Consider the following 56082-nt stretch of genomic DNA (forward strand, 5'->3'; position numbering starts at 1 on the left):
CGGACCGGACAGCAAGTCCATGCTCGTTGCTGGAACCTCCGGAGGAGCAGTAGTCCGTCGCTCCGTACTTCCGGGAGGGGTGCGTGTGCTCACGGAGGCCATGCCGGGCCAGCGATCGGCAAGCATCGGTTTTTGGGTGGGAGTCGGATCCCGGGATGAGGCGGACGGCGAGCACGGGTCCACACACTTCCTTGAGCACCTGCTCTTCAAGGGTACGAAGCGGCGGACCGCGCTGGACATCGCGGCGGCCTTCGATGAAGTGGGCGGAGAATCCAACGCAGCGACTGCGAAGGAGAACACCTGCTACTACGCCAGGGTCCTCGACACCGACCTGCCCATGGCTATCGACGTCATCGCCGACATGGTGACCTCGGCTGTCATCGACCCTGAGGAACTCGAGCAGGAACGGCACGTCATTCTGGAAGAAATCGCCATGGACAGCGATGATCCATCCGACGTTGCGCACGAGAAGTTCGTGGAAGCGGTACTGGGCTCCCATCCGCTCGGTCGCCCCATCGGCGGCACCCCTGAGGCCATCAAGGAGGTCGCGCGGGAATCGGTGCTGCAGCACTATCACCGCTATTACCGCCCGGAGGAGCTTGTGGTCACGGCTGCCGGCGGGCTCGACCATGAGGTTGTCTGCGCGCTCGTCGTTCAAGCCCTGCAACGGGCCGGGTGGGAACTTGCGGACGATGCGGCGCCGGTGCCGAGGCGCGTGCCGGTTCCGGCCGTCCTCGAAGAATCCGGGGGAGTGCAGGTTATCCGCCGCGCCGTCGAGCAGGCCAACGTCCTGGTCGGGTGCCCGGCACTGATTGCCACTGATGACCGGCGGTTCGTGATGAGCGTGCTCAACGCGGTGCTCGGTGGAGGAATGTCCTCCCGGCTCTTCCAGGAGATCCGCGAGAAGCGCGGACTTGCGTACTCGACCTACTCCTTCTCAGCGTCGTATGCCGACGCCGGTTACTTCGCGATGTACGCGGGTTGCAGCCCGGCCAAGACCGGCCAGGTCATCAGCCTGCTCAGCGCAGAGCTGGAGCGTCTGGCGTCGGAGCCGGTCAGTGATGAGGAGTTGCGGCGCGCCGTGGGGCAGTTGTCCGGGGGAATGGTCCTGTCCCTCGAGGACAGCGGTTCCCGGATGTCCAGGCTCGGCCGCGCGGAATTGGTCAGCGGCGAGTTCCTCGGGCTGGATCTGACTCTTGAGCGTGTGAGGGCCGTTACTGCCGCGCAGGTGCAGGACCTTGCCCGGCAACTGGCGGACGCTCCGCGCACCATCACGGTTGTCGGTCCGTTCGACAGCGAAGCCGAGCTGGGACTGTAACCTGCTCAGTATCCTGCCGCCCTAACCTCCGGCGAACGGCGGCAGGATGTCGAGCACATCGCTGCGCCGGATGGGCGCGTTGCGGTCGCGTAGCGCCACTTCGTTGAGCAGGAAGCTGCTTCGATCGAGTACGCGGGCCATGGATGGTTCGCCAGCGGGATGCAGCGAACGTATTTCTCCGAGCGCCTCCTCCAGGGAAGCGCCGTCCAGTTCAAGGCGCTCTTCAGGGACGCCGGCGGCAGCCTGTGCCGCGCCGAAGTATCTCACCAGCATCTCAGCCGCCGATCGCGCTCATGGAACGGTCCGGCTGCACGAAGTCCGCAGCCCCGAGTCCCGTATGGTCCATGCCGTGCGCCTTGGGCTTGGCCCACATAGCCTCCTGCCAGCGCAGGGCAATGGCGGCGTCGTCGGCGTCTGACCGGAGCAGGTCCCTCAGGTCAGTCTCCTCGTGGGAGAAAAGGCAGCTCATGATCTTGCCCTCGGCAGTGACGCGGGTACGCCGGCAATCCGCGCAGAACGGCTCCGTGACGGAGGCGATGACGCCTACGGTACCAACGACGATGCTGGGCTCCTCCGCCCGGCGGACCTCCCACCGTTCAGCGGGGGCGCCGTCACGGTTTCGTGGGTCGGGAGTGAGGACGAACCGTTCGCTGAGCCGCTCACGGACTTCTGCTGCAGTGATCATTCCCTCGCGGGTCCACCCGTGATCGGCATCGAGGGGCATTTGCTCGATGAACCGCAGCTCGAAGCCGCGGGACACTGCCCACTCCAGCAGATCCGGCGCCTCATGGTCATTGATGCCGCGCATCAGCACTGCGTTGATCTTCACGAGGCCAAGCCCAACCGCCGCAGCCGCTTCGATGCCCCGGAGTACCCGGTCCAGGAAGGGTCGACGCGTCAACTGCGCGAAGGTGTCGGGGTGGAGCGAGTCCATTGAAACGTTGATGCGGGTCAGGCCTGCATCCTTGAGCCGCTGCGCCTTTTTGTCCAGGCCCAGTGCGTTGGTGGTGAGCGATATGGGCAGGTCCGGGTGGCTTGCCCGGATTTCCGCGATGATGTCGAGCAGGTCAGCCCTTACCAGCGGCTCGCCTCCCGTCAGACGCAACTCGCGTATTCCCAGGCGATTGACGCCGATTCCTACAAGGCGCACAATCTCTTCGCGGGAGAGCACCTGGTCTTTTTGCAGCCATTGCAGCCCTTCAGCGGGCATGCAGTAGGTACAGCGAAGGTTGCACTTGTCCGTCAGTGAGAGCCGCATGTCCGTGGCCCGGCGGCCGTAGGAGTCGAGCAGCCCGTCAGCAGGTGCCGGAGCGCCGATGCGCGGTGTGCCGAGTGGGATTCCCATAGTCCGAGGTTACGCCCTTCGCCTTGGTGCCTCCATCAGCGGTCCACATTCCGGGCGCATCCTGCACTCCCGCGCGGCTAGGCTGTTAGCTGCGGCAGTGATGCCGCAGCACAAATGTCAGGGCGGGTTGATACAACGGGGCGTAATGACACGATCAGTAGAGGAACACCAGCAGGCCGTGCTCGGGCTGCTGCGCTACAGCAGCGCCTTCGCCGACGCGGCGCCCGAAATACTGCCGCTCGCAACGGCCCGTGGCCGGGTGCTCGCCGAGGACCTCCTCTCCCCGGTGAACCTGCCTCCGTTCGACAACTCCCAGATGGACGGTTACGCGGTTCACGGCGATGATCTGGACGGGAGCGCGCCCCTCTACCTTGCGGTCGCGCCGCCGGTGCCGGCTGGTGCGGAACCTGTTGCACTTGAGCCGGGTCACGCTGCTCCGATCATGACGGGAGCCATGATTCCGGAAGGTGCAGCCGCCGTCGTGCCTATCGAGAACGCAGTGCCCTCGCAGTTTCCCACCACGGGGCAGTACTGCGGGGAGGAGGGCCTCACCGTCGAGTTGCCCGTGGCCCAGGCGGGCTCGTTCATCCGGCGTGCCGGCAGCGATCTCGAAGCGGGGAGCGTTGCGCTTGTTGCCGGAACCCTGTTGGGACCCTCCCAGCTGGGACTCCTCGCGGCCTGCGGGCTGGCGACGGTGCCGGTGCGCCCGCGGTTCCGCGTCCTGCTGCTTAGCACCGGAGACGAGGTTCAGGAACCCGGAACCGAACTGGCGCCCGGCCGGATCTTCGATGCCAACACCACACTGCTGACGACTGCGCTGGAGGAAGCGGGCGCGCACGTGCAGCGGCACAGTGTGGTGGCTGACAATCCGGAGGAGCTGCGGGGCGCCCTCCAGAACATCGGCGGGCAGGTCAACCTCATCCTCAGTACCGGAGGAATCAGCCAGGGTGCCTACGAGGTTGTGAAGCAGGCCCTGGCGGACAGCAGCGTGGAGTTCCTTTCAGTGGCGATGCAGCCGGGCGGGCCGCAGGCCATCGGCACCATCAACGGCGTGCCGTTCCTTGGATTCCCGGGCAACCCGGTAAGCGCACTGGTCTCCTTTGAAATGTTCCTGCGCCCGGCACTTGGTACGGTGACGGGGCTCCCGGGGAACCGCGTCTGCCTGCCGGCGCGGCTCACCGAGGACGTTCAGTCACCCGAAGGTAAGCACCAGGTCCGTCGCGGCCTGTATACGGACCGGTCGGGTCAGGGGGAGGGGATCGGAGACGTCACCTTGCTTGGCGGGCCGGGCTCCCACCTGCTGCACGCTCTCGCTGCATCCAACGCCCTCGTACACCTGCCGGCTGGCACGGGGACGGTGGAGGCGGGGACGCCGGTCGCCGTGTGGCTGCTGGGCGAACTGCGCCAGGGCGCGCAACCCCTCCATCCCGGCAATCCCACTAGAGAGGCGCTGACATGACCACACCTGATTCCGGATTGACACACGTCCGTGAGGACGGCTCGGCACACATGGTCGATGTATCGGAGAAGGCGGTCACCGCCCGCCAGGCCACCGCGCAGAGCATCCTGCGGACAACGCCGCAGGTTCTTGCGCTGATTGCCGATGGGGATCTTCCGAAGGGCGACGCACTGGCTGTGGCCCGGGTAGCGGGGATCATGGCGGCGAAGCAGACATCGGCGCTCATACCGCTGTGCCATCCGCTGCCGTTGAGCAAGGTGACGGTCGACTTCGCACCGGAAGGTGCCGCCGTCGTTATTCAGGCAACGGTGAAAACCACTTCAGTGACCGGCGTGGAGATGGAGGCGCTGACAGCAGCGACAGTTGCTGCCCTCACGCTGTACGACATGATCAAGGCCGTAGATAAGCACGCAGTCATCACGGACATCCAGGTGTTGGCGAAATCAGGCGGCAAGAGCGGAGACTGGGTCGCATGAGCAAGCAACGGACCGCGGCGCTGATCATTGCGTCGACCCGCGCGGCGGCGGGCGTCTACCAGGACGAGTGCGGGCCCATGATTCAGCGATGGCTGGTCGGGAAAGGGTATGCCGTGCAGCTGGCCGAAGTGGTTCCGGACGGTGATGCCGTACGGGAAGCGCTGGCCGCCTGCCTCGCAGGAACACCTTCGGTGCTCATCACCAGCGGAGGTACCGGACTCAGCGCCGATGACGTGACCCCCGAGCTCACCGAGCCCTTCCTTACCCGATCCCTACCGGGGATCATGGAAGCAGTGCGCCGGGCCGGCGCTGCGAAGACACCCATGGCGGCGTTGAGCCGCGGTCACGCGGGCGTCTCGGAGGGCACCTTCGTCATCAATCTTCCGGGTTCACCGAAAGCAGTCCAGGACGGCCTGGACGTGCTGGAACCCATCCTCGATCACATCTGCGCACAACTGGAGGGAAGCCATGAGCACTAGCACCGTTCTCCACGCAGGAGTTTCCGAGCAGCCGCTCGACCTCAACCATGCCCTGGCCGTCGTCGGTTCCGCTGACTGCGGTGCCGTCGTCGGCTTCGGCGGCGTGGTACGCAACCACGACGGCGGGAGGCAGGTTGACCGCCTGGGCTACAGTGCCCATCCGTCCGCCGGCGGTGTGATTGCCGACATCGCTGCGGAGATCGCCGAGAAGTACGACGGCGTACGCATCTGGGTGGCGCACCGCATCGGTCCGCTGGAGGTTGGGGATCCGGCCCTCGTCGCTGCCGTTGCCTCCGGCCACCGTGGAGAAGCCTTCGCCGCCTGCAGCGAGCTGGTTGATACCGTCAAGGCGCGAGCGCCGATCTGGAAGGAGCAGTTCTTCGCAGACGGTGACGTGGAATGGGTCGGAGTGGATGGCTGACACTACTCTTGAATCCATGACACAACCTCTTGCCGTTGCCGTACTCGGCGCGTCCGGGCGCATGGGGTCAGAGGCTGTACGGGCCATCGAGGCCGCCGCTGATCTGCATCTTGTGGCGGCGCTTGGCAGGAAAGACCCACTTGAGGAACTGGTGGCGGCCGGCGCCGCGGTAGTTGTTGACCTCACCGTTCCGGACAGCACCGAACAGAACGTTGCCTTCGCCGTCGAACATGGAATGCACGCGGTCGTCGGCACTACCGGCTGGGACTCTGAACGGCTCGGCCGGCTGCAGGATCTGCTCGCGCTCAATCCGGAGGTGGGCGTGTTGATCGCGCCCAATTTTGCCCTCGGATCCGTGCTGGCCACAGCCTTTGCTGCACGGGCAGCCAAGTATTTCGAGTCGGTCGAAGTAATCGAACTCCATCACCCGGACAAGGTGGACGCCCCGTCCGGCACAGCCGAGCGAACAGCGGTGCTCATCGCTGAAGCCCGTGCCGAAGCCGGTCTTGCCGCCAGCCCTGACGCCACCCGCACCTCCAGGGACGGCGCGCGTGGTTGCGACGTCGATGGCGTCCGGGTTCACTCCGTACGGCTCCGTGGGCTGGTGGCGCACCAGGAGGTCCTGTTCGGTGGGGTCGGTGAGCAGCTGACTATCCGTCACGACTCCTTCCACCGTGAGTCCTTCATGCCCGGTGTTCTGCTCGGCGTCAGGGAAGTGGGTTCCCATCCCGGACTGACCGTCGGTCTGGACGGCTACCTGGACCTGCAGGCGTGATGGGTGCACTGGACTTCCTGAAGCAACATCGCGTCAAAATAGGCGTGGTCTTCGTCACTGTCCTGCTGGCGTTCTGGCTGGTTGTGGCGCTCCAGCGGAGCGTCCTTTTGTTGACGGACCCCGAACCGGTGGCCAAAGCCTTGGGAGTTGCGTACCTCCTGCTTCCGCTGATCGGGGCGTGGGCGTTGATTCGTGAATTGTCCTTCGGCGCCCAGACCGAGCGGATGGCGTCTGCGCTGCATACGGAGGGAGGGCTGCCCGTTGATGACCTCCCCCGGACACCGGCCGGCCGGATCGTACGTGAGGCAGCGGACGCTCAGTTCCCCGCCTACCAGGCGGACGCGGAGGCCAACCCGGATGACTGGCGTTCCTGGTTCCGGCTTTCATGCGCGTACGACGCCGCAGGGGACCGCACCCGTGCACGCCGCAGCATGCGGCATGCTGCGAAACTGTTCCGCGGCAGGGCGGCGTGACTAACGCCTCGAAACAGCCCCTGCTGACCGAGCAACGTCGCTTGCGCCGGCCGCCACATACTCCAGCGGACCGCGGGCACCCAGCTTCCGCAGCAGCAGCCCGATCGCAATGAAGACAGCGGCCTGGGCCCAGTAGACCGGCGCCGGATCCAGCGGGATCTCCTGCTGGTCGACGATGCTCATGATCCAGATATGCAGTGAGTACAGGGACAGCGTTATGGCGCCGGGAGCCGAGAGCGGCAGAAGCAGCCACTGCAGCCGCCTGGTCGCCATAAGGCAGAGCCCGACGACGGCGGCGGCCGTTCCTGCGGTATGCATCAGATCGAGCGGCGTCCCGGAGTGCGGTGCGCTGACCGCCAGCCACCACCACGTTCCGGTCTGGTCAATGCCGGTAAGGCTCACCGGGAGCATGGCCTCAATGTCGTAACGCCGGCCCTGCGGAGTTTCGAGTAGGACGGCCAGCCCACCCAGCGGTCCCAGCAGGAAGGCGCTGACGAACTTGGACAATCCGGCGAGCCCGACGCCCGCAACAAGCAGTCCGGCCTGCACCCCGAACGACCTCAGGTTCAGCCTGCCGATGAGGATGCCCAGGAGCAGGTAGCTCAGCCACTGGAGCGCCGGGTAGTAGCCGGTCACGAGGATGTCCGCGAGCAGGGTCGCGGGCTGGGCGAAATGCTCAAGCGCAGGGTTGCCATCGAGGTCGGAGGGATTGATATTGGTTCCAACCCAGGGGCGCAGGAGGAAAGCCGCCACCGGAGAGATCAGGGTCCACCCGGCCGCCCACCAGCAGAGCCTGCGCAACGGCATCCCGATGAACGGCAGTGCCATCAGGAACAGGATGCCGTAATGGAAGAGGATCACTGCGATGTTGGTTTCCAGTCCGCCCAGCATCAGCCCGACCATCGCGATCACGACGGCCCGAGCCGCGATTCCGCGCCGGTCGCGGGAGATTCCGGTGCGGTCGTGCATCCTGCTACCGCCGCTGAGCAACGCCAACCCTATTCCTGCGACGAGCGCGAACAGGGCCGAGGATCGTCCGGAGAAGGTGGCGCCTATCCAGGACGCGTCCGAGGTCCCCTCCACATAGAGCGGAAATACGTGGGTGCACATCATGCCGAAGAGGGCGATGCCCCTGGCCGCGTCTATGCCGCTGAGCCGGCCCGGGGTTTGTGTGATGGCCATGATGGAATGTTCTCACGCCTGCCGCAGCGGGTAAGTTTGACCCATGGCTGCCTCCGACATTCGCCCGCTCCCATTCGGTTCCCTCGTCACGGCAATGGTGACACCGTTCACCGCTGACGGCGCTGTGGACTTCGATGCCACGGCTGCCCTGGCTGTCCGGCTTGTCGAGGATGGCTGCGACGGCCTCGTCGTATCGGGTACTACCGGTGAGACATCCACCCTGGAGGACCAGGAAAAGGAAGACCTTTTCCGCGTGGTCGCAGAAGCCGTCGGCGGCCGTGCAAAGGTGATCGCCGGCACCGGCACCAACCACACCTCGCACTCCGTCGAAATGGCGCAACGCGCGCAGCGCGCCGGCGCGGATGCGCAGCTTGTCGTAACCCCCTACTACAACAAGCCAACCCAGGCCGGCGTCCTCGCGCACTTCGACGCCGTTGCCGCTGCGTCGGACCTGCCCATCATGATCTATGACATTCCGGGCCGGGCCGGGATCCCGATCAGCACGGAAACAATGATTCGACTGGCGGACAACCCGAAGATTCTCGCACTGAAAGATGCGAAAGCAGACTACGCAGCGGTGACGCGTGTGCTTGCCAACACTGCCCTGGATGTCTACGCCGGCGACGACGGGCTGACTCTGCCGTGGATGGCAGCGGGGGCCGTCGGCGTCGTCAGCGTCAGCGCCCACGTCGCCACGGTTCAGTTCCGGTCCCTCGTGGACGCACTGGCCGCCGGTGACCTCGCCATGGCGCGCAAGATCCACTTCGAGCTTGACCCCGTTGTACGTGCCGTCATGACGCACATCCCCGGCGCAATTTCAGCCAAGCACATCCTTCGGATGCAAGGTGTGCTGGCAAACTCCGTGGTGAGGCTGCCGCTGGTCGAGCCCACCGCCGTCGAAATGGAGCCGGTACTCACCGACCTCGCGGAAGCGGGTTGGGACTTCTCTGCGGGCACTACCCGATAGCATCTGAAAGGCCAATCCATGACAGAACCCGCAGGAAGCGCACTCGTGTCGCCTCCACCGCTCGCCGAGGGAACGCTTCGGATTGTTCCGCTTGGCGGCCTCGGTGAGATCGGCCGGAATATGGCGGTCTTCGAGATCGGCGGGAAGCTGCTGATCGTTGACTGCGGAGTCTTGTTCCCGGAGGAGACCCAGCCCGGTGTGGACCTGATCCTGCCTGATTTCTCCTACATCGAGGATCGTCTGGATGACATCGTGGGCCTGGTGCTTACTCACGGACACGAGGATCACATCGGTGCAGTGCCGTACCTCCTGCGTCTCAAGAACGACATCCCGCTGATTGGATCCCAGCTGACGCTCGCATTGATCGAGGCGAAGCTCCAGGAACACCGGATCAAGCCGTTCACGCTCACCGTCGCCGAGGGCCAGATTGAGCAGTTCGGGCCCTTCGAATGCGAGTTCATTGCAGTTAACCACTCCATCCCTGACGCGCTTGCCGTCTTTATCCGCACTGCGGCCGGCACTGTCCTGCACACGGGCGATTTCAAGATGGATCAGTTGCCGCTCGACGGTCGTATCACCGACCTTCGTGCATTCTCGCGGCTGGGAGAAGAGGGCGTCGACCTGTTCATGGTTGACTCCACCAACGCCGATGTTCCAGGCTTCACCACCGCCGAGCGTGAGATTGGTCCGGAATTGGACCGGCTCTTCGGCCAGGTGAGCAAGCGCGTCATCGTCGCGTCCTTCTCCTCGCATATCCACCGGGTTCAGCAGGTGCTCGACGCGGCGGCGGCCCACGGCCGGTTCGTCTGCTTTGCCGGGCGCTCCATGGTGCGCAACATGACAATTGCCGCCAAGCTGGGATACCTGCGCGTACCCGATGGAATCCTCGTCGACGTCAAGAACGTGGATAGCCTTCCCGATGACCGGGTGGTGCTGATGTCCACGGGCTCGCAGGGTGAGCCGATGGCAGCGCTTTCACGCATGGCCAACGGGGACCATCAGATCACCGTCGGAAAGGGAGATACGGTGATCCTTGCCTCCTCGCTCATCCCCGGAAATGAGAACGCCGTCTTCCGCGTCATCAACGGACTTCTCAAACTGGGCGCCGACGTCATCCACAAGGGCAATGCCCGGGTACACGTATCCGGTCACGCCGCTGCCGGTGAATTGCTCTACTGCTACAACATCCTCAAGCCGAAGAACGTCATGCCTGTCCACGGCGAAACCCGCCACCTTATAGCCAACGGAAAACTCGCAATCCAGACGGGCGTCCCGGCGGAAAACGTGCTCCAGACCGACGACGGCTCAGTGGTGGATTTGTCGGACGGCGTCGCCCGGATCGTTGGTGCAGTCGAGTGCGGCTACGTTTATGTGGACGGCTCCAGCATCGGCGAGATCACCGATGCCGATCTGAAGGACCGGCGCATCCTCGGTGAGGAAGGCTTCATCTCGATCATCACGGTAGTCAACCGCAGCACCGGGACAATCGTTTCCGGTCCGGACATCCACGCGCGCGGATTCGCCGAGGATGACTCCGTCTTCGATGACATCAAACCCAGGATCAGCACCGCACTGGCAGAAGCTGTCATGAGCAACAAGGACCACACAGCGCATCAGCTACAGCAGGTCGTTCGCCGCGTCGTAGGGACCTGGGTAAACCGCCGCTACCGGCGTCGCCCGATGATCATTCCGGTTGTGCTTGAAGCCTGACGGGCGCGCTAATCCCGGGAACGGCGGGCGCCGTCCGGTAGCGTAGCGGGTATGGCGACTCGTACTTCCCCCACAGCGCCGCGAGGTTCACAGCCGCGAGCTCCGAAGCCGCGAGGATCCCAGCAGTCGCGCACCGGCAGCACCTCCGCGGCCGGCCGCGGCTCAACCGCGCGAGGCACAAGCAAGACCCAACCGTTGCCGGCAGCCGAGGAAAAGCTGCCGCTGCCGCTGCGCGCCGTCCGTGGCTTCTGGATGGGCCTGGCCCACCTGGTGGCCGGCGCTATCCGCAAATTCGGCCACGATGTGCAGCCGCAAAAGGACCTCCGCAGGGACGGCACGGGTTTCTTCCTTTTCCTGTGCGCGGCAGCCGTCGCCACGGTTGAGTGGTGGGCACTGCCCGGGCCGGTTGCAGGCGTCGTGCATGCTGTGGCCGGAGGTTCTGTGGGCTGGATGGCGCTGCTGCTGCCCTTCGTCCTACTGATTGGCGCGGTCCGGTTGTTCCGGTATCCGGAAAATCCTCGTGCCAACAACCGTATCGGCATCGGGCTCACCGTCCTGACCTTCGCGGGCGCGGGCATTGCCCATCTGGTGGGCGGCCGGCCCGAGCTCGCCGCCGGACTTGATGCGCTGTGGCGGGCAGGCGGTGTCATCGGTTACCTCGTTGCCGGACCCGTCGCTGCAATTCTCTCGGTGTGGCCGGTTGCCGCTGTACTCGCCTTCCTCGTCTTCGTGAGCATCCTGATCATCACGGCTACTCCGTTCCGCCATATTCCGTCTCGGCTACGCCAGCTCTATGAGCACCTCATGGGACAGGACCTGCACGAGGGCAGCGCGGACGGCGACGCTCACGATCAGAGCTACCTGTCCGACCGCGAGCGCGCGGCGGCCAAGCCCAGGAAGAAGTCCGGCCTGTTCGGTAGAAAGAAGAAGAACACCGATCAGGATGATGACCTGGACGGCTATGTCGGCGATGAAGCCTTCGAACGCGCAGTGCTCGACGACGACGAGGGGAACGACGACGGCGGCACAACGTCCCCGTCGCCGGCCGTCCGACCGGGCGTGCGCCGTCCCACACAGCAGGAGCTTGCCGCCGAAAAGATCAAGCGCAACCAGGGGCTCGGGGAGACAGAACCTGCAACCGAAGCCATGGCGGTGCTTCCGCCTGCAAGCGCACCGGCCGCCCAACCCGTTCCGGTCCCGTCCAATCCGGTTCAGCCCCAGGCGCCCGTTACGCCGATCCCGCAGCGCACTGAGCAACTGTCCCTCGCCGGAGACGTGACCTACACGCTGCCGCCCTCGGACTACCTGCCGCCGGGGACTCCGCCCAAGGAACGGTCGGAGGCCAACGACGCGGTCGTCGCCGCCCTCACCCACACCCTGGAGCAGTTCAACGTCGACGCAAAGGTCACCGGCTTCTCACGCGGACCGACGGTGACGCGCTACGAGATCGAACTGGCGTCGGGAACCAAGGTGGAGCGTGTAACCGCGCTGTCCAAGAACATCTCCTACGCGGTCGCCAGCTCGGACGTGCGCATCCTTTCGCCGATTCCGGGCAAGTCCGCGATCGGCATCGAGATTCCGAACACAGACCGCGAGACTGTGTCGCTGGGCGACGTCCTTCGATCCGGCAATGCCCGCAAGACGGATCACCCGATGGTCATGGGCGTAGGCAAGGACGTCGAGGGCGGGTTCGTGGTCGCGAATCTCGCCAAGATGCCGCACCTGCTCGTCGCGGGTGCCACCGGTGCTGGTAAGTCCTCCTTTGTGAACTCGATGATCACGTCCATCCTCATGCGGGCCACCCCGGATGAGGTCCGCATGATCATGATCGACCCCAAGCGGGTGGAACTTACTGCGTACGAGGGCGTACCGCACTTGATCACACCGATCATCACCAACGCCAAGAAGGCAGCGGAAGCGCTCCAATGGGTGGTCCGTGAGATGGACACCCGCTACGATGACCTCGCCAATTACGGTTACAAGCACATCGATGATTTCAACAAGGCGGTCCGCAACGGCAAGGTGGTTCCGCCACCGGACTCCAAGCGCGTGGTGCGGCCGTACCCGTACTTGCTGGTGATGGTCGACGAGCTGGCGGATCTGATGATGGTCGCGCCGCGGGACGTCGAGGACTCAATCGTCCGCATCACCCAGCTGGCCCGGGCAGCGGGTATTCACCTGGTGCTCGCTACCCAGCGGCCGTCTGTGGACGTTGTGACAGGTCTGATCAAGGCCAATGTGCCCTCCCGCATGGCATTCGCCACTTCGTCGGTGACCGACTCCCGGGTGGTCCTTGACCAGCCGGGCGCTGAGAAACTGATTGGCCAGGGCGACGCGCTCTTCCTGCCCATGGGTGCGTCGAAGCCCATGCGCGTCCAGGGTGCCTGGGTGACCGAGTCTGAGATCCACCGAGTGGTGGAACACGTCAAGGAACAGTTGAAAGCCGTCTATCGCGATGATGTGGCGGTGGAAGCACCCAAAAAGCAGATCGACGACGACATCGGGGACGATCTCGAGGTCCTGCTGCAGGCGACCGAGCTTGTTGTCACGACGCAGTTCGGTTCCACCTCCATGCTTCAGCGCAAACTGCGCGTGGGATTTGCGAAGGCGGGCCGCCTGATGGATTTGCTGGAGTCCAGGGGAGTGGTTGGGCCGTCGGAGGGATCGAAGGCGCGTGACGTCCTGGTGAAGCCTGATGACCTCGGTCCTGTTCTCGCTGCTATGCGTGGCGATGACCCGCCGGCGCCGGCCGCATCGCCGGAGGTTGATCAGTCGCGCTACCAGCCGGGCGCCGCGGACCTGGTGGCGGAGGACCTGGACTCGCGTCCGCAGGCCGTGGACTACAACGATGATGATGACGACGGCGGTGAAGACGCCTGGGAGCTGACAGGCAGGTAGCCTTGAGCAGTGAGTAATTCTGACGCTGGAGCGGTGCCAGTCCTGAACGTCGCGAATGTGCTGACGGTCGTGAGAATCCTGCTGGTACCGTTTTTCGTCTGGTTCCTGCTGGCCGACTCCGGCGAGGGCGGGCTTTTCCGCTGGCTCGCGGTAGCCACCTTCGCAGTGGCAATCTATACCGACAAGCTCGATGGTGACCTGGCGCGCAGCCGTGGTCTCATCACAAATTTCGGGAAGATTGCAGACCCGATCGCGGACAAGCTGCTCATCGGTTCCGCTTTGATACTTCTGTCCGTACTGGGCGAGCTCTGGTGGTGGGTGACCATCGTCATCCTTGCCCGCGAGCTCGGCATCACCCTGCTCAGGTTCGCGGTCATCCGTTATGGAGTCATGCCTGCCTCCCGCGGTGGGAAGTTGAAGACCGTCGTTCAGACGCTGGCTATTTTCCTCTACCTGCTGGTGCCGGCTCTCGGCGACTGGGCGTGGTGGCCCGCCGTCGTCGTCATGATGGCTGCCTTGGCAATTACCGTGGTGACCGGCGCAGATTATGTCCTGCAGGCGCTCCGACTGCGGCGCTCAGCACGTAACACCGCACTGTGACAGCTGCCGCTGGGGTGTCAGGCGGGTTGGGCAGGGCCGCCCTTGAACGGGTTGTACTCCTCGCGCAGGAGCGCGGGCTCACCATTGCTACCGGAGAATCGCTGACCGCCGGGATGGTTGCGGCCGCGCTTGCTTCGGTTCCTGGGGCTTCGACTGTGCTTCGGGGCGGCGTCGTGTCCTATCACCGGGACGTGAAGGCGGCCTTGCTCGGTGTTGAACCAGAACTTCTGGAACGTGCGGGCGCTGTTGACGCGGAGGTAGCACGGCAGATGGCTCTTGGTGCCAGAGACAGCTGTGGCGCCGACATCGGCGTGTCCACCACAGGAGTAGCAGGCCCCGAACCGCACGATGGAAAAGCGGTGGGTACTGTGTTCATCAGCGTGGTGGCGGTATCTGTCAACCTGGTTCGAGAATATCGCTTCCGGGGAAGCAGGAGCCAGATTCGGGAAGCATCCTGTTCGGCTGCGGTGATCCTGCTCACGGAGGCGCTTGAGCTTGAGTCCGCGGGAACAAACGGAGTTCCGCAATAGTTATCAATAGTGTCCAGCACGGAGAAGCAAGACGGGCTAGGCTTAAATCAGACGGCAGCGAAAGCGGCCAGCACAAGGGAGTTAGGCGATACACATGGTAAAGCAACCCGTATCCGTGAACGGTGTCATCCGTTGGCGGGATGTGGGGTTGGCAGAAGATCCGCAACGTAAGCCGAAGGAGCGCAAAATGGTCGTTTTACGCCACGAGATCGGGGACGTCCTGCGTGACGTCCGCCAGCGCCAGGGCCGCACACTCAGGGAAGTGTCGCATAGCGCCCGGGTCTCCCTCGGTTACCTCAGTGAGGTGGAGCGGGGCCAAAAGGAAGCGTCCTCGGAACTGCTGTCCTCTATCTGCTCTGCACTCGATGTACCGCTGTCGATGATGCTTCGGGAGGTCAGCGACCGGCTGGCCGAAGCCGAAGGTGTTGCTGTCCCTGACACAGTCCCGCAGGAGTTTGCCCAGCAGTTCGGCGGGGACATGCCGGAGGATTTCACCGGTGGTTTCAGCAGGGGACTGGCAGTCACCAAGAACTGATACCGGCACAACCCACGTTCCACAGGGAGGTCCGCCGAATGCGGCGGGCCTCTTTTTGGTCTGCGGCTACCAGTTGTCTCTCGTATAGGTCTGGTTCAGCTGGGAAATGAGCTCCCCGAGTGTCGTGAGATCCGAAAGGCTCCAGTCCTCCATCAGCTGATGGAACGCCTCCTTGCGCGCTTCCTGTGCTGTGGACAGCTGCGTCAGTCCAGCCGCCGTGAGGCTGATCGACTGGGCGCGGCCATCCAGCGGATCTGCGGTTTTCTGAACCAGGCCCAGGTGTTCGAGCATGGCGATCTGGCGGCTGACGGAGGGCTTGCCGACGCCAATGCTGGCGGCCAGATCGGTCAGGCGCATGGAGCCCTCCCGCTGTAGGATGACCAGCAGCCCGTAGGCAGCAGGTTCCATATCCGGATGGACCCGCCGCGCAACCTTGTAGGAGTTCGACCGCGCACGCCGCCACAGCATACTGAGTTGTTGTTCCAACGCCTGCACGGCAGCATCGACGGAAGCATCGGGTTCCTGGCGGTCAACAGTCATGCGTTTCATTCTAGGGTTTATCTGGAGAAGGAGGATGCAGCATGCGCACGAGCGACTTCTGGCGGCTCATGGACGACGAATTCGGGCCGGCCTATTCAAGGACGCTGGCCCAAACACTGCATCTGTCCGGGCTCGGCGACCGCACGCCGGCTGGAGCCCTGCAGGCGGGAGCTGACCCGAAGGCCGTCTGGCTGGCGGTCTGCGAGATGCAGGACGTGCCCGAGTACAGACGGCTCGGACGCGATGTGAAACCGCGCTAGCCGGTTCAAACACGCCGGGCGAATCAATCGAATATGTGTTCGGATCCGGACTATGCTGGAATCAGAAGATTCCCATGCCACTCGTCCTCCACAATCCCGCCGCTTCAAGTGGGATGTCCACATCGGATGCCCCGCGGGGCAAACTGTCGGAGGGGGACGCTACGGTCAAGGGGAAGAGAAAAACAGGCCCTGGCGGCCATGAGTATACCGAGGTGAATGATGGCCGTACCAGCCGATCGTGAAAAGGCTCTCGAAGCCGCACTGGCACAGATTGATAAGCAATACGGCAAGGGCTCAGTCATGCGCCTTGGAGACGAGGTCCGCGCTCCTATCGAGACCATTTCCACCAGTTCGATCGCACTCGATGCAGCGCTTGGCATCGGTGGTCTGCCGCGGGGCCGGGTGGTGGAAATCTATGGTCCGGAATCGTCGGGTAAAACCACCGTTGCCTTGCACGCTGTGGCCAACGCCCAACGCAACGGCGGCATTGCCGCCTTCATTGACGCGGAGCACGCGCTGGATCCCGAGTACGCCAAGAAGCTTGGGGTGGACACCGACGCTCTTCTCGTCTCCCAGCCGGACACCGGTGAGCAGGCCCTGGAGATCATGGACATGCTCGTGGGCTCTGGTTCCATTGACATCGTCGTGATCGACTCCGTTGCCGCCCTCGTTCCGCGCGCTGAGATCGAGGGAGAGATGGGTGACAGCCATGTGGGTTTGCAGGCCCGGTTGATGAGCCAGGCGCTGCGTAAGATCACCGGCCGTCTGAGCCAGACCAAGACAACTGCCATTTTTATCAACCAGCTCCGCGAGAAGATCGGTGTGTTCTTCGGCAGCCCTGAAACCACCACAGGCGGCAAGGCGCTGAAGTTCTACGCATCAGTGCGGATCGACGTGCGGCGCATTGAAACGCTCAAGGAAGGTACCAATCCGGTTGGTAACCGGACCCGGGCGAAGATCGTCAAGAACAAGATGGCTCCGCCGTTCAAACAGGCGGAGTTCGACATCCTCTACGGCTTCGGAATCTCTCGCGAGGGTGGGTTGATCGATGTTGGCGTGGAGAACGGTCTCGTGAAGAAGTCCGGAGCCTGGTTCACCTATGACGGAGACCAGCTGGGCCAGGGCAAGGAGAACGCCCGCAAGTTCCTGCTCGACAACCCGGACCTGGCGGATGAGCTCGAACAGAAGATCCGGCAGAAGCTCGGCGTCGGAGGTGCGGTGGAGGAGACACCGGAACAGGATGGTCCCAAGCTGAAGGCAGTCGGCGGCGAGGGCCGCTAGCGGTCCATGAACGGATTCTCCGGAACTCCGGGTGCAGCAACGCAGCGCAGTGCCCGGCGTTCAGCACGGAAGAGCGGCCCGCGGGCTCCTACGCCGGGCTCGCCTGCTGATCTCACGCCCGAGGCCGATCCCCATGAGGTGGCACGCGCTATCGTCCTGCGCCAGCTCTCCATGGCCCCGCGCAGCCGCCACCAGCTTCACACTAAACTTCGTGAGCGGGGTGTCTCAGAAGAGGTGGCGGCGGGCATCCTGGATCGCTACGAGGAAGTTCAACTGATTGATGATGCCGAGTTTGCCCGCATGTATGTACGAAGCCGGGCACAGACCAGGTCGCTTGCGCGGTCCGCCATCAAGCGCGAGCTCGCTGAGAAGGGCATCACTGGAGAGCTGGCCGAGGACGCACTGCTCCAGCGGACAGACGAAGACGAGCGGTCAGCGGCCGAGGACCTTGTGCGGAGAAAGGCGAGGCCCCTTGCGGATCCTGGTGACCGTGCATCCCGTGACAAGCAGGTGCGCCGGCTTGTGGCAATGCTCGGACGCAAGGGCTATGCGCCGTCGTTCGCGTTCTCCATCGTCAAGGATGTCCTTGACCAGCAGGAGTAATCTCAACCGCCCGTCTTCCCCGGCGGTAGTTGGCCGGGTTGGGGCTGCTCTCGGTGGGCCGTACCCTTAACAGGTGAGTTCCACAGTTGCCTACCCCTCCCCGTCAGCACAGCCGGCCGAGCCGCTCTCTGCCACGCAGCGCACCTATGAGGTGCGCACCTTCGGTTGCCAGATGAACGTCCATGATTCCGAACGGATCTCCGGGCTGCTTGAGTCCGCCGGGTATGTGAGCGCCGGCGGCGACGAGGCCGACGTCGTCGTCTTCAATACCTGTGCTGTTCGCGAGAACGCGGACAATAAGCTGTACGGAAACCTCGGCCAGCTCGCGCCGGTCAAGCAGTCACGGCCTGGAATGCAGATCGCGGTCGGTGGATGCCTAGCCCAAAAGGATCGCGAAACGATCCTCCGCAAGGCGCCGTGGGTGGACGCCGTTTTCGGCACACACAACATCGGAGCCTTGCCCGCGCTCCTTGAGCGGGCACGCCACAACGAGGAAGCGCAGCTTGAAATCCTCGAATCCCTGGACGTTTTCCCCTCCACCCTGCCGACCAAACGTGATGCCGTGTACTCCGGCTGGGTGTCGATCTCCGTTGGCTGCAACAACACCTGCACCTTCTGCATCGTGCCCTCGCTGCGCGGCAAGGAAAAGGACAGGCGCCCCGGGGATATCCTCGCCGAGATCGAGGCCCTTGTGGCGGACGGCGCTATCGAAGTGACTCTGCTCGGCCAGAACGTCAACTCCTACGGTGTCGAGTTCGGGGACCGCGGTGCGTTCGCGAAACTCCTGCGCTCCTGCGGAAGCATCGACGGTTTGGAAAGGGTCCGGTTTACGAGCCCCCATCCGGCCGCCTTCACCGATGACGTCATTGATGCAATGGCAGAGACCCCGAATGTTGCTCCGCAGCTGCATATGCCGTTGCAGTCTGGGTCGGACCGGATCCTGAAGGCAATGCGGCGGTCCTACCGTTCTGAAAAGTTCCTCGGCATCCTTGACCGGGTCCGATCGCGGATGCCGCATGCGTCGATTTCCACCGACATCATCGTCGGATTCCCCGGAGAAACCGAAGAGGACTTCCAGGAGACGCTTTGGGTCGTGGAGCAGTCGCGTTTCGCGACGGCGTTTACCTTCCAATACTCCAAGCGCCCAGGCACGCCTGCCGCGGACCTGCCGGATCAGCTCCCGAAGGCCGTGGTGCAGGAGCGGTATGAGCGGCTCACCGAGCTGCAGGACCGCATCTGCCGCGAAGAGAACGCGGCGCAGGTTGGACGGCAGGTGGAGGTGCTCGTTACTGCTCATCAGGGCCGCAAGGACCATGAGACCCACCGACTGAGTGGGCGGGCGCGCGACCAGCGGCTCGTTCACTTCTCCGTGCCCGAAGGAGCAGACGCTCCGCGGCCTGGCGATCTCGTGACGGTGACTGTCACCGGAGCTGCCGCGTTCCACCTCGTCGCCGATCCGTCGGCGTCGGACTATCAGCTCCGCCGCTCACGCGCAGGCGACGCTTGGGACCGATCTCAGGCAGAATCGTGCGGGGCGCCGGCCCCCGGCGTCGGCGCTGCGGCAGGCAGGTCAGTAGTGCTCGGCATGCCCTCGCTTCCTCTCCGCAGCAACTGAGGTGAGCCGCGCTGTTGCTGCGCCCGCGACGCCGGTGATCGCCGTCGTCGGGCCCACCGGATCCGGAAAGTCCGAGTTGGGCATCGCGCTGGCCGAGGCGCTCGGCGGTGAGATCATCAACGCCGATGCCATGCAGTTTTACCGCGGCATGGACATCGGCACCGCCAAGCTGTCAGTCGGTGAACGCAGAGCTGTTCCCCATCACCTGTTGGACATCCTCGATGTGCGTGAGGAAGCAAGTGTCGCCCGTTATCAGGAGCACAGCCGCGAGGTAATTGCGCAGGTGCGTGCGCGGGGAAACGTGCCCATTCTCGTCGGCGGATCAGGCCTGTACGTCCGTGCGGTGCTCGACGAGCTTGAATTTCCACCGACCGACGCCGTCGTTCGAGCCGGTCTCGAGGCTGAAAGAGACAAGGTGGGCCTTCCTGCACTGCGGGAGCGCCTTGCCGCAGTCGACGCGGTATCGGCGGAACGGCTGGGGGACGAGCGGCGGGTGATCCGCGCCCTTGAGGTGCACGAGCTCACGGGCCGGCCCTTCAGTTCGTACATGCCGCGCCGCGTCTATCACCAGTCTGCCGTCCAGATCGGATTGCAGGCCGATCGGGACGTCCTCAAGGAGAGACTCGCTGAGCGGGTGTACTCGATGGTGGAGCGGGGGTTGCTGGAGGAGGTCCGCAGGCTGGACGACCTCGGGCTGCGAAGCGGCCGCACGGCTTCCCGCGCGCTGGGATACAGCCAGTTTCTGCGGGTACTCGACGGAGGCTGGTCAGCAGCAGAGGCAGCCGAAGACACCGTTGCGGCTACCCGCAGGTTCGCCCGCCGGCAGCTGACGTGGTTCCGGGCCGACGAGCGGATTCAGTGGTTCAACTGGCGTGATCCGGAGCTCCTCACGAAGGCGCTGGGCGCCGTCGCCGCGCACGCCCCCTATCCTAGGTAACGTGACTTCACACACTGAACCAGCATTGTCCGCAAGGCCGGGACTGACGGGACTCTCCTTCTCCAAGGGGCACGGTACCGGTAATGACTTCATTCTGGTGGCAGACCCGAACGGCTCGGTCGATATGACCGCAGCCGATGTGGCTGCCGCCTGTGACCGCCACCGGGGTATCGGCGCGGACGGATTGATCCGTGCCGTGCCGTCGTCGTTCCTTCCCGAGGGACGGGCCCTGCTTGAGGACACTCCTGAAGCGCAATGGTTCATGGACTACCGCAATAGCGACGGCTCGGTATCAGAGATGTGCGGCAATGGTGTCCGCGTCTTCGTCCATTTCCTCCTCGAATCCGGTCTGGTTGAGTTGGCGGATGGCGCCTCGATGGCCATCGGCACCCGCGGCGGCGTCAAAGTGGTGAAGCGGTCAGTCGATGGGTACTCCGTGGACATGGGGCCGTGGGAGTTCATCTACCCGGAAGCCGCGGCCGCGCGTGCAACCGACTCGCTGGTCGAAGCAGACGGGCTGCAGGTCGCCCGGCCTGGACTGTCAATCAGCATGGGTAATCCACACACGGTCGTCGCCCTTGCCGAAATCGCGGAGCTTCGCGCCACGCGGCTGTTCGACGCGCCTTCGGTGGACCCGGCACCGCCGCACGGAACCAACGTGGAATTCGTCGTCCCGCATGATCCACTCATGCACGACGGCGTTGGACAGCTGAGCATGCGCGTGCACGAACGGGGGGTTGGAGAAACCCTCTCCTGCGGAACCGGAGCCTGCGCCGCTGCAATTGCCACCCGCTACTGGGCGGGAGCGGACGCGCCCGACGTCTGGAGCGTGACAGTGCCCGGCGGAATCGTCGGCGTCCGCTTCACAGTCAGCGCACAGGGGGGAGAGCATGTGCATCTCAGCGGTCCCGCGGTGCTCGTGGCGCGAGGTACGTTCAGCTAGGCCTTCCGGGCGTTTTCCGGTGCGGTCCGCTCAACCCGCAGAATGCGGAAAGACTTCGACGTGGTAGGGCGGTCGACTTCATAGTCGGGCGGCAGCTGCGCTGCAAGCCAACGCTGCAGCGAATCCGCACCGAGGTTCTTCTGGACTACCAACCATGCGCTCCCGCCGGGAGCAAGGCGCGGGAGCCAGCGCAAGAGGAGTTCGTGAAGCGCCTCTTTGCCGATCCGAATCGGTGGATTGGACCAGATCGTGTCGAAGGCAATGTCAGGGTTGACGTCGTCGGGCAGCATGGCCGCCACATTGCCCAGCTCCAGCCTCCGGGCGTTCTCCCTCGTCAACTCCAACGAGCGTTCGTTCACATCGATTGCGATGACCCGGGCGTGCGGTGCCTGAACGGCCATGGTCAGGGCAAGCGGGCCCCAGCCGGAACCAATATCAAGCAGAGTGGAACCGGTGACGGGAGGCACCTCCGACAACAGGATCGCTGTGCCTTTGTCGATGCCGTCGGGACTGAAGATGCCACCCGAGGTGACGAGGTCACGTTCCTGACCCGCAATGGGTACCCGGAGCGGCCGGCGCTTGTCGGGTCCGGAGGGGGCGGCGCTGAAGTAGTGCTGCGAATCCATAATGCTCCAGCCTAGTGCTCCGGGCCGTACCGGTGCGGCCGGGGACCGCTGGCTGTGCAGGAGTTGTCCCTCCGCGCTGAGAGAATTTTTGCCCATGCCGCGGGGGCAACGGACTACCATGGAAAGACGATCACCAAGGGAGAGTATGACCACACATAACGGAGCGTCCGCAACGCCCGAGCCGGAAATGGGCCCGGATGAAATCCAGGCCGTCATTGATCGGATACTTGCCAAGGACCCCGCCTCGTCTTCGAGCGGTTCCCAACGGCGTTTCGGTAGCGGGCCCGGTGGCCGCGCGCAGGCGCTGTCTGATCTCGACGAAGAGCACACGGGTTACGACGGTGAACAGCAGGATCGTGAGGAGCGGCGCGCACTGAGGCGTGTGGCCGGGCTCTCCACCGAACTCGAAGACGTCACCGAAGTCGAGTATCGCCAACTTCGCCTTGAGCGGGTGGTGCTGGCCGGCATCTGGGGCGAAGGGACGGTTGATGACGCTGAAAATTCACTGCGTGAACTCGCTGCCCTGGCTGAGACGGCGGGATCGGAAGTGCTTGACGGCATCATCCAGCGGCGCCTGAAGCCGGATCCCGGAACGTTCCTCGGGGCCGGCAAAGCGGAAGAGCTCAAGAACATTGTGATGGCCACTGGTGCGGACACCGTTGTCGTTGACAGCGAACTGGCCCCCTCCCAGCGCCGGGGGCTTGAGGACATCGTCAAGGTGAAGGTCATCGACCGCACGGCGCTCATCCTGGACATCTTTGCCCAGCATGCAAAGTCCCGTGAAGGCAAAGCGCAGGTCGAGCTTGCGCAGCTTGAGTACCTCCTTCCGCGGCTGCGCGGCTGGGGCGATTCGATGTCCCGTCAGGCTGGCGGCCAGGTTGGCGGCGCCGGTGCCGGTATGGGTTCACGCGGGCCGGGTGAAACCAAGATCGAACTCGACAGGCGGAAGATCCGCACGCGGATGGCCAAGCTGCGGCGCGAAATCGCGGGCATGAAGCCCGCACGCGAGACCAAGCGCGCCAACCGTCGTCGTCATGAGGTTCCATCAGTGGCAATTGCCGGGTACACGAACGCCGGAAAGTCGTCTCTCCTCAATCGGTTGACCGATGCGGGCGTGCTGGTGGAGAACGCGCTGTTCGCGACCCTGGACCCCACCATCCGCCGGGCACAGACGCCTGACGGACTCGAGTTCACTCTTGCTGACACCGTCGGTTTTGTCCGGTCGCTCCCCACCCAGCTCGTCGAGGCGTTCCGTTCGACGCTCGAGGAAGTTGCTGATGCGGACCTGATCCTCCACGTTGTGGACGCATCCCATCCGGATCCGGAGGGGCAGATCACAGCGGTCCGCGACGTCCTGACGGAAGTCGACGCACGCAAAGTGCCTGAGATCGTCGTCCTGAACAAGGCCGACGCGGCAGATCCGTTTGTGCTTGAACGCCTCAGGCAGCGCGAACCCCGCCATGCAATTGTTTCCGCCCGCACAGGTCAGGGGATCGAGGAGCTGCTGGAACTGATCAGCCAGTCCATCCCGCGTCCAAGCGTGAAACTGACTCTGCTCGTGCCCTACCAGCGCGGAGACATCGTGAGCCGACTGCATCAGCCGGACGCAGAGATCCTCGGCCTGGAGCATGTGGAGGACGGCACTCGGGTAGATGTGATGGTCAGGGAAGGTCTGGCGGCAGAACTGGAGCCGTTCGTCACGCATGGCTGAGGGAAGCATCAGTCCCCTTCGACTGCTTGATGACGTCGTAGCGGCGATGGGCGGGCAGCAGCGTAGCGGGCAGCATGAAATGGTACGCCAGGTCGAGGAAGCAATCGGCAACGGCACACACCTGTTGGTGCAGGCCGGAACCGGAACAGGGAAGTCACTGGCCTATCTGCTTCCGCTCATCGCGCATGCCGTGAAGGGTGACACAACCTCGATCGTCTCGACGGCCACCCTTGCCCTTCAGTCCCAGATCGTCAACCGCGATCTGCCGAGACTTCTCGAGACCCTGCGTGGTTCGCTTCCTCGGCCGGTCGACGTAGCGCTTCTGAAAGGCCGGGGGAACTATGTCTGCCGGCATAAGACGGCAGGAGGTTTCCCCGACGAGGATGATTCGGGAGCCCTCTTCTCACTCGACGGTGACACCGCGGCGCCGCATCCTGCGGCAGGACCTTCCACCCCGCTCGGACGCGAAATCGTGCGGTTGCGGGAATGGGCGGAAGAAACGGAGACCGGGGACCGGGACGAACTCCTTCCCGGTGTCAGCGACCGGGCCTGGCGCCAGGTATCGGTGTCCAGCATGGAGTGCCTTGGTGCGCAGAAGTGTCCCGTTGCTGAGGAATGCTTCAGCGAGCGCGCACGGGAGAGGGCAGGAAAAGCGGACATTGTCATCACCAACCATGCGCTGCTGGCGATCAACGCTTTCGAGGGGCTGGCGGTCCTTCCGGAGCACGACGTAGTGGTCATTGACGAGGCGCACGAGCTACACGACCGCGTCACGTCTGCGGTGTCTGGGCAACTGTCAGGAGCACTGATCGGCGCTGCGGCCTCAGCGGCGAGGCGCCATCTCGGTTCCAACACGGACACATTGGCGGCCGCACAGGATGCCTTCGAGAACGCGTTCGACGCTCAGCCCACGGGTCTGATGGCTGGGGGACTCGACGAGTTGCAGGAACTCGCGCTCGTGCAATTGCGGGAGTCATGCCGACTCGCGCTGTCCGAATCGAGTTCCGACGGGTCCTCCCAGTCGGCAGACGGTGGCCGCCAGATGGCACGCTCACGGCTGTTGGTATTGCTCGAATTGTCCGAACGGATGGTCGCCGCAGGTGGCGCGGGCGAAGTGCTCTGGTCGAGTCGGCCAAGTACCTTTACACCGGGCTCCGGTTACTCCGCAGCTGATGACTCCTCGCCTGCCACGATCAGCATTGCGCCGCTGTCGGTTGCCGGGCGTCTGAGGCGGGGATTGTTCGAGGACCACACGGTTGTGCTCACGTCAGCTACGCTCGCAATCGGCTCGGAGTTCGGACCGGTTGCCGGGTCCCTCGGTTTGACGGGCGAGGGAGCGCCGTCATGGACCGGCGTGGACGTTGGCAGCCCATTCGACTACCCCCGACAGGGTGTCCTGTACGTTGCCAAGGACCTGCCCAAACCGGGCCGCGGGACTTCCGGGGAACAACTGGATGAGCTGGAGGCGCTCATCAAAGCCTCCCGCGGAGGAGCGCTGGGACTGTTCTCTTCGCGGCGTGCGGCGGAGGACGCTGCTGACGCGTTGAGGGACCGGCTCGACGTTGAGATTCTCTGTCAGGGTGAATCTTCCATGTCCGCGCTGGTGAAGCAGTTTTCAGAGGAGCCCGACACCTGCCTGTTCGGCACTATGTCGCTGTGGCAGGGCGTCGATGTGCCTGGAACTGCCTGCCGGCTTGTCACCATCGACCGCATACCGTTTCCCCGACCTGATGATCCGCTCATGACTGCGCGGACCCGAGCTGTCGCAAAGGCCGGAGGCAACGGATTCATGAATGTTTCCGCTACCCATGCCGCCGTTCGTCTTGCGCAGGGAGCCGGCCGTCTCATCCGCTCCCACGATGATCGAGGCATGGTGGCAGTACTGGACTCCCGGCTGGCAACCGCGGGCTACGGCGGCTTCCTCAGGGCTGCGCTACCGCCGTTTTGGTCGACGACGGACCGCGCAACGGCGCTCGGGGTCCTCTCCCGGCTCGCTGAGACGCAGCGCGCCTAGCACCATGCCGCGCGCCTCGGTCAGAGCGCACGCATCACCGAGACAACTTTGCCCATGATGGTGGCGTGGTCACCGAGTATCGGCTCGTAATTGGTGTTCTGCGGCAGAAGCCAGGTGTGACCGTCACGCTGCCGGAAGGTCTTCACTGTGGCCTCATCATCGAGGAGTGCTGCCACCACATCGCCGTTCTCGGCTGTGCTCTGCTGGCGGACCACTACCCAGTCTCCGTCGCAGATCGCTGCATCAATCATGGAGTCACCTGAAACACGCAGCATGAACAGATCGCCGTGCCCGACGAGCTGCCGGGGCAGTGGCATGACATCCTCAACAACCTGATCCGCCAGAATAGGACCTCCGGCTGCAATCCGTCCGACCAGCGGGACCATTGCCGCGTCGACGGCCGACGATGCCCGCGCAGGTTCCTCTCTTTCGGCGGAGGAGGGCAGCGCACGCGGTGTGCTGTCACCGAGCGTGAGAGGAAGCAGGATTTCCATCGCTCGCGGGCGCTTGGGATCGCGGCGGATGTAACCCATGCGTTCCAGCTGTGAAAGCTGGTGCGTGACGCTGGACAGACTCGCAAGACCTACGGTGTCACCGATCTCGCGCATTGAGGGCGGGTAGCCGTGCGCAGCTACGCTGCGCTGAATTGTCTCAAGAATTTTTGTCTGACGTGCTGTCATTCCCTTTGGCATGGCCCTGCCGCGCGGCCTTCCGCGTCCGCGCTTCGCATCGGGCGAAGGCACCTCTGCCATGTCCTTTGCCGCACTGAGATCTGCCACGAGATGCATCCCTTCCTCCGGCCGGGCCCGGACTGCCGGCTCGCCAACCATTTTTGTCAGTGGCGGGTGATGAGCTGGTTTGTGAAGCAGCCGGACCGTCACCCTTACCAGGAACGCTAGGGGAAGCGGGACGCGTTTTCAAACATTTGTTCGAGTGAGTCTCGACAATATTAGTTTACAAGTGCTAATAATAAGTGCAGAGGAATAGAACACAGCTTCGAACAAAGCTGTGGGAGATCCACACAACGAGAAAGGTGGACGCCATGTCTACGCTCCATATCGCAGGATCAGCTTCCGTACTTCACCCAGAGGACCGTGAGAATAACGGGCCGGCTGCGGCGCCGCGCCTTCATCTCACCCGTCGCGGCTGGGTGGTTCTGGTGGCAATTCCGGTCGCATTGCTTGTTGCCGTACTGCTGGTGGTTGCTTCGTTCTTCACCTCCCAGGCGCAGGCAGCGACAGCCGGCGGTGACCTCACGGACACTGTCCGGGTCAGTGTTGCATCGGGGGAGACACTCTGGGCTCTTGCTGCCGAGTACGCGCCGGAACGTGATCCGCGAGCCGTCGTTGAGGAAATCGTCGAACTGAATGTTCTAGGCTCGTCGACCGTGCAGGCCGGGCAGTCGCTTCATATTCCGGTTGGAAATCCATAAGGAGCGGATCTGCTTCCGCACAGCGGTAGGCGCGCTGATTCTTCACAGGTTGGCTCGTAACAGTTCGCCCGGCTTCAGCGGAATTCTTCGTGGCGGATGGGGCGGCCTTAAACTCTCATGGTGACCGATCCGCTAGAACGCCTTAACAGACTGCCGATCCGCGAGAATCTGCGCGGCCTTCGACCATACGGTGCGCCCCAGATCGATGTGCCCATTCTGCTGAACGTCAATGAGAACACCCATGGCGTTCCGGAGGATGTTCGCAGTGCAATTGTTGAAGCAGTCGAGGGCGCCGTGGCGGGGCTGAATCGCTACCCTGACCGGGAGTTCACCGTGCTTCGCGAACATCTCGCCACGTACCTAGGGCACGGACTCACCGCGGACAACATCTGGGCGGCGAATGGATCCAATGAGGTTTTGCAGCACGTCCTCCTCGCGTTCGGCGGACCGGGCCGGACTGCGTTGGGATTTCCTCCCACCTACTCGATGTATCCGCTGCTCGCAGGCTCCACCGGTACTGGATACCTGACAGGTTCGAGGGATGAATCCTTCGACCTGGACGCTCGTACCACCGCCAGCGAGGTAGCCGCCACGGGCGCAAACATTGTCTTCCTGTGCAGCCCGAACAACCCGACCGGCACAGCGCTTCCCCTGGAGGTGGTTTCCGAGGTCTACGATGCAGGCGAAGCGGCGCAGGCAATCGTCATTGTGGACGAGGCGTATGCAGAGTTTTCCCACTCCGGCACTCCGAGTGCGCTGGAGCTCCTGCCCGGCAGGGAACGGCTTATCGTCTCGCGCACCATGAGTAAAGCCTTTGCGCTGGCCGGAGCCCGTCTCGGGTACTTGGCCGCAGCGCCGGAAATTGCGGATGCGCTTCGGCTCGTGCGTCTCCCGTACCACCTGTCGGCGATTACGCAGGCCACGGCTGTCGCGGCGCTGACCCATTCGGCGAAGCTGCTCGCCAACGTGGATGAGATCAAGCGGCAAAGAGACCGCATTGTGTCCGGGCTGACGGGGATGGGTCTGCCCGTTGCACCTTCGGACTCCAATTTTGTGCTGTTCGGAGGGCTCGATGATCCGGGCGCCGTCTGGCAGGACCTGCTTGATGCCGGGGTGCTTATCCGGGACGTCGGGATTCCGGGCCACCTTCGGGTGACCGCCGGAACGCAGGAAGAGACCACAACCTTCCTGAAAGCCCTCGAATCTTTGATCCGGCCGCGTGTCTCCTAAACTGGACCGGGACGCACATGCGGGCCCGCCGCCCGTCTCGCTGCCGAAACAACCGTAAGGACCATCCATGACCGCGGAAGCTACTGCCAATCGCGCTGCCCGACGTGAGCGGACCACGAGTGAGTCGTCGGTGTTCGTCGAGGTCGATCTAGACGGCACCGGGCGCTCGGAGATCAGCACGTCCGTGCCGTTCTACGACCACATGCTGACGGCCCTGGCGAAGCACTCATTGATCGATCTCACCGTGAGGGCCACCGGCGACACCCACATCGATGTCCACCACACTGTGGAGGATGTAGCAATCACATTCGGTGAGGTTCTGCGCGAGGCTCTCGGCAACAAGGCAGGTATCCGGAGGTTTGGTGAGGCAACTGTGCCCCTGGACGAAGCTCTCGCCAATGCCGTCGTCGACATTTCCGGGCGCCCCTATCTGGTTCACTCGGGTGAACCCACAGGCCAGGAGTACCACCTCATCGGCGGACATTTCACGGGGTCCCTGACGCGCCATGTCTTCGAGGCGATCACCCTGCACGCCCAGATTTGCCTGCATATGACGGTCCTTGGCGGCCGGGATCCGCACCACATCGTCGAGGCCCAGTTCAAGGCTTTCGCCCGCGCCCTGCGCGCCGCGGTTGAACCGGACCCACGGGTGAGCGGAATCCCTTCCACCAAGGGAGCGCTATGAGTGCGCCGAAAGTGACGGTTCTCGACTATGGTTCCGGGAACATTCGTTCGGCGGTGCGGGCACTGGAACACGTCGGCGCTGAAGTCACGCTGAGTTCAGCGGCTGATGATGTCCTCAACGCCGACGGGCTCGTCGTGCCCGGTGTGGGAGCGTTTGCCGCCGTCATGCAGGGCTTGAAAGAGGTTGACGCGCTGCGCATGATCGGCCGTCGTGTTGCCGGCGGTCGCCCCGTCCTCGGAATCTGCGTCGGGTTGCAGATCCTGTTCGAGGAGGGCGTGGAACACGGCGTACGGACCCAGGGCATGGGGGAGTGGCCAGGTACGGTCGAACGGCTCAAGGCGGAAGTTGTGCCGCACATGGGCTGGAACACCGTCGACGCCCCCGCCGGGTCGGTGCTTTTCGAGGGCATTGCTGAAGAGCGCTTCTACTTCGTTCACTCCTACGGTGTGCAGGAATGGAACTTCGACGTCACCCAGCCGGCTATGCGGCCGCCGCTCGTCACCTGGTCCACGCACGGCAGCCCGTTCATTGCCGCGGTGGAGAATGGTCCACTCTCCGCCACGCAGTTCCACCCCGAAAAATCCGGCGACGCCGGTGCGCAGTTGCTGCGTAACTGGACCGGCAGCCTTCGCTGATCCATGTGGAGCCTGATTCTCATGGGACTGGCGGGGCTGCTGATCGGCGGCGTCGTTTCATTCCATCGCCAGCAGATGCCCCGCGCGCTCACCATCAGCTTCGGCGTTCTCGCCGTCCTGGCGCTGCTCGCCGCGTACCTGCTCACCCTGACCCCTTAGCCGTCCAACTGCGCCGGCGCGAATCTTAAGAACAAAGGAAGCGAATGAGTCCCTTCACCGAATCGCCCATCCTCGAACTGCTCCCTGCGGTTGACGTGGCCGACGGCCAGGCCGTCCGGCTGGTACAGGGAGCGGCCGGCAGCGAAACAAGTTATGGCGATCCACTCGATGCCGCACTGCAATGGCAGAACGACGGCGCCGAATGGGTCCATCTCGTTGACCTGGACGCGGCCTTCGGCCGGGGATCAAATCGCGATTTGCTTGCCCGCGTCGTCAAGGAACTGAGCATCAAAGTGGAGCTCTCCGGCGGGATCCGGGATGACGCGTCCCTGGACCAGGCGCTCGAGCTCGGAGCGGAGCGGGTAAACCTCGGCACCGCGGCCCTGGAAAATCCCGTGTGGACAGCCAGCGCAATTGCCCGCTACGGCGACGCCGTGGCCGTCGGTCTCGACGTTCGTGGCACCACCCTGGCTGCCCGCGGCTGGACGGAGGAAGGCGGTGACCTCTGGGAGGTACTCGCCCGCCTGGATGAGGCCGGCTGTGCTCGCTATGTCGTGACTGACGTGACCAAAGACGGAACGCTTCGGGGTCCCAACCTCAAGCTCCTCCGGGAGGTGCTCGAGAAAACCGAGCGGCCCGTGGTGGCATCCGGCGGCATCTCCAGTTTGGATGACCTTGCCGCGCTCCGGCAGTTGGTCCCCGATGGGCTTGAAGGCGCCATTGTAGGAAAGGCCCTCTATGCGGGCGCCTTCACACTACCGCAGGCGCTCGACGTCGCGGGGCTCCCGGAGCGCTAGCCATGGCAGAGCGAAGGCTTCCTGCCCACATCGAAGCGGCGCTGAGCGGTAACATCGCTGACTCGGCAGGCCGCGCCTGGGAAGGAAGGGATCTTTCCGGCGGCGGGAACCCGCTGCACGCCTTCGACAAGGACGACGGCGCGGTGCCGGCGGTTTACGCCGCTGCCCTGCAGGCTCTGGTGCACGGCGCCGCTGATGAGGCCGCAGTGCTGCGGGCGCTGACGGAAATCCGTGTCTTCGTACCGGTGATCGCGCAGCTTGGCGGCCCGGAAGCTGCTGATGATGTCACTGCAGCTCCCGGGGACCGGCACCATGAAGGTGACAAGGAAGCCGACATGGCGCTGGTAACCATCAAGGCGCCGGACGGGCGGAGCGCCCTGCCGGTCTTCACAGCCACGGCGCACCTCCAGAGCTGGCATCCGGAGGCCAGGCCCGTTGCGGTCTTCGCCTCCCGGGCAGCCCTGGCCGCGGTATCCGAGAAAGCTGAACTCATGGTGGTCGATCCGGGCGCAGAAGTGACATTCGTCGTGCGCCGCCCCGCTCTCTGGGCGCTGGCGCAACAGGGCCAATGGTCGCCGTCGTACTCTGATCCGGACCTGGCCCGCCTCGTGGGGAAGGCGGTCGTTCCGGGCGGGAGCATTCGCAGGGTCGAAATCGCGCCCGGGGGAGGAATTTCAAGCCGCACCGCTGGCGGTAAAGTGGTTGGAGGCGGCGGTGCCGGTCCCGAGTTGCGCCTGACCCTCGTACTTGAGGAAGGTCTCTCACAGGAGGACGTCCGCTCCACAGCGGCGGCGTTCCAGGACCGCCTCCAAAACCTGCAGGAGTTTGTCGAGCGGGTGGACTCGCTCGAAATCCGGCTCACGCGTTGATCTTCCACGCGGTTGGGCCCGCGTGAAAGATGAAGAACGTTGAACTTTGCCGTTTACCGGGAGCTGCTCAGGATTGTCCCGGTCCGCCGACTGCTGATCGTGGGAATGATCGCACGCTTTCCCCACTCTGCCGCAGGGGTGCTGCTTACCCTCCACGTGGTGCAGACCCTCGAACGCGGTTATGCCGAGGCGGGCGCCGTAGCTGCAGTGATGACCATCGGTATCGCCGTCGGTGCGCCCTGGCGCGGCCGGCGTGTCGATACAGCAGGCCTGCGGGCCGCGCTGATTCCGTCGGTGATTGCCGAGGCCGTGATCTGGTCGGTGGCGCCCCACCTGTCATACGAGTGGCTGCTGCTGGCCGCGCTCGTTGGCGGCATCTTTACCCTTCCCGTGTTCTCCGTTGTCCGGCAGTCTTTGGGTGTGCTCGTGAGCGGAAACTCCCGCCGGACGGCTTTCACCCTCGACGCGGTGGCCACCGAGGTGATCTTCATGGGCGGGCCGGCGTTGGGGGCTGTGCTCGCAACGCAGGTGTCCACGGTGCTGGGACTGACTGTTGTGGGCTTTTCCACCGCCGTGGCGGGGCTGTTCCTCATGTGGTTCAACCCGCCGACACGCAGTACCCAGCCGGGAGCCGTCGGTGCCACGCTGTCCGGAGGGCAGGATGATGCAGCGGCCGTGGAAGTGTTGGTGGCATCAGCTCCAGCCCACGTCAGTGAAGCGTCAGCAGAACTCGTTCCCGGAGCGCGGCCGGCCCGTGCTGGACGGGCGCGGGCGCGGATGGCGCACAGTTTCGCATGGCTCACGCTGCCGGTGGCCGTGGTCATGATCGTGGCCGCCGGTGCCGGCCTTGTCCTTGCCGGCACGGATGTCGGCATCATCGCGGTACTGGAAGCCGATCAGCGGGCCTTCGAGCTGGGCTGGGTCTTCCTCGCCTGGTGCTCGGCGTCCGTTGTGGGCGGCCTCGTCTACGGTGCCATGCACCGACCGCTCTCGCCGCTGGTGCTCCTGCTGCTGATGGCGGTTCTCACCATCCCGATGGGCTTTGCGGAAAGCACGGTGGTTCTTGCGTTGCTCTCAATTGCGCCAGGGCTGCTGTGTGCTCCGGTTCTCTCCGCGGCCTCGGAGCGGATTGCTCATCTGGTCACCGAGGAACGCAGGGGGGAAGCCATGGGCTGGTATGGCTCAGCCCTCACCTCCGGAGTGGCACTGGGCGCGCCGCTGGCAGGCGTGATGATCGACTCGGTGGGCCCGTGGGGCGGGTTCGTCGCAGTGGGCGCAGCGGCCGCCGCCCTGAGCCTGGCGTGTCTGGGAGCACAACAGGTACTACGACGGCGGCGCTTCGCCTGATCTCTCAGATCCCGTTTCGCGAAGGACAGTCAGTTGACCGGACCGGTGAACTTCTCGCCCGGTCCCTGGCCTGGAGCGTCAGGGATGAGTGATGCTTCCCTGAACGCAAGCTGCAGGGACCTCAGGCCATCGCGCAACGGGCCGGCATGCTGGCTGCCGATCTCCGGAGCTGCGGCGGTGATGAAGCCGGCGAGTGCAGTAATCAGCTTGCGGGCCTCGTCGAGGTCCTTGTGCGTTTCGGCGTCAGTGCCCTCAGCCAGTCCGCACTTGACGGCAGCTGCGCTCATCAGGTGCACTGCCGACGTCGTAATCACCTCGACGGCGGCGACTTCCGCAATGTCCCGAACGGGATTGTTCGCATTGCCGGACGCGGCGCGCGTTTCCTCCGGCGTCTGGAAGGTGTGGCGTGCGGCGTCGGGATTATTGTCTGCTGTGCTCATGCTGGTAAGCTTGTCACAGACCAACTGGGGGTCGTTATTTTTTGTGGCCGGGAACGGCATGAAAAAGATCACCAGTATGCAAGCGGAGTCCTCTCCCACCCGCGATTGCCGCCGTTGCCCCAGAGGCAGCCACAGGCAGCCGGGTTCAGGTCGGTGCGCTGGCTCTCCCTTTGGTAGGGAGCGCCGTTGATGCACTGATGCCGAGGCCTTCGATTGCGCATGCAGTTGGAGGCCTTCTCCTTTTGCAGGCGGTTCAGTTATTCAACGGATATCAGGAGCAGCACATTAGCGAGCCAAGAATCAATGATCGTATCCGCGTCCCAGAGGTGCGGTTGGTAGGCCCTGCCGGCGAACAGGTTGGAATCGTCCGCATCGAAGACGCCCTCCGCCTCGCCGCTGAGTCCGACCTTGATCTTGTTGAGGTGGCACCTCAGGCAAAGCCTCCCGTTGCCAAGCTCATGGACTTCGGTAAGTACAAGTACGAAGCCGCGGTGAAGGCGCGTGAAGCGCGCAAGAACCAGACGAACACCGTGCTGAAGGAAATCCGGTTCCGCCTGAAGATCGATACCCACGATTACGAGACCAAGCGGGGCCACGCTATCCGCTTCCTCGGTGCCGGAGACAAGGTCAAGGCCATGATCCAGTTCCGCGGTCGCGAGCAGCAGCGTCCCGAGATGGGCATCCGCCTCCTGCAGAAGTTTGCTGAGGATGTGTCCGAGGTCGGCGTGGTTGAGTCCACCCCCCGCATTGACGGTCGCAACATGGTGATGGTTATCGGTCCGGTGAAGAACAAAGCCGAAGCCAAGGCTGAAGCACGCCGTGCTGCCCAGCGCGCCGAGTCAAAGGCTGCCAATGATTCGTCGAGGGACAAGGTTGACACCTCTGGCTCCGCACCGATGACGCAGAGCATCGGAGACTTGCTGCCCGAGGAACTGCGTACGGCAGGATCAGCTTCGGCTTCTGAGACTCCTGTAGCTGATGCTCCTGTAGCTGAGAGTTCAGCACCTGTGACGGCAGTACCTGAGACCGCAGCGTCTGCTGTGGATGCGCCCGCTACTGATGCGCCGAAGGCTGCTGAGGCCACGCAGGTAGAGGAAGCGCCGAAGAAAGCTGCGCCGAAGCAGGCTGCACCGAAGGAAGCTGCACCGAAGGAAGCTGCGCCCAAGCAGGCCGCGCCGAAGGAAGCCGCACCGAAGCAGGTTGCCGCTCCGGCTGCAGCGCCGAAGCCTGCCGCTGCTGCCGCAGCGCCGAAGCCCGCTGCCGCGCCCAAACCTGCAGCAACGCCGAAGCCCAGGCCTGCGTCGGCTGCACCAAAACCAACCGGCAAGGCTGCCCCGGCCAAGGGAACGCCAAGCCGATCGAAGCCGTCCGGCTCCAACTAGGAGTCGGCTGCCCACCAGGCAGCAAGGCAATACGTAAGCACCGCAGTCCGCTGCGGAGATCGCAAGAGCCGCCGGCAAAGTGCCGGCGGAGACCAAAGGAGATCGGTTTCCATGCCGAAGATGAAGACCCACAGTGGCGCCAAAAAGCGCTTCAAGCTGACCGGCAGCGGAAAGCTCAAGCGCCAGCAGGCCAACCGTCGTCACTACCTGGAGCACAAGCCCTCCACGTTGACGCGCCGTCTGGCCAGCGACCAGATCGTGTCCAAGGCTGACACCAAGGTCATCAAGAAGATGCTCGGCGTCTAACACACCCCCTATCACTTCCGGACACCTTCGCAGGCGGCTGTACTGCCGCCCACGGAACCTCTGTTCGGACGATCTATCTAAGGAGTACGCACGTGGCACGTGTGAAGCGGGCAGTCAATGCCCACAAGAAGCGTCGGGTTATTCTTGAGCGCGCCAAAGGCTACCGGGGGCAGCGTTCGCGCCTGTACCGCAAGGCAAAGGAGCAGCTGCTCCACTCGTTCGTCTACAGCTACGGCGATCGCCGCAAGCGCAAGGGCGACTTCCGTCGGCTCTGGATCCAGCGCATCAACGCTGCGTCCCGTGCCAATGGCCTCACGTACAACCGCCTCATCCAGGGCTTGAAGGCTGCCGGCATTGAGGTTGACCGCCGGATGCTCGCAGACCTCGCCGTAACTGACGCCAACGCGTTCGCGGCACTTGTGCAGATCGCCAAGGACGCACTGCCGTCCGACACCTCTGCGCCGGTCCACGCCTAGGCAGCGCACCCAGCCGGTTCCGTGAGCCGGTTGAAATAATCCATGAATACATCCGAACGCCCCCAGGCACAGCTACTGACCAATCCCCGATCAGATCGGGTCCGGGAGGTAGCGAAGCTTGCGGGGCGTTCGGCGCGTCAGCGGCAGGAATCCTTCCTCGCCGAAGGTCCGCAGGCTGTACGCGAAGCGTTGCGCCTCCACGAGGCCCGCCGTTTGGCCGGGGGAGCCGGCGTCGTGGAGGACGTGTATCTGACGGCTGAGACCCTGGCGCGCTACCCGGAGTTCGGTGCTGTGGTTCCGCCGCGGATGGTGACGGCCGAGGTGCTTGCAGCTATGAGCTCAACCGTCACGCCGCAGGGTGCCCTCGCAGTCTGCCGTTTCATCGACTCGTCGCTGGCGTCGGTGCTTGAGCGCAGTCCGCGGCTGATTGCCGTCCTGGTGGAGGTTCGTGATCCCGGAAATGCCGGGACTATCCTCCGTGCCGCCGACTCCGCCGGCGCTGACGCTGTGGTGTTGACCAGCGGAAGCGTGGACGTCTACAACCCGAAGACCGTCCGGTCGACTGTGGGTTCCCTTTTCCATCTGCCCGTGGTGGTCGGCGTCGATACCCGGGACCTGCTGACAGCGCTTGCCGGTCATTCCGTCACGGTGCTGGCGGCCGACGGCTACGGCGACTGGAACCTGGACGAGCTTCAGGACGCGAGTGCGGCCAGGCGGCTGGCGCCGTCGTCCCTTAGTGTAAATGAGCAGGACGCACGGAAGCCGTTCCTGGAGGCCTCCACAGCCTGGTTTTTCGGCAACGAGGCGCAGGGATTGGCGCCGGAAGTATTGGAGGCAGCCGGCCACCGGGTGTCAGTACCCATTTACGGCAGCGCTGAGAGCCTGAATGTCGGTACCGCAGCAACTGTGTGCCTCTACGCGTCCGCCCGGGCTCAGCGCGGTTAGACGGCTTTCTTCCGTCGGGTCCGCGGGAGGCGGCCAAAAGCTCAGCGGGAGGCGGCGAGAACCGGCTTCTCCGGAGCCGTGGCGGCGCGGTCCATCCGACCGCTGATCAACGCCACTCCCAGACCGAAGGCCGCAAGCACAGCACCCACCAGGGCCGGTGCCGTGTAGCCCCAGCCGAGCGCGATCACCGCGCCGCCGAGAAACGCGCCCAACGCATTCGCCGTATTGAGCGCCGCGTGGTTCATGGAAGACGCCAGCGACGGAGCGTCGGGGGAGACATCCATCAGGCGCACCTGCAGCGAGGGGATCAGAGCCGATCCGATCGCCCCGACGAGGAAGACGAACAGCAGGGCCGTCGGTGCCCACTGCACCGCCACGGCGAAAAGCAGAAGGCACACCGAGATGCTTCCCATCACCCAGTAGATGGTCCCCAATACGGAGATATCGGCGAGTCGCCCGCCTACGACGTTGCCTGCGACCATGCCAAGACCATAGAGCGCGACGACGATCGGCAGCACAGCTTCGGAGACACCGGCCACTTCCGTCATGGTCGGTGCAATGTAGGTGTACACAGCGAAGAATCCGCCGAAACCGACCGTGCCGATCAGCAGGGTCATCCATACCTGTCCCCGTTTCAGTGCCCCCAGCTCCCGGGTGATGCTCGCGCCGTCGCGTACGTCCTGATGGGGTACAAAGCGGGCGATCAGGAGCAGCGCGAGGATGCCGATGAACCCTACGAGGATGAACATGGTCCGCCACCCGAACTGCTGCCCGAGCCAGGTCGCAAAAGGCACTCCCACAACGTTGGCAATGCTCAGTCCCATCATGACCATCGCAACAGCGTGGGCACGCCGCGTCGGCGAGGACAGTGATGCGGCGATGACCGCGGCTACTCCGAAGAAGGCCCCGTGGGGCAAGCCGGAGATGAATCGGGAGACCAGGAGCCACCCGTAGTCGTGGGCAATGTAGGAGGAGAGGTTCCCTACGGTGAAGAGCGCCATCAGTGCCAGCGCTACCCGCTTGTGCGGGAGCCGGGCACCGAGCGTTGAGAGCAGGGGAGCACCAACGACGACTCCCAGCGCGTACGCCGAGATGACGTGCCCGCCCGCGGGGATATCCACGCCGAGGTCATCCACCATGCTGGGCAGCAGCCCCATGATGGCGAACTCGGTAGTGCCGATCCCGAAGCCACCCACCGCCAGGGCGAGAATCGCCAGGACAAGGGTGTGCGTTGGTCGTTCGGCGGGCATTGCAGGCACGGGACTCATTTCGACGACGGGAAGCGCCTAAGCGGCGCCGGTTATGTGGCCGCGCATCGTTGAGCAGGGACTTCTTGCACCTTTCACTTTACGGGTCCGAGATTGGATCGATGCCAAAAAGATCCCGAACCGGGCGGTGCAAAGTACGGCAGTCGGCTCTAAAATTGGACCGGCACGAGGAGCGCGGAGCCATGGATGGATCATCCCCTGAACCAGCAATTTCCCCCGGAACGTCTCAGTATTCGTTCCGGAGATCATCTGACTACGGGTCGCCCGCGCCGCCTTCGGCTGTCCACCGGCTGTTGACCACCTGCCTTCTGACGTTCAGCCTCATTGTGGGCATGCTGGGAGCTACCGTTCCCGCGGCTCACGCGGCGCCCCTTTTCGGTCATGACGTTTCCTGGCCACAGTGTTCGACGGCGCAGGGCGGCTTCGGGCTGCCTCTTCCGCCGCCGGCATCCCAGTTTGTCATCATCGGCCTGACCCGCGGGCTTGCCTTCACCGAAAACCCGTGCCTTGCAGACCAGGTAACCTGGGCGCGCACCAACGCCAAGCCGGCCCACGGCTACGCCATGGCCACCTACCCGACTGCGGCCCAGCTCACCACCTACGGCGGGCAGGGGCCGTGGTCGTCCACAACGCACGCCGGGCGGCTTTCCAACGTTGGCTATTCGGAGGCCCGCTTCGCCGTTCAGAGCCTCACTCGGATCGGATTCCGCCCGCCGGTGGTGTGGATCGATCTTGAACCGCGCCCTGCCCAACCATGGCCGGCTGCAACCGCCGCCCAACGATTGGACAACAGATACGTCGTCGAAGGGCTCATGCGCGGATTGCGTGACGCTGGATTCGCCTACGGTTTCTACTCCTACGCCGCCGGTTGGCAGGAAATCGTTGGCCAATGGCGGTTGACGGGCGTACCTGTCTGGGCCACGGCAGGCAGGCTGGACTACCCGACCGAAGCACTCGACAGGTGCTTTCCACCCAGCTTCTCCGCCGGCCGTGTCTACATTTCCCAGTGGTATGACGATGTCCGTGACTATGACCGCACGTGCGAACCGTATAACTTCACTGCGCTGCCCATCCCGGCCTCTACGCTGACCGGCTCCACCGCCGAGTTCAACGGGGACTGGCGTAACGACATTCTGGCCCGCGTCGGCGCGACCGGCGAGCTGAGACTGTATGCCGGAACCGGTGCCGGGCGTTTGAACTCCGGAATCCAGATCGGCAATGGCTGGGGGATCTTCAACGCGCTGGAGACACTCGGCGACTTCAACGGCGACGGCCCCGCAGATGTGATCGGTCGCGAAGCAGCTACCGGGGTGCTGTGGCTCTACAGGGGGAACGGCACCGGCGGTTGGTTGCCGCGTGTACAGGTGGGCCATGGCTGGAATGGAATGAGCAGCATCACTGCACCTGGGGATTTCGACGGTGATCAGCGGGTGGACCTGCTGGCACGCGAACGGGCCACGGGTGCGTTGTGGCTGTATCGGGGGAATGGTTCCGGTGGTTGGCTGCCGCGCGTCCTCGTGGGAAGTGGATGGAACTCGATAACCGCGATCATCACGCCGGGCGATTTCAGCGGCGACCGGACCAGCGACGTCCTCGCACGCGATGCCGCGGGCATCCTCTGGCTCTACCCGGGTAACGGTGCGGGCGGATGGTTGCCACGGGTCCGCGCCGGGCATGGCTGGAACTCGATGACCGCGATCGTTGGAACGGGTGACCTCAACGGTGACCGAATTGCTGACATCGCCGCACGTGATTCGAGCGGTGCACTCTGGCTGTACCCGGGCAACGGCAGGTCCGGCTTCCTTTCGCGCAGTCCCCTCGGCTCAGGCTGGAACGGAATCAACGCCATCTTCTAAGCCGTCGTTCTGCGCCCCTAGACTGGCTGGATGACCGATACCCAGCGCACACAAGTTGTCGGCGCCGCCATTGTTGATTCGCTCACTGCACCGTCCAAACTGCTCGCAGCGCGCAGAAGCGCTCCGGAGCAGTTCGCCGGGCAGTGGGAGTTCCCCGGCGGCAAGGTTGAGCCGGACGAAGATGACTTGGAGGCGGTCCAGCGTGAAGTGCGCGAAGAGTTGGGCGTGGACGTGCAGGTCGGGGCTGAACTCGTCGGCCCTGATCCCGACGGCTGGCCGCTGAATGCCTCAGCAGGAATGCGGGTGTGGCTGGCGGTCATCACCGCCGGCATACCGGCCGCATTGCAGGACCACGACGAGCTCCGCTGGGTCAGTCTCAGGGATACCGGCGAGCTCCGGGATCTTCCGTGGATCCCTGCGGACCGTCCCATCGTTGATGCTCTGCTCGAGACCGTGGTTCCGGTCGAAGATCTGACTTAGGAGCAGAAGAGGGTAGCCGGGCGCAGACGCGGGAAGTTCGGCTCAGAAGAGCGTGGGCTCGGCTGCTGACACCCCCTGTACGGGCGATGCCGACGACGACGGCGCGTGCCCACCTGCTCCCGCTTCCTCCCGGAAGAAGCGTGCTCCGGCAGACAACCCATGACGACGCCGGTGCACCTGCACGCGTTTCGAGAGCCAGGTGCGGTATTCACCGGAGGCATAAGTGCCTCCGCCATAGAGCCGGCGGTAGCGTCCGACCAGCGAGGGATGTTTTTTGGCCAGCCATTCCATGTACCACTCACGGGCTCCCGGACGCAGGTGCAGTGCTCCGGCGGACACACCCGTGGCGCCCGCCGCAGCGAGGGCTGCGAACAAGGCGTCCAGGGCTTCATCGCTGTCGGTGAGCCACGGCAGGATGGGCATGGCCATGACGCCGCAGGGCAGACCCGCATCCCGCAACCTGGTGATGAGGTCCAGGCGTGCGCGCGGGGTGGGAGTTCCCGGTTCCACCGTGTGGGCAAGCTCGGGATCGAGCACCGCAAGCGAAATTCCCATGCCGAGGCTGACCTGGGTGCCGGCTTCCTTGAGTAGCGGAAGATCCCGGCTGAGCAGCGTCCCCTTGGTGAGAATGGAAAACGGTGTACCGCTGTCTGCGAGCGCACGGATGATGCCCGGCATCAACCGGTACCGTCCTTCGGCCCGCTGGTAGGGATCGGTGTTGGTGCCCATCGCCACGTGTTCGCAGTTCCAGGAGGGTTTGGCTACCTCGCGCCGGAGGACCTCGCCGATGTTGGTCTTGACCACTACTTGCGAGTCGAAGTCGAGACCGGTGTCCAGGTTGAGGTAGCTGTGGGTCTTGCGGGCGAAGCAGTACACGCACGCATGCGAACACCCACGGTAGGGGTTGACGGTCCACGAGAACGGCATTCCCGAACTTTCCGGGACTCGGTTCAGGGCCGATTTGGCCAGCACCTCGTGGAAGGTGATGCCCGCGAACTCCGGGGTTCTAACGGACCGCACAAGCCCGGCGAGCGGCACCAGCGGCTCCGGTTCTCCGGCAGCGGCCACCGTCGTCGTCGTTTTTTGCGCATCCCATCGCATTCTTTTATTAGAACATACGTTCCTATTGAATTGCGGAAAGGCCGGAGGGATAGGCTGGTGAAATGATCCTGCTCACCGGCTTTGAGCCTTTCGGCGGCGAAACCGTCAATCCCTCCTGGGAGGCGGCTCAGCAGGCCGCAGCCATCCTGGCGGATGAGGGCGAGGCGGTGGTAGCGGTTCGGTTGCCCTGCGTCTTCGGCGCAAGCATCGATGTGCTTGCTGATGCCGTTCGTGCTCACCAGCCGCAGCTGGTGCTGTGCGTGGGGCAGGCGGGAGGCCGGTCGGAAGTCTCTCTCGAGCGGATCGCGATCAATGTCGATGATGCCCGGATTCCGGATAATGCGGGCAACCAGCCGGTGGACGATGCCGTGCGCGCCGGCGGGCCAGCGGCTTACTTCAGCACTCTTCCGCTCAAGCGGAGCCTGCAGGCGCTGGTGGAGGCCAGGCTGCCCGCGGCGGTGTCCCAGACGGCCGGCACGTATGTCTGCAACCACGTCTTCTACGGGCTCATGGATCTACTGGCCCACGGTGACGGTGCGCCGCGCGGCGGCTTTATCCATGTGCCGTTCTCGACCGAACAGGCACAGGCTCACGGCGCGTCCGGGATGCCGATCGGGGAGATGGCCCGCGCGCTGGTTGTTATTGCCCGGACGAGTGCCGACTCCGGAGCGGATCTGAGGATCGCAGCCGGCGCGGAGCACTGACACGCCGGGTCAGCGCGGCGCGTAGCGGGCGCTCCACGTAGCCGCCCTCCTGGAGACCGGCCCCGCGTTCGAAGACATTGCGCGACGCCGGATCACCAGTGAGGAGCCAGGACGCCCCCGCGGCAAGAAAGTAGGCCGGCAGGAACGGCAGGCCGAAGCACAACGCATACTGCGTACAGTGGCGTGCTTCATGTTCGACGAGCCGCGGTCTCCGGGCCACCACTTCCGGTCCCGCACGGAACAGCACAACGTTTCCCACGGTGAACGCAGACGCCTTCGGCAGCCGGGGGGAGTAGTGATGCGCGAAGATGAGGCCGCGGGAAGCGGGGCGGAGCTCGCAGCCCACCAGCTTCGCGGCGGCCAGGCCGAGCAGCGTAGATCCGTTCATCCAGTTGAGTGCCGAGCGCAGGCGGTCGCGGCGATGCATAGGCCCAAGTCTAAAGATATGGTGCAGGACATGCCCGGGCGTGGTTGGGGCCATTCGGGGCACCCGCCAACGGTCCTTTAGACTGGCAAGGCCGCCGGAGTACTGGATCATCAGTGCCGCCGGCACCCATCGCGCTCACGACACCAAGGTAAAAGCACACTCATGTCTGAACCCACCACACCCGCGGACGCTCCGGACACCGCCGCCGCCCCGGATCCCCTGGACGCCGACGCCATCGCGGCCGCGGTTGACCGCGCGCTCAGCGAGATCGCCGCCGCAGGGAACCTCGACGAGCTCAAATCGGTACGGCTTGCCCACACGGGCGAGAAGTCGCCGATGAGCCTCGCGAACCGGCAGATCGGCTCGCTCGCGAAAGACCAGAAGGCCGCCGCCGGAAAGAACATCGGCCCCGCCCGCGGACGCATCAACCAGGCACTCGCCGCCCGGGCAACCGAGCTGGAAGCTGAGCGCGACGCGCGCATCCTCGTGGAGGAGGCAGTCGACGTGACCGCTGCTCCGCGCCGTCGTCGTGCTGGGGCCCGGCATCCGCTGTCCATCCTCCAGGAGCGGGTCAGCGACATCTTCGTCGGCATGGGCTGGGAAATCGCCGAAGGGCCCGAGGTTGAATCCGAATGGTTCAACTTCGACGCGTTGAATTTCAAACCCGATCACCCTGCGCGCGAAATGCAGGACACCTTCTTCGTTGAGCCGCCCGAGGCGCACCTGGTGATGCGCACCCACACTTCACCGGTACAGGTGAGAGCGATGCTCGAGCGCGAGGTTCCCATCTATGTCCTGTGCCCCGGCAAGGTGTTCCGCACGGACGAGCTGGACGCCACCCACACTCCCGTGTTCCACCAGTTCGAGGGCCTGGCCATCGACAAGGGCCTGAGCATGGCGGACCTGCGCGGAACGCTCGAACACTTCGCCCGGCTCATGTTCGGCGATGATGCCGGCATCCGCCTGCGCCCCAACTACTTCCCCTTCACCGAGCCCTCCGCCGAGCTGGATATCTGGCACCCGGGTGCCAAGGGCGGCCCCCAGTGGATTGAGTGGGGCGGTTGCGGCATGGTGCACCCGAACGTGCTCCGAGCCGCCGGCATCGATCCTGACGTGTACTCGGGATTCGCGTTCGGCATGGGCATCGAGCGCACCCTCATGTTCCGCAACGAGGTAGGCGACATGCGGGACATGATTGAGGGCGACGTACGTTTCAGCGAGCACTTCGGGATGGAGATCTAACCGTGCGAGTACCACTGTCCTGGCTGCGTGAGTACGCACAGGTTCCTGGCGAGGCATCCGCCGAAGACGTCATGGCCGAACTGGTGAAGGTCGGCCTGGAGGAAGAGGCCGTCCATCGTCCCACCGATACCCTTTCCGGGCCGATCGTGGTGGGACAGGTGCTCTCGGTCGAGAAAGAGCCGCAGACCAACGGTAAGACCATCAACTGGTGCCAGGTCCGTGTGGTGCCCGAGGGCGCTGAGCAGACCCTGACCGCGGACGGCATCGACCCGTCCGGCGTGCAGGGAATCGTGTGCGGCGCACACAACTTCGTCGAAGGTGACAAGGTGGTGGTCACCCTTCCCGGCGCCGTGCTTCCCGGCGATTTCCGCATTGCCGCACGCAAGACCTACGGCCATGTGTCTGCCGGGATGATTGCTTCCGTTCGTGAACTGGGAATCGGTGAGGACCACGACGGCATCCTCGTGTTGTCCACTCTCGGGCTGGACCCGGAGGTCGGATCGGACGCCATGGAGTTATTGGGACTCTATGACCAGGCGGCCGAAATCAATGTGACCCCCGACCGCAGCTACTGCTTCTCAATCCGGGGGATCGCGCGTGAGTACGCCCACGCCACGGGGTCGGCGTTCACCGACCCGGCTGCCGCCGTCGTCGTCGATCCGGCGGACGGCGCAGGGTACCCGGTGCGGCTGGAAGACCAGGCTCCCATTTACGGGAATGCCGGCTGCGACCGTTTCGTGGCCCGCGTGGTGCGCGGCGTGGATGCCACCCGGCCGACGCCGCAGTGGATGGTCTCGAGGCTGCGCCTGGCGGGCATCCGATCCATCTCGCTGCCGGTCGACATTTCGAATTACGTCATGCTCGAGCTCGGCCAGCCGACGCACTGCTACGACGTCGCCAGGCTCACCGGTGAGGTTGTGGTGCGCCGGGCCAACGCCGGCGAGACCATCGTGACCCTCGATGACCGCAAGCGTGAGTTACACCCTGAGGATCTGCTCATTACTGACGGCTCGGGCGCCATCGGCATCGCCGGCGTCATGGGCGGAGCGGCCACGGAGGTCTCGGACTCCACCACGGACGTTCTCGTGGAGTCCGCACACTTCGACGAGGTGTCAATCGCCCGCGCACGCCGCCGCCACAAGCTGCCGTCGGAGGCGTCCAAGCGCTTCGAGCGTGGGGTGGATTGGCACGTTGCCGATGTCGCGGCCCAGCGCGTCGTGGACCTGCTCGTGAGGCTTGCCGGCGGTACCGCCGATGCATCGATCACCGACGTCGGAACCGCGCCCCAACCCATCCTGATCGACCTGCCGGCCGGCTATGCCTCGCAACGGATCGGTATGGATTTCGCGCCGGAACAGGTGGTCGGTGCACTCACCGACCTCGGTGCTGACGTGGCGGAGTACGACGGCGGCTGGCAGGTTACCGCCCCCAGCTGGCGTCAGGACCTGACCATCAAAGACGACCTCGCCGAGGAAATCGCCCGGCTGGTGGGCTACGACCAGATCCCGTCGCGCCTGCCGGTCGCTCCTCCCGGGCGCGGCCTCACGCGCACCCAGCAGCAGCGGCGCCGCGTTCTGGCTGCGCTCGCCGGCGCAGGGCTGACCGAAGTGCTGTCCTATCCCTTTGTTTCAATGGAGGCCAACGACACGTTCGGCGCAGCGGAGGGAACGGGACCCGCCGTCAAGCTGGCCAACCCGTTGAGTGCCGAATTCGGCTACCTGCGGCGCTCCATCCTTCCCGGCCTGATCGAGGTGGCCAAGCGGAACTCCTCGCGCGGCTTCCGCGATCTGGCGCTCTTCGAGGCCGGTTTGGTGTTCCTGCCGCAGGAGACCCTCGGCACCGCAACCATCCCGCCGCTCGGAGCCCTGCCCGACGACGCGACGCTCGAGACGCTGTACAACGGCCTCCCGCTGCAGCCGCTGACTATCGCCGCCGTGTTCTTCGGCAAGGACTCACCGGCTGCAGCCGGCCACTCTCCGCGTGCCTGGGACTGGGCGGACGCCCTCGACACCGTCCGGTTGATGGCTGACGTCGTCGGCGTCGACCTCGTGATCGAACAGGGTGAGCACCGGGCCTTCCATCCCGGACGCACCGCACGCATCAGTCTGCGCAGCGGTGAGGAGCTCGGCTACGCGGGAGAACTGCATCCGAAGCTGGTCGCCGCGCAGGACCTGCCGCCGCGCACGGTTGCATTGGAAATCAACGCAGACCTGCTGTTCGACGCCGCGCCGGACGTCATCGTGGCCCGGCATCTCTCGACCTTCCCCGCGACCACGCAGGACGTAGCCCTTGTGGTGGACGCGGGTCTGCCGGCCGATGAGGTTCTCGCCACGCTGCGCGAAGGCGCCGGTGAACTGCTGGAGGAGGTGCACCTGTTCGACGTGTACTCAGGACAGGGGATTGGCGACGGCAAGAAGTCACTCGCCTTCGGTCTTCGCTTCCGCGCCACCGACCGCACCCTGACCGCAGATGAGGCGAGCGCCGCCCGCGACCAGGCCGTGCACCTCGCAGCCGAGCGCCACGGAGCCGTGCAGCGCCGCTGACCCGTGTTGAATCCGCGCGTTGAATGTGCAGGACACACCCCTATGGACAGCCAAAAGGGGTGTGTCCTGACAAATGAACGCGGGTTGGGGGACTTAGCGCGCGGGATCAGGGGACGAGGAGAAGTTTGCCCGTCGTCCTGCGCGACTGGAGGTCCTCGTGCGCCTGCGCGGCGTCAGCCAACGGGTAACGTGCACCGATCCTCACGGTGAGCGATCCGTCAGCAACCGCGCCGAAGACCTCTCCTGCCCGCCAGCGCCGCTCCTCGGCGGACCGCAGATAGAAGGCGAGGCTCGGCCGCGTCACATAGAGCGAACCGGAGCTGTTCAGCCGCTGCAGATTGAAGTCGGGAACCGGCCCGGATGCAGCGCCGAACAGGACCAGCATCCCGCGCACGCGCAGTGACTCCAGCGACCCGTCGAAGGTCGCCTTGCCCACTCCGTCATAGACCACATCCACACCCGCGCCGTCGGTCAGCTCCCGCACCCGCTCCGAGAAGCCCTCGTAGCGAAGTACGACGTCGGCTCCCGCCTCCCGCGCCAGTGCTTCCTTCTCGTCGGTCGAGACTGTTGTGATGACCCGGGCTCCCTTGGCTTTGAGCATCTGCGTCAACAGGAGCCCCGTTCCGCCGGCCCCCGCGTGGGTCAGCACAGTTTCACCGTGCTGTACCGGGTACGTGGAATTCACCAGGTAGTGCGCCGTCATTCCCTGCAGCGGAAGCGCGGCGGCGGTCTCAAGGTCCACGCCGTCGGGCACCGGCAGTGCCCTGTCCGCATCAACGAGTGTGTAGTCCGCGTAGGACCGGGAACCCTCGGCGAACGCTATCCGGTCGCCAACCGAGAAGCCGTGGGCCTCCGGCCCTATCCCGATGACTTCACCGGCTGCCTCACCGCCCGGAATGAACGGATACTCAACCGCATAGATCCCGGCACGCTGGTACGTCTCAATGAAGTTCACCCCGACCGCGGCGACCCCGACCAACAGTTGCGAACCGGACGGTGCAGGCCGTTCGATGGACACGGGTTTGAGGACCTCGGGTCCTCCGGCGCGCTCAGCGACAATGGCAATGGGCATGTCAGTGCTTCCTCTCATCGGTGTGCTCTTACTGCGTGCAACCGGTCCCGTGGTGAACTCATTCCGACCACCAGTACCTATTGGATAAATATGTGCACCAGTGAATAGGTTTGCTGTACGATGAATCGCATGAATATTTCCGTCGCGGTATCCGGAGCAAGCGGCTATGCCGGAGGCGAGGTCCTGCGCCTGCTTTCGACCCATCCCGAGGTGAGGATAGGCGCGATCACCGCCCACAGCAGTGCCGGCAGCAGGCTGGGCGAGGTGCAGCCGCACCTGCACTCCCTCGCTGGCCGCATTATTGAGGAAACCAATCCCGCCAACCTCGCCGGGCATGATGTCGTCTTTCTCGCCCTGCCCCACGGAGCCAGCGCCGAGGTGGCCGCACAGCTGCCGCCGGAAGTCCTGGTCATCGACGCCGGAGCTGACCACCGGCTCGAAGACGCCGACGCCTGGCACCGCTTCTACGGCTCCGAGCATGCCGGCACCTGGCCCTATGGACTTCCGGAGCTGCCCGGTGCCCGCGACGCGTTGCGGAACGCCCGCCGCATCGCCGTCCCCGGTTGCTACCCGACCAGCGCACTCTTGGCCCTCACCCCGGGATTCGCTGCGGGGCTGCTCCATCCGGAAGACGTCGTCATTGTGTCTGCCTCCGGTGCCTCCGGCGCCGGCAAGGCGCTGAAATCGCATCTGCTCGGCTCAGAGATGATGGGCGGGATGAGCCCATACGGAGTCGGCGGCAGCCACCGGCACACCCCGGAGGTGGAGCAGGGGCTGGGCTGGGCTGCCGGTGCGCCGGTCACGGTCTCCTTCACACCGACCCTCGCTCCGATGTCACGCGGCATCCTGACGACGGCGACTGCGCGGGTCACACCCGGTACCACCGCTGAGCAGCTGCGTGAGGCGTGGGAAACCGCGTACGACGACGAACCCTTCGTCACGCTGTTGCCGCTTGGTCAGTGGCCCGCCACCAAATCCGTCCTCGGGTCCAACTTTGCGCAGCTCCAGTTGGCTTTCGACGAGCATGCCGGCCGGGTCGTCGTCAGCTGTGCCATCGACAACCTCACCAAGGGGACTGCCGGTGGTGCGGTGCAGTCTATGAACATTGCCCTCGGTCTGCCGGAGATCACGGGCCTCACCGGATCAGGAGTTGCACCATGAGCGTTACCGAACCGCAGGGATTCCGCGCAGCAGGCGTGGCGGCAGGACTGAAGTCGACCGGGGCACGGGATGTCGCCGTCGTCATCAATGATGGTCCGCACCACCAGGCAGCGGCGGTTTTCACCTCCAATCGGGTCGCCGCTGCGCCCGTTCACTGGTCGCGTCAGGTGGTCTCGGACGGGCGGGTGGATGCCGTCGTGCTCAATTCCGGTGGTGCAAACGCCTGCACCGGGCCGCAGGGCTTTCAGAACACGCACCGCACCGCGGAGTTCGCGGCGGAGGCGCTTGGCGTCTCAGCCAGCGATGTCTTCGTCTGTTCCACCGGGCTCATCGGAGAACAGCTGCCCATGGACAAGCTGCTGCCGGGCGTCAACGAGGCAGCCGCACACCTGTCCGACGGCGGCGGCCGGGCTGCGGCCGAGGCAATCATGACCACTGACTCGGTGCCCAAGACCGCAACCTACCCCGCCACGCAGGATGAGCCGAGCGAGGGCTACTCCATCGGCGGAATGGCAAAGGGTGCTGGAATGCTTGCGCCGGGCCTCGCCACCATGCTGGTTGTCCTCACCACTGACGCCGTCCTGGACGCTGCAGTCCTCGATACCGCGCTGCGTGCCGCAACCCGAGTCACCTTTGACCGCGCTGACTCGGACGGTTGCATGTCGACCAACGACACGGTGGTGCTGCTTGCCTCGGGCGCGAGCGGAGTCCGTCCGGATCCGGCCCAGTTCACCGAAGCTCTCACCGGCGTCTGCTCTTCACTGGCTCATCAGCTCATTGAGGATGCGGAAGGAGCGAGCCACACCATCGCGATCCGGACCATCAACGCAGCCACCGAGGAAGACGCCGAAACCGCTGGTCGTGCCGTTGCCCGGTCCAACCTCTTCAAGGCTGCCATTTTCGGCAACGACCCGAACTGGGGCAGGGTCCTGGCGGCCGTCGGCACCACCGACGCCGTTTTCGAGCCCGATCGCCTCGATGTAGCGATCAACGCGGTGCAGATCTGCCGCGACGGCGGAATCGGTGAACCACGGGAACTGGTCGACCTGACCGCCCGCCTGGTCACCGTCGAGATCAACCTCAACGCCGGCTCCGAATCGGCCACAATCTGGACCAATGACCTCACGCACGACTACGTGCATGAAAACTCGGCCTACTCGAGCTGAACTTTTCAGGTGAAGATGCTGCCGCTGCAGACGCCGAGTCGAAGGACAAAATGAACACTCTCAACGCCGCCCAGGACAAGGCGGCAACCCTGATCGAGGCGCTTCCCTGGATCCAGCGGTTCGCCGGCACCACCATGGTCATCAAGTACGGCGGCAACGCCATGGTCAACGATGAGCTGCGCCGTGCCTTCGCCGAGGACATCGTGTTCCTCCACCACGCCGGGGTGCGCCCCGTCGTGGTGCATGGCGGCGGCCCGCAGATCAACGGGATGCTGGACCGGCTTGGCATCACCTCGGAATTCAAGGGCGGCCTGCGCGTCACTACCCCGGAAGCCATGGATGTTGTCCGCATGGTGCTGACCGGCCAGGTGAGCCGTGAACTGGTCGGCCTCATCAACTCCCATGGGCCCTATGCCGTTGGTCTCTCCGGTGAGGACGGCGGCCTGCTCCGGGCCGTCCGGACCGGCACCGTAGTGGACGGCGAGGAAGTTGACCTCGGGCTGGTCGGCGAAGTGGTCGGAGTCAACCCGGCCGCAATCCTCGACATCCTCGAAGCAGGACGCATCCCGGTCATCTCCACCGTGGCACCCGAGACTGACTCCACAGGCAATGGAACGGGACAGGTCCTCAACGTCAATGCCGACACCGCCGCTGCGGCGCTCGCCGAAGCGCTCGGTGCGTCGAAGCTCGTCATCCTTACCGACGTCGAAGGTCTCTACTCCAACTGGCCGGACCGCACGAGCCTGATTTCTTCACTGACGGCTGCCGATCTGCGAGGCCTCCTGCCCGAACTGGAATCGGGGATGATTCCCAAGATGACCGCCTGCCTCAAGGCCGTTGACGGGGGAGTGGAGCGGGCGCACATCGTCGACGGACGACTGCCGCACTCAATGCTGCTTGAGATTTTCACGGCCGCTGGAATAGGCACACAGGTAGTGCCGGACGAGGACGAAGCACTGTGACCAAGGAAACCGCCCTCGAATCCGCATCGGCAGCGGCGCTCATTGACCCTGCACAGGGGAAAGAATGGCTGCAGCGCTATTCGAACGCCGTGCTGGGTGTTTTCGGCACGCCGCAGCGCGTTCTGGTGCGCGGAGCTGGCTGCCACGTCTGGGATGCCGACGGCAAGCAGTACCTCGACCTCCTCGGCGGAATCGCCGTCAACGCGCTGGGCCACGCCCACCCCTTCGTCACGTCGGTGATTTCCTCCCAGCTGGCCACCCTCGGGCATGTCTCGAACTTCTTCACCAGCCCCACGCAGGTGGCGCTCGCCGAGAAGCTCCTGTCCCTGTCCGGTGCCGGCGAAGGATCGAAGGTGTTTTTCGCGAACTCCGGCACCGAGGCCGTCGAGGCAGCCTTCAAGCTCGCCCGCCGCAACAGCGCCGGCGGACGCAAGCGCATTCTCGCGCTTGCTGGCGGCTTCCACGGCCGCACCATGGGCGCTCTCGCCCTCACCGCGAAGCAGGCGTACCGCGAGCCGTTCGAACCGCTGCCCGGCGGCGTCGAGCATCTGCCGTTCAATGACACCGCGGCGCTGGAGGCAGCGCTCGATGAGTCTGTTGCCGCCGTCGTCCTCGAACCTATCCAGGGCGAGGCGGGCGTGCGCCCGCTCAGCATCGACTACCTGCGCAAGGCACGTGAACTGACCAGTGAAGTCGGCGCGTTGCTCATCCTGGACGAGGTACAGACCGGCGTGGGCCGCACCGGGCGCTGGTTCGCGCACCAGGCAAGCGGTATCACCCCTGATGCCATGACCCTGGCCAAAGGACTGGGCGGCGGTTTCCCCATCGGTGCGCTGGTGACATTCGGTAGTGAGGTGTCCTCGCTGCTCACGCCGGGCCAGCACGGAACGACCTTCGGCGGGAATCCAGTCGCGACGGCCGCTGCGCTGGCCACCCTGCACGCGCTTGAGGCGGGTTCGGTGCTGCAGAACGCGAACGACGTCGGCAGCTACCTTCGCAGCAAGCTGGCCGGCGTGAGCGGCGTGAGCGAGGTCCGCGGAGAGGGCGTGCTGATCGGTTTCGACCTCGACGGCGACTACGCCCCGGACGCCGTCACGGAGGCCCTCACCCAGGGGTTCATCATCAACGCGCCCACGCCGCACACACTCCGGCTCGCGCCGCCGCTGATCCTGACGCGCACCCAGGCACAGAGCTTCCTCAATGCACTGCCGGCGATCCTCGAGACGGCACGAAACTGCGGTGCAGCCGGAAACAACGCAGCCGGAAACAACGCAGCCCAGACCACGGAGGCATCCGAATGACCCGCCACTTCCTACTCGACACCGACCTCACCCAGGCTGAACAAAACGAGGTCCTCGACCTCGCGCTTGAACTGAAGAAGGCACCGTACTCGAACCCCGCCTATGCCGGTGATGGCTCGGGACGCAAGACCGTCGCCGTGATCTTCGACAAGACCTCCACCCGGACCCGCGTGTCCTTTGCCACGGGGATCGCGGACCTCGGCGGGGTGCCGCTCATCATCGGTGCGGGCGAGTCGCAGCTCGGTCACAAGGAATCCATCGCTGACACGGCCAGGGTCCTTGAACGGATGGTCTCCACCATCGTCTGGCGCACCTATGCGCAGGCCGGGCTCGAGGAGATGGCCGAGGCATCCTCCGTGCCCGTCATCAACGCGCTCTCCGATGACTATCACCCGTGCCAGCTGCTCGCCGACCTGCTGACCGTCCGGGAACACAAGGGCGCGCTGGCAGGCCTCACGCTCGCTTACTTCGGTGATGCCGCGAACAACATGGCGAACTCTTACCTGCTTGCCGGGGTCACCGCCGGTATGCACGTACGCATCGCGGGTCCCGAGGGCTACCTGCCGGAACAACACATTGTCGACGCCGCCAACAAGCGCGCCGCGGAAACCGGCGGCTCGGTGCTGATCACCCCGGATGCAGGCGAGGCGGCAACCGGGGCCGATGTCCTTGCCACCGACACCTGGGTATCCATGGGGCAGGAGATCGAGGACGACGCCGCGAAGACTGCGAGATTCGAGCTGTTCCGTCCGTACGCCCTTGATGAGGCGCTGCTGGCGCAGGCGGCGGCCGACGCCGTCGTCCTCCACTGCCTGCCGGCTTATCGCGGCTACGAGATTTCCGCCGCGGTCATCGACGGGCCGCAGTCTGTTGTGTGGGACGAGGCGGAGAACCGGCTGCATGCGCAGAAGGCGCTCATGGTGTGGCTCATGGAGCGCTCGTGACTACTGCGGCGTCACCAGGTCAATCGGCCGGCCAGCCTCCTGGTCAGCCGACAGGTCAGCCAACGACGAAGATCGCCCGCCAGGCCCGGATCACTGCCCTGCTCACCGCACAGTCGGTGCGGTCCCAGTCTGAACTGGCCGAACTGCTGGCGGATGCCGGTCTACAGGTGGCGCAGGCCACGCTGTCCCGTGACCTCGTCGAGCTGGGAGCCGTGCGCGTCCGTGGTAAGGACGGCGCACTGGTGTACGCCGTGCCCGGTGAAGGCGGCGGGCGGGCACCGCAGAGCGGCGTCACGCAGGAAATCCTGGACAGCAGGTTGTCCCGGCTGTGCGGGGAGCTCCTCGTGACGGCCGAGGCATCCGGGAACCTGGTGGTCCTGCGTACGCCGCCGGGAGCCGCGAACTTCCTGGCGCTGGCCATCGACCATTCGGTCATGCCGTCGGTGCTCGGTACGATCGCCGGAGACGACACGATTATGCTGGTCAGCCGCGATCCTTCCGGCGGCGCCGAGGTGGCTGCCCGATTCCTGCAGTTCGCGCACGAAGCGTCCTGAACACCAGATTTTCTCCACATCACCGAAATACCCCAACACACAAGAGGAGCTACCCAAGTGACTGAACGCATTGTCCTCGCCTACTCAGGCGGACTGGATACGTCGGTGGCCATCGGCTGGATCGCCGAGGCAACCGGAGCAGAAGTGGTGGCTGTCGCCGTCGACGTCGGACAGGGCGGGGAATCGCTCGAGACCATTCGCCAGCGCGCACTGGGCTGCGGCGCCGTGGAAGCCTACGTCGCGGACGCACGTGACGAGTTCGCCAACGAGTACTGCATGCCCACGCTGCGTGCGAACGCCCTGTACATGGACGCCTATCCGCTGGTCTCCGCCATCTCCCGGCCGGTGATCGTCAAGCACCTCGTCGCCGCGGCGCGTGAGTTCGGCGCCTCCACCGTTGCGCACGGCTGCACCGGCAAGGGTAACGACCAGGTCCGGTTCGAGGTCGGCATCCAGACCCTCGGCCCGGATCTGAAGTGCATCGCACCCGTCCGTGACCTCGCACTCACCCGCGACAAGGCCATCGCCTTCGCTGAGGAAAAAGGCCTGCCGATCGAGACCACCAAGAAGAACCCATTCTCGATCGACCAGAACGTCTGGGGACGCGCCGTCGAAACAGGCTTCCTTGAGGACATCTGGAACGGCCCCACGAAGGATGTCTATGACTACACCGATTCGCCCGAGTTCTCACCGGCGGCCGATGAGGTGGTCGTCTCCTTCCGCGAGGGCATTCCGGTGGCGATTGACGGCCACGCCGTCACGCCGCTGCAGGCCATCGAGGAACTGAACCGCCGCGCGGGCGCACAGGGCGTAGGCCGGATCGACATTGTCGAAGACCGCCTGGTGGGTATCAAGAGCCGCGAGATTTACGAGGCGCCCGGAGCCATGGCCCTGATCACCGCCCACCGCGAACTGGAGAACGTCACGGTTGAACGCGAGCAGGCCCGGTTCAAGAAGACCGTTGACCAGCGCTGGACCGAGCTGGTGTATGACGGCCAGTGGTTCTCCCCGCTGAAGCGCTCGCTGGAAACCTTCATCGACGATACCCAGCGCCACGTGTCCGGCGACGTGCGGATGGAGCTGCACGGCGGGCGGGCAACCGTCACCGGCCGCCGCTCCGACGTCGGGCTGTACGACTTCAACCTGGCCACCTATGACACCGGTGACACTTTTGACCAGTCGATGGCCCGTGGCTTCATCGAAATCTTCGGGCTGTCCTCCAAGGTGGCCTCAGGCCGCGATCAGCGCGCAGGAAGCTGAACGGTGACGGAGGCACACGGTACTGCCGCACACGGGACGAACGAAGGGTCGCTATGGGGCGGCCGGTTTTCCGGCGGTCCCGCGGACGCCCTCGCGGCGCTGAGCAAGTCGACGCATTTCGACTGGCGGCTCGCCCGTCATGACATCGCCGGCTCACGTGCGCACGCCCGCGTCCTTCACCGTGCCGGCCTGCTCGACGACGCCGAGCTGGCCGGCATGCTGGCCGCCCTGGACACGCTCGACGACGACGTCCGCACGGGCGCGTACGTGCCGGCGGACTCCGACGAGGACGTGCACGGTTCGCTTGAGCGGGGCCTGATTGAGCGGGCGGGGCCGGCCCTCGGCGGCAAGCTCCGTGCCGGCCGCTCCCGCAACGACCAGGTGGCCACGCTCGGCCGGATGTACCTGCGGGAACACGCCCGCATCATTGCCGGCGGCGTCCTCGCCACGATTGACGCACTGGTGGAACAGGCTCAGGAGCACCTGGAGGTGCCGATGCCGGGCCGTACCCACCTTCAGCACGCGCAGCCGGTGCTCCTGAGCCACCACCTGCTCGCCCACGCCTGGGCTCTGCTGCGCGATGTGCAGCGGCTCCAGGATTGGGACCGCCGGGCGGCGGTCTCGCCGTACGGCTCAGGCGCGCTGGCGGGATCGTCGCTCGGTCTTGACCCGGAGGCGGTCGCTGCCGAGCTGGGGTTCGAGTCGGCGACGCATAATTCGATCGACGGCACTGCGTCGCGGGACGTGTATGCGGAGTTTGCCTGGGTGGCCTCAATGATCGGAGTTGACCTCTCGCGCATCAGCGAAGAGGTCATCATCTGGGCAACCAAGGAATTCTCCTTCGTCACGCTGCATGACTCCTTCTCCACCGGCTCATCGATCATGCCGCAGAAGAAGAACCCCGATGTGGCCGAGCTTGCCCGCGGCAAGGCAGGCCGGCTCATCGGTAACCTGACCGGGTTGCTGGCCACGCTCAAGGGGCTGCCGCTGGCGTACAACAGGGATCTGCAGGAGGACAAGGAGCCGGTGTTCGACGCCGTCGACACCCTCGAGGTGCTGTTGCCTGCCGTCTCGGGCATGATCGCGACGCTGACGTTCCACACCGAACGGATGGCCTCGCTTGCGCCGCTCGGATTCGCTCTCGCCACGGACGTGGCTGAGTGGCTGGTTCGCCAGGGTGTGCCGTTCCGGGAGGCGCATGAGCTCTCCGGCGAAGCGGTCAAGCTGGCTGAAAGCCGCGGCGTCGAACTGTGGGACCTGACCGACGCGGACTACGCCGGCATTTCCGCGCAGCTGACGCCGGGTGTCCGGGAGGTACTGACCGTCGAAGGGTCGCTGAACAGCCGCGACTCACAGGGCGGAACCGCCCCGGCTGCAGTACGCCGCCAGCTGGATGAACTGGCCGAGCAGGTGGCGCAGGCGCGATCGGCGCCGGCGTTGTCCTAGCTCCAGATACAGGCACAGCGCTGGAAGTTGCGGGTATCCTCGGGACAAACCACCCGATCCCGATCCCGAGGATGTCCGTGAACACGTCGCAGCCGGAAGCACCCCAGCACGATCCCCGGAGACTTCCGGGACTCCTTGCCGACGCGGGCCGGGAACTGCTGGCAACAGCGGCCGGGCTCAGCGACGTCGCCCTC

The 56082-nt window shown here is 64.8% G+C and carries 58 protein-coding genes (1 of these 58 cut by a window edge); 47 read left to right on the forward strand and 11 right to left on the reverse strand.

Annotated elements, in window-relative coordinates:
* The first annotated feature begins 19 nt into the window (after window positions 1-19).
* Entirely contained in the window at window positions 20-1318 is a 1299-nt protein-coding gene (locus tag ABFX19_RS15730; protein WP_346028929.1) for a M16 family metallopeptidase, read from the forward strand.
* Window positions 1319-1339: 21 nt separating this feature from the next.
* Here ABFX19_RS15730 and ABFX19_RS15735 read toward each other — a convergent pair whose 3' ends face one another.
* Both ABFX19_RS15735 and moaA read right to left on the reverse strand, forming a co-directional pair.
* Window positions 1340-1591: a MoaD/ThiS family protein gene (locus ABFX19_RS15735; RefSeq protein ID WP_346028878.1), complete on the reverse strand. Its 252-nt coding sequence runs from the start codon at window positions 1589-1591 to the stop codon at window positions 1340-1342.
* A 1-nt stretch (window position 1592) separates the two neighbouring features.
* A complete protein-coding gene (moaA, locus tag ABFX19_RS15740; protein ID WP_277359470.1) occupies window positions 1593-2663 on the reverse strand; it encodes a GTP 3',8-cyclase MoaA in 1071 nt (356 codons plus the stop codon).
* 145 nt (window positions 2664-2808) lie between these two features.
* On the opposite strand from moaA, the gene ABFX19_RS15745 reads away from it, so the two are divergent.
* From ABFX19_RS15745 to ABFX19_RS15770, 6 genes are read left to right on the forward strand one after another with little or no spacing between them, the layout of a single operon-like run.
* Complete coding sequence (locus ABFX19_RS15745) at window positions 2809-4122, forward strand: molybdopterin molybdotransferase MoeA (RefSeq protein WP_346028879.1); 1314 nt, start codon at window positions 2809-2811, stop codon at window positions 4120-4122.
* Entirely contained in the window at window positions 4119-4598 is a 480-nt protein-coding gene (gene moaC / locus ABFX19_RS15750) for a cyclic pyranopterin monophosphate synthase MoaC (protein WP_346028880.1), read from the forward strand. The genes ABFX19_RS15745 and moaC overlap by 4 nt, the downstream gene beginning before the upstream one ends.
* A complete protein-coding gene (locus ABFX19_RS15755) occupies window positions 4595-5077 on the forward strand; it encodes a MogA/MoaB family molybdenum cofactor biosynthesis protein (RefSeq protein ID WP_056548469.1) in 483 nt (160 codons plus the stop codon). The genes moaC and ABFX19_RS15755 overlap by 4 nt, the downstream gene beginning before the upstream one ends.
* A complete protein-coding gene (locus ABFX19_RS15760) occupies window positions 5067-5498 on the forward strand; it encodes a molybdenum cofactor biosynthesis protein MoaE (RefSeq protein ID WP_346028881.1) in 432 nt (143 codons plus the stop codon). Before ABFX19_RS15755 ends, ABFX19_RS15760 begins: the two co-directional genes overlap by 11 nt.
* A gap of 16 nt (window positions 5499-5514) precedes the next feature.
* Complete coding sequence (dapB, locus tag ABFX19_RS15765) at window positions 5515-6273, forward strand: 4-hydroxy-tetrahydrodipicolinate reductase (RefSeq protein WP_346028882.1); 759 nt, start codon at window positions 5515-5517, stop codon at window positions 6271-6273.
* Window positions 6273-6746 carry a hypothetical protein gene (locus ABFX19_RS15770; protein ID WP_277359464.1) on the forward strand — a complete coding sequence of 158 codons (474 nt, stop codon included), beginning with the start codon at window positions 6273-6275 and terminating at the stop codon, window positions 6744-6746. Before dapB ends, ABFX19_RS15770 begins: the two co-directional genes overlap by 1 nt.
* Here the strand turns inward: ABFX19_RS15770 and ABFX19_RS15775 are convergent, their stop codons facing one another.
* Window positions 6747-7928, reverse strand: coding sequence for a heparan-alpha-glucosaminide N-acetyltransferase domain-containing protein (locus tag ABFX19_RS15775; RefSeq protein WP_346028883.1), 1182 nt, complete (start codon window positions 7926-7928; stop codon window positions 6747-6749).
* A 43-nt stretch (window positions 7929-7971) separates the two neighbouring features.
* On the opposite strand from ABFX19_RS15775, the gene dapA reads away from it, so the two are divergent.
* The 6 genes from dapA (at window position 7972) to ABFX19_RS15805 (ending at window position 15168) form a co-directional block, all read left to right on the forward strand.
* A complete protein-coding gene (dapA, locus tag ABFX19_RS15780; RefSeq protein ID WP_277359462.1) occupies window positions 7972-8895 on the forward strand; it encodes a 4-hydroxy-tetrahydrodipicolinate synthase in 924 nt (307 codons plus the stop codon).
* A gap of 18 nt (window positions 8896-8913) precedes the next feature.
* Entirely contained in the window at window positions 8914-10605 is a 1692-nt protein-coding gene (locus ABFX19_RS15785; RefSeq protein WP_277359461.1) for a ribonuclease J, read from the forward strand.
* Between the two features lie 51 nt (window positions 10606-10656).
* Window positions 10657-13503, forward strand: coding sequence for an FtsK/SpoIIIE family DNA translocase (locus tag ABFX19_RS15790; protein ID WP_346028884.1), 2847 nt, complete (start codon window positions 10657-10659; stop codon window positions 13501-13503).
* Between the two features lie 9 nt (window positions 13504-13512).
* Window positions 13513-14103, forward strand: coding sequence for a CDP-diacylglycerol--glycerol-3-phosphate 3-phosphatidyltransferase (pgsA, locus tag ABFX19_RS15795; RefSeq protein WP_277358758.1), 591 nt, complete (start codon window positions 13513-13515; stop codon window positions 14101-14103).
* Window positions 14100-14633: a CinA family protein gene (locus tag ABFX19_RS15800; protein ID WP_404800726.1), complete on the forward strand. Its 534-nt coding sequence runs from the start codon at window positions 14100-14102 to the stop codon at window positions 14631-14633. The genes pgsA and ABFX19_RS15800 overlap by 4 nt, the downstream gene beginning before the upstream one ends.
* Before the next feature lie 94 nt (window positions 14634-14727).
* Window positions 14728-15168 carry a helix-turn-helix domain-containing protein gene (locus tag ABFX19_RS15805; protein ID WP_056548454.1) on the forward strand — a complete coding sequence of 147 codons (441 nt, stop codon included), beginning with the start codon at window positions 14728-14730 and terminating at the stop codon, window positions 15166-15168.
* Window positions 15169-15234: 66 nt separating this feature from the next.
* On the opposite strand, the gene ABFX19_RS15810 is transcribed toward ABFX19_RS15805, so the two are convergent.
* Window positions 15235-15708: a MarR family winged helix-turn-helix transcriptional regulator gene (locus ABFX19_RS15810; protein ID WP_056548452.1), complete on the reverse strand. Its 474-nt coding sequence runs from the start codon at window positions 15706-15708 to the stop codon at window positions 15235-15237.
* A 41-nt stretch (window positions 15709-15749) separates the two neighbouring features.
* Between ABFX19_RS15810 and ABFX19_RS15815 the strand changes: the two genes are divergently transcribed.
* From ABFX19_RS15815 to dapF, 6 genes are all read left to right on the forward strand, one after another.
* Complete coding sequence (locus ABFX19_RS15815; protein WP_277358757.1) at window positions 15750-15968, forward strand: DUF3046 domain-containing protein; 219 nt, start codon at window positions 15750-15752, stop codon at window positions 15966-15968.
* Between the two features lie 219 nt (window positions 15969-16187).
* Window positions 16188-17249 (forward strand): recombinase RecA, encoded by a 1062-nt coding sequence (recA, locus tag ABFX19_RS15820; protein WP_346028885.1) that lies wholly within the window; start codon window positions 16188-16190, stop codon window positions 17247-17249.
* Between the two features lie 6 nt (window positions 17250-17255).
* Window positions 17256-17852 carry a regulatory protein RecX gene (locus tag ABFX19_RS15825; protein ID WP_346028886.1) on the forward strand — a complete coding sequence of 199 codons (597 nt, stop codon included), beginning with the start codon at window positions 17256-17258 and terminating at the stop codon, window positions 17850-17852.
* 73 nt (window positions 17853-17925) lie between these two features.
* The gene (gene miaB, locus ABFX19_RS15830; RefSeq protein WP_346028887.1) at window positions 17926-19467 is read left to right on the forward strand and encodes a tRNA (N6-isopentenyl adenosine(37)-C2)-methylthiotransferase MiaB; all 1542 of its coding nucleotides are present in this window, start codon (window positions 17926-17928) and stop codon (window positions 19465-19467) included.
* 1 nt (window position 19468) lies between these two features.
* Window positions 19469-20404, forward strand: coding sequence for a tRNA (adenosine(37)-N6)-dimethylallyltransferase MiaA (gene miaA / locus ABFX19_RS15835; protein WP_346028888.1), 936 nt, complete (start codon window positions 19469-19471; stop codon window positions 20402-20404).
* A 1-nt stretch (window position 20405) separates the two neighbouring features.
* Window positions 20406-21347, forward strand: coding sequence for a diaminopimelate epimerase (gene dapF / locus ABFX19_RS15840; protein WP_346028889.1), 942 nt, complete (start codon window positions 20406-20408; stop codon window positions 21345-21347).
* On the opposite strand, the gene ABFX19_RS15845 is transcribed toward dapF, so the two are convergent.
* Entirely contained in the window at window positions 21344-21973 is a 630-nt protein-coding gene (locus ABFX19_RS15845) for a class I SAM-dependent methyltransferase (protein WP_346028890.1), read from the reverse strand. The genes dapF and ABFX19_RS15845 overlap by 4 nt on opposite strands.
* 145 nt (window positions 21974-22118) lie before the next feature.
* On the opposite strand from ABFX19_RS15845, the gene hflX reads away from it, so the two are divergent.
* The gene (hflX, locus tag ABFX19_RS15850; RefSeq protein ID WP_346028891.1) at window positions 22119-23684 is read left to right on the forward strand and encodes a GTPase HflX; all 1566 of its coding nucleotides are present in this window, start codon (window positions 22119-22121) and stop codon (window positions 23682-23684) included.
* A complete protein-coding gene (locus ABFX19_RS15855; RefSeq protein WP_346028892.1) occupies window positions 23677-25698 on the forward strand; it encodes an ATP-dependent DNA helicase in 2022 nt (673 codons plus the stop codon). The genes hflX and ABFX19_RS15855 overlap by 8 nt, the downstream gene beginning before the upstream one ends.
* Window positions 25699-25718: 20 nt before the next feature.
* On the opposite strand, the gene lexA is transcribed toward ABFX19_RS15855, so the two are convergent.
* A complete protein-coding gene (lexA, locus tag ABFX19_RS15860; protein WP_056549196.1) occupies window positions 25719-26450 on the reverse strand; it encodes a transcriptional repressor LexA in 732 nt (243 codons plus the stop codon).
* A gap of 290 nt (window positions 26451-26740) precedes the next feature.
* Between lexA and ABFX19_RS15865 the strand changes: the two genes are divergently transcribed.
* The 8 genes from ABFX19_RS15865 to ABFX19_RS15900 all read left to right on the forward strand — a co-directional run bounded on the left by ABFX19_RS15865 (window position 26741) and on the right by ABFX19_RS15900 (window position 32852).
* Window positions 26741-27130 (forward strand): LysM peptidoglycan-binding domain-containing protein, encoded by a 390-nt coding sequence (locus ABFX19_RS15865; protein ID WP_277358749.1) that lies wholly within the window; start codon window positions 26741-26743, stop codon window positions 27128-27130.
* A 120-nt stretch (window positions 27131-27250) separates the two neighbouring features.
* Entirely contained in the window at window positions 27251-28360 is a 1110-nt protein-coding gene (locus ABFX19_RS15870) for a histidinol-phosphate transaminase (protein WP_277358748.1), read from the forward strand.
* Between the two features lie 67 nt (window positions 28361-28427).
* On the forward strand, window positions 28428-29045 hold the full coding sequence (hisB, locus tag ABFX19_RS15875) for an imidazoleglycerol-phosphate dehydratase HisB (RefSeq protein ID WP_056548436.1): 618 nt from the start codon (window positions 28428-28430) through the stop codon (window positions 29043-29045).
* Window positions 29042-29680: an imidazole glycerol phosphate synthase subunit HisH gene (hisH, locus tag ABFX19_RS15880; RefSeq protein WP_056548435.1), complete on the forward strand. Its 639-nt coding sequence runs from the start codon at window positions 29042-29044 to the stop codon at window positions 29678-29680. The genes hisB and hisH overlap by 4 nt, the downstream gene beginning before the upstream one ends.
* A gap of 3 nt (window positions 29681-29683) precedes the next feature.
* The gene (locus ABFX19_RS15885) at window positions 29684-29839 is read left to right on the forward strand and encodes a hypothetical protein (RefSeq protein ID WP_299165299.1); all 156 of its coding nucleotides are present in this window, start codon (window positions 29684-29686) and stop codon (window positions 29837-29839) included.
* A 44-nt stretch (window positions 29840-29883) separates the two neighbouring features.
* Window positions 29884-30636, forward strand: a complete 753-nt coding sequence (gene priA / locus ABFX19_RS15890; RefSeq protein WP_346028893.1) for a bifunctional 1-(5-phosphoribosyl)-5-((5-phosphoribosylamino)methylideneamino)imidazole-4-carboxamide isomerase/phosphoribosylanthranilate isomerase PriA — start codon at window positions 29884-29886, stop codon at window positions 30634-30636.
* Window positions 30637-30638: 2 nt separating this feature from the next.
* On the forward strand, window positions 30639-31505 hold the full coding sequence (locus ABFX19_RS15895; RefSeq protein ID WP_277358747.1) for an SseB family protein: 867 nt from the start codon (window positions 30639-30641) through the stop codon (window positions 31503-31505).
* A gap of 39 nt (window positions 31506-31544) precedes the next feature.
* Window positions 31545-32852, forward strand: coding sequence for an MFS transporter (locus ABFX19_RS15900; RefSeq protein ID WP_277358746.1), 1308 nt, complete (start codon window positions 31545-31547; stop codon window positions 32850-32852).
* 29 nt (window positions 32853-32881) lie between these two features.
* Here ABFX19_RS15900 and ABFX19_RS15905 read toward each other — a convergent pair whose 3' ends face one another.
* Entirely contained in the window at window positions 32882-33292 is a 411-nt protein-coding gene (locus ABFX19_RS15905; RefSeq protein WP_346028894.1) for a DUF1844 domain-containing protein, read from the reverse strand.
* 326 nt (window positions 33293-33618) lie between these two features.
* Here ABFX19_RS15905 and infC point away from each other — a divergent pair, with 326 nt between their 5' ends.
* The 4 genes from infC (at window position 33619) to ABFX19_RS15925 (ending at window position 36401) form a co-directional block, all read left to right on the forward strand.
* The gene (gene infC, locus ABFX19_RS15910; RefSeq protein ID WP_428831060.1) at window positions 33619-34674 is read left to right on the forward strand and encodes a translation initiation factor IF-3; all 1056 of its coding nucleotides are present in this window, start codon (window positions 33619-33621) and stop codon (window positions 34672-34674) included.
* A 111-nt stretch (window positions 34675-34785) separates the two neighbouring features.
* Complete coding sequence (gene rpmI, locus ABFX19_RS15915; RefSeq protein WP_026545492.1) at window positions 34786-34980, forward strand: 50S ribosomal protein L35; 195 nt, start codon at window positions 34786-34788, stop codon at window positions 34978-34980.
* A gap of 92 nt (window positions 34981-35072) precedes the next feature.
* The gene (gene rplT, locus ABFX19_RS15920) at window positions 35073-35456 is read left to right on the forward strand and encodes a 50S ribosomal protein L20 (RefSeq protein ID WP_056548429.1); all 384 of its coding nucleotides are present in this window, start codon (window positions 35073-35075) and stop codon (window positions 35454-35456) included.
* Window positions 35457-35498: 42 nt separating this feature from the next.
* A complete protein-coding gene (locus tag ABFX19_RS15925; RefSeq protein ID WP_277358744.1) occupies window positions 35499-36401 on the forward strand; it encodes a TrmH family RNA methyltransferase in 903 nt (300 codons plus the stop codon).
* A 41-nt stretch (window positions 36402-36442) separates the two neighbouring features.
* Here the strand turns inward: ABFX19_RS15925 and ABFX19_RS15930 are convergent, their stop codons facing one another.
* Entirely contained in the window at window positions 36443-37669 is a 1227-nt protein-coding gene (locus ABFX19_RS15930; RefSeq protein ID WP_346028896.1) for an MFS transporter, read from the reverse strand.
* Window positions 37670-37962: 293 nt separating this feature from the next.
* Here ABFX19_RS15930 and ABFX19_RS15935 point away from each other — a divergent pair, with 293 nt between their 5' ends.
* Together ABFX19_RS15935 and ABFX19_RS15940 are read left to right on the forward strand one after the other, a co-directional pair.
* Window positions 37963-39525 (forward strand): FG-GAP-like repeat-containing protein, encoded by a 1563-nt coding sequence (locus ABFX19_RS15935; RefSeq protein WP_346028897.1) that lies wholly within the window; start codon window positions 37963-37965, stop codon window positions 39523-39525.
* 30 nt (window positions 39526-39555) lie between these two features.
* Window positions 39556-40005: a (deoxy)nucleoside triphosphate pyrophosphohydrolase gene (locus ABFX19_RS15940; protein WP_346028898.1), complete on the forward strand. Its 450-nt coding sequence runs from the start codon at window positions 39556-39558 to the stop codon at window positions 40003-40005.
* A 42-nt stretch (window positions 40006-40047) separates the two neighbouring features.
* On the opposite strand, the gene ABFX19_RS15945 is transcribed toward ABFX19_RS15940, so the two are convergent.
* Complete coding sequence (locus tag ABFX19_RS15945) at window positions 40048-41106, reverse strand: Rv2578c family radical SAM protein (RefSeq protein WP_346028899.1); 1059 nt, start codon at window positions 41104-41106, stop codon at window positions 40048-40050.
* Window positions 41107-41168: 62 nt separating this feature from the next.
* On the opposite strand from ABFX19_RS15945, the gene pcp reads away from it, so the two are divergent.
* Window positions 41169-41810, forward strand: a complete 642-nt coding sequence (gene pcp / locus ABFX19_RS15950) for a pyroglutamyl-peptidase I (protein WP_346028900.1) — start codon at window positions 41169-41171, stop codon at window positions 41808-41810.
* Here the strand turns inward: pcp and ABFX19_RS15955 are convergent.
* Entirely contained in the window at window positions 41746-42237 is a 492-nt protein-coding gene (locus tag ABFX19_RS15955; protein WP_346028901.1) for a hypothetical protein, read from the reverse strand. The genes pcp and ABFX19_RS15955 overlap by 65 nt on opposite strands.
* Window positions 42238-42399: 162 nt before the next feature.
* Here ABFX19_RS15955 and pheS point away from each other — a divergent pair, with 162 nt between their 5' ends.
* Window positions 42400-43479, forward strand: coding sequence for a phenylalanine--tRNA ligase subunit alpha (pheS, locus tag ABFX19_RS15960; protein WP_346028902.1), 1080 nt, complete (start codon window positions 42400-42402; stop codon window positions 43477-43479).
* Window positions 43480-43481: 2 nt separating this feature from the next.
* A complete protein-coding gene (pheT, locus tag ABFX19_RS15965) occupies window positions 43482-46022 on the forward strand; it encodes a phenylalanine--tRNA ligase subunit beta (RefSeq protein ID WP_346028903.1) in 2541 nt (846 codons plus the stop codon).
* A 106-nt stretch (window positions 46023-46128) separates the two neighbouring features.
* Here the strand turns inward: pheT and ABFX19_RS15970 are convergent, their stop codons facing one another.
* Window positions 46129-47094, reverse strand: coding sequence for a quinone oxidoreductase family protein (locus ABFX19_RS15970; RefSeq protein WP_277358735.1), 966 nt, complete (start codon window positions 47092-47094; stop codon window positions 46129-46131).
* 129 nt (window positions 47095-47223) lie between these two features.
* Here ABFX19_RS15970 and argC point away from each other — a divergent pair, with 129 nt between their 5' ends.
* The 9 genes from argC to ABFX19_RS16015 all read left to right on the forward strand — a co-directional run.
* Window positions 47224-48255: an N-acetyl-gamma-glutamyl-phosphate reductase gene (gene argC, locus ABFX19_RS15975; RefSeq protein WP_346028904.1), complete on the forward strand. Its 1032-nt coding sequence runs from the start codon at window positions 47224-47226 to the stop codon at window positions 48253-48255.
* Window positions 48252-49421, forward strand: coding sequence for a bifunctional glutamate N-acetyltransferase/amino-acid acetyltransferase ArgJ (gene argJ, locus ABFX19_RS15980; RefSeq protein WP_277358733.1), 1170 nt, complete (start codon window positions 48252-48254; stop codon window positions 49419-49421). The genes argC and argJ overlap by 4 nt, the downstream gene beginning before the upstream one ends.
* Before the next feature lie 50 nt (window positions 49422-49471).
* Entirely contained in the window at window positions 49472-50383 is a 912-nt protein-coding gene (gene argB / locus ABFX19_RS15985) for an acetylglutamate kinase (protein ID WP_277358732.1), read from the forward strand.
* A complete protein-coding gene (locus tag ABFX19_RS15990) occupies window positions 50380-51684 on the forward strand; it encodes an acetylornithine transaminase (RefSeq protein WP_428831061.1) in 1305 nt (434 codons plus the stop codon). Before argB ends, ABFX19_RS15990 begins: the two co-directional genes overlap by 4 nt.
* Entirely contained in the window at window positions 51681-52628 is a 948-nt protein-coding gene (gene argF, locus ABFX19_RS15995) for an ornithine carbamoyltransferase (RefSeq protein WP_346028905.1), read from the forward strand. The genes ABFX19_RS15990 and argF overlap by 4 nt, the downstream gene beginning before the upstream one ends.
* Window positions 52625-53182 (forward strand): arginine repressor, encoded by a 558-nt coding sequence (locus tag ABFX19_RS16000; RefSeq protein WP_346028906.1) that lies wholly within the window; start codon window positions 52625-52627, stop codon window positions 53180-53182. Before argF ends, ABFX19_RS16000 begins: the two co-directional genes overlap by 4 nt.
* Window positions 53183-53239: 57 nt before the next feature.
* The gene (locus tag ABFX19_RS16005; protein ID WP_346028907.1) at window positions 53240-54442 is read left to right on the forward strand and encodes an argininosuccinate synthase; all 1203 of its coding nucleotides are present in this window, start codon (window positions 53240-53242) and stop codon (window positions 54440-54442) included.
* Between the two features lie 3 nt (window positions 54443-54445).
* Window positions 54446-55888: an argininosuccinate lyase gene (gene argH, locus ABFX19_RS16010; protein ID WP_346028908.1), complete on the forward strand. Its 1443-nt coding sequence runs from the start codon at window positions 54446-54448 to the stop codon at window positions 55886-55888.
* Window positions 55889-55965: 77 nt separating this feature from the next.
* On the forward strand, window positions 55966-56082 hold the start of the coding sequence (locus ABFX19_RS16015; RefSeq protein WP_346028909.1) for a maleylpyruvate isomerase family mycothiol-dependent enzyme. It continues 651 nt past the right edge of the window; 117 of the gene's 768 nt are visible here — the first part of the coding sequence; it begins with the start codon at window positions 55966-55968; its stop codon lies beyond the right edge, outside the window.

This window comes from Arthrobacter parietis (assembly GCF_039530425.1).
GTDB classification, from domain to species: domain Bacteria; phylum Actinomycetota; class Actinomycetes; order Actinomycetales; family Micrococcaceae; genus Arthrobacter_D; species Arthrobacter_D parietis.

Bases quoted from the DNA above. Each gene is read 5' to 3' on its own strand.
- ABFX19_RS15730 (WP_346028929.1), top strand. From the start codon at position 20: ATGCTCGTTGCTGGAACCTCCGGAGGAGCAGTAGTCCGTCGCTCCGTA.
- ABFX19_RS15735 (WP_346028878.1), bottom strand. From the start codon at position 1,591: ATGCTGGTGAGATACTTCGGCGCGGCACAGGCTGCCGCCGGCGTCCCT.
- moaA (WP_277359470.1), bottom strand. From the start codon at position 2,663: ATGGGAATCCCACTCGGCACACCGCGCATCGGCGCTCCGGCACCTGCT.
- ABFX19_RS15745 (WP_346028879.1), top strand. From the start codon at position 2,809: ATGACACGATCAGTAGAGGAACACCAGCAGGCCGTGCTCGGGCTGCTG.
- moaC (WP_346028880.1), top strand. From the start codon at position 4,119: ATGACCACACCTGATTCCGGATTGACACACGTCCGTGAGGACGGCTCG.
- ABFX19_RS15755 (WP_056548469.1), top strand. From the start codon at position 4,595: ATGAGCAAGCAACGGACCGCGGCGCTGATCATTGCGTCGACCCGCGCG.
- ABFX19_RS15760 (WP_346028881.1), top strand. From the start codon at position 5,067: ATGAGCACTAGCACCGTTCTCCACGCAGGAGTTTCCGAGCAGCCGCTC.
- dapB (WP_346028882.1), top strand. From the start codon at position 5,515: ATGACACAACCTCTTGCCGTTGCCGTACTCGGCGCGTCCGGGCGCATG.
- ABFX19_RS15770 (WP_277359464.1), top strand. From the start codon at position 6,273: ATGGGTGCACTGGACTTCCTGAAGCAACATCGCGTCAAAATAGGCGTG.
- ABFX19_RS15775 (WP_346028883.1), bottom strand. From the start codon at position 7,928: ATGGCCATCACACAAACCCCGGGCCGGCTCAGCGGCATAGACGCGGCC.
- dapA (WP_277359462.1), top strand. From the start codon at position 7,972: ATGGCTGCCTCCGACATTCGCCCGCTCCCATTCGGTTCCCTCGTCACG.
- ABFX19_RS15785 (WP_277359461.1), top strand. From the start codon at position 8,914: ATGACAGAACCCGCAGGAAGCGCACTCGTGTCGCCTCCACCGCTCGCC.
- ABFX19_RS15790 (WP_346028884.1), top strand. From the start codon at position 10,657: ATGGCGACTCGTACTTCCCCCACAGCGCCGCGAGGTTCACAGCCGCGA.
- ABFX19_RS15805 (WP_056548454.1), top strand. From the start codon at position 14,728: ATGGTAAAGCAACCCGTATCCGTGAACGGTGTCATCCGTTGGCGGGAT.
- ABFX19_RS15810 (WP_056548452.1), bottom strand. From the start codon at position 15,708: ATGACTGTTGACCGCCAGGAACCCGATGCTTCCGTCGATGCTGCCGTG.
- ABFX19_RS15815 (WP_277358757.1), top strand. From the start codon at position 15,750: ATGCGCACGAGCGACTTCTGGCGGCTCATGGACGACGAATTCGGGCCG.
- recA (WP_346028885.1), top strand. From the start codon at position 16,188: ATGGCCGTACCAGCCGATCGTGAAAAGGCTCTCGAAGCCGCACTGGCA.
- ABFX19_RS15825 (WP_346028886.1), top strand. From the start codon at position 17,256: ATGAACGGATTCTCCGGAACTCCGGGTGCAGCAACGCAGCGCAGTGCC.
- ABFX19_RS15845 (WP_346028890.1), bottom strand. From the start codon at position 21,973: ATGGATTCGCAGCACTACTTCAGCGCCGCCCCCTCCGGACCCGACAAG.
- hflX (WP_346028891.1), top strand. From the start codon at position 22,119: ATGACCACACATAACGGAGCGTCCGCAACGCCCGAGCCGGAAATGGGC.
- ABFX19_RS15855 (WP_346028892.1), top strand. From the start codon at position 23,677: ATGGCTGAGGGAAGCATCAGTCCCCTTCGACTGCTTGATGACGTCGTA.
- lexA (WP_056549196.1), bottom strand. From the start codon at position 26,450: ATGGCAGAGGTGCCTTCGCCCGATGCGAAGCGCGGACGCGGAAGGCCG.
- ABFX19_RS15865 (WP_277358749.1), top strand. From the start codon at position 26,741: ATGTCTACGCTCCATATCGCAGGATCAGCTTCCGTACTTCACCCAGAG.
- hisB (WP_056548436.1), top strand. From the start codon at position 28,428: ATGACCGCGGAAGCTACTGCCAATCGCGCTGCCCGACGTGAGCGGACC.
- hisH (WP_056548435.1), top strand. From the start codon at position 29,042: ATGAGTGCGCCGAAAGTGACGGTTCTCGACTATGGTTCCGGGAACATT.
- ABFX19_RS15885 (WP_299165299.1), top strand. From the start codon at position 29,684: ATGTGGAGCCTGATTCTCATGGGACTGGCGGGGCTGCTGATCGGCGGC.
- priA (WP_346028893.1), top strand. From the start codon at position 29,884: ATGAGTCCCTTCACCGAATCGCCCATCCTCGAACTGCTCCCTGCGGTT.
- ABFX19_RS15895 (WP_277358747.1), top strand. From the start codon at position 30,639: ATGGCAGAGCGAAGGCTTCCTGCCCACATCGAAGCGGCGCTGAGCGGT.
- ABFX19_RS15905 (WP_346028894.1), bottom strand. From the start codon at position 33,292: ATGAGCACAGCAGACAATAATCCCGACGCCGCACGCCACACCTTCCAG.
- rpmI (WP_026545492.1), top strand. From the start codon at position 34,786: ATGCCGAAGATGAAGACCCACAGTGGCGCCAAAAAGCGCTTCAAGCTG.
- ABFX19_RS15925 (WP_277358744.1), top strand. From the start codon at position 35,499: ATGAATACATCCGAACGCCCCCAGGCACAGCTACTGACCAATCCCCGA.
- ABFX19_RS15930 (WP_346028896.1), bottom strand. From the start codon at position 37,669: ATGAGTCCCGTGCCTGCAATGCCCGCCGAACGACCAACGCACACCCTT.
- ABFX19_RS15940 (WP_346028898.1), top strand. From the start codon at position 39,556: ATGACCGATACCCAGCGCACACAAGTTGTCGGCGCCGCCATTGTTGAT.
- ABFX19_RS15945 (WP_346028899.1), bottom strand. From the start codon at position 41,106: ATGCGATGGGATGCGCAAAAAACGACGACGACGGTGGCCGCTGCCGGA.
- pcp (WP_346028900.1), top strand. From the start codon at position 41,169: ATGATCCTGCTCACCGGCTTTGAGCCTTTCGGCGGCGAAACCGTCAAT.
- ABFX19_RS15955 (WP_346028901.1), bottom strand. From the start codon at position 42,237: ATGCATCGCCGCGACCGCCTGCGCTCGGCACTCAACTGGATGAACGGA.
- pheS (WP_346028902.1), top strand. From the start codon at position 42,400: ATGTCTGAACCCACCACACCCGCGGACGCTCCGGACACCGCCGCCGCC.
- ABFX19_RS15970 (WP_277358735.1), bottom strand. From the start codon at position 47,094: ATGCCCATTGCCATTGTCGCTGAGCGCGCCGGAGGACCCGAGGTCCTC.
- argC (WP_346028904.1), top strand. From the start codon at position 47,224: ATGAATATTTCCGTCGCGGTATCCGGAGCAAGCGGCTATGCCGGAGGC.
- argJ (WP_277358733.1), top strand. From the start codon at position 48,252: ATGAGCGTTACCGAACCGCAGGGATTCCGCGCAGCAGGCGTGGCGGCA.
- argB (WP_277358732.1), top strand. From the start codon at position 49,472: ATGAACACTCTCAACGCCGCCCAGGACAAGGCGGCAACCCTGATCGAG.
- argF (WP_346028905.1), top strand. From the start codon at position 51,681: ATGACCCGCCACTTCCTACTCGACACCGACCTCACCCAGGCTGAACAA.